Here is a 57,671-nt window from a genome sequence, read left to right as displayed (position 1 = left end):
ATGGCCATCCTCTACCCCATTGCCATTCCGCTCACATGGTCGGTCGCGATGTTCTCCGGCTGGGATGAACCCGAGGCGGCAGGCCTACTGTACAATGTGATCAGTACCGTCCTGGCCGCCAGTGTACTCGGCGATCACTGCTCCCCGATCTCGGACACGACCATCCTGAGTAGCCTGGCCTCTGACTGCAACCACATCGACCACGTCCGCACCCAGCTGCCCTACGCCCTCACGGTGGGCTCCGTAGCTATGGCCTGCGGTTTTCTCTCCACCCTGCTCGGCGGGGGCTGGACGGTCTGCCTCTCCCTGATGGCCGGCGGACTGGTCCTGCTATTCTTCGTCGTGAAGTTCGTAGGCCGTACGATGGAAATGGATGACTAGCTAACGATCGACCCGTGACTGATCGCCAGCTCTTCCGCAGAGTAGCCGGCGTACTGCTCCGCCAGCGGCACGGTTTGCAGTGCACCTGCGTCCCCGCCCAGGTAGTCCTCTTCCCGGATGGGGATGCCGAGCTCCTGGTACATGGCCACGTAATCGCGCCACCGCAGGCGGTTCTGGGGCTGGATCGTATTGTCGATCGCGGCCCACTGCTGCTCGGTGAAGCGTAGGAAATTGTAGATCGTGATGCTGCCGTCCAGGTGGGCGAAGTGGTCGCTCAGGTCGATGAAGTGGCTCATTACGCCGTCCGGCTTCAGTACCCGCTTGAACTCCCGCAGGATGTTGCGCAGTACCGGGGTGTAGACGTGCTCGAAGGTATTGTTGGAGCAGATGAAGTCGAAGTGCTGCTCGGGGTAGGTGAGCCGGGTGGCGTCCATGACCAGGGCCTCGGTGTGGATGAGCGTGTGGATGCTTCCTACGTCGTGCGCCTCGGCGTTCACGAGCAGGTTGCGCAAATTAGCCAGCCGGGCCGGATCGATGGGGCCGGTGTACGCCTGCAGGCGGCCGGTATCGTAGTAGCCCAGGATCCTGCGAATAGCCGTGAGCTGCCGCGCCTTGCTCGTCCAGTCGCGGATGTCGATGGTCACGATCTTGCGGAAGCCCACCAGGTAGAGCAGCGTGGGCACGACGGGGTACCAGCCGGTGCCGAGTTCCAGGACAGTGGCCTGACCTGCAGGGGTGGTTCCGTAGGTGCGGTAGTAGCGGATGTGGTCGCGGGCGGCGTCCAGCTTATACTCCAGGTGGGTATCGGTGAGCCGTACGCCGCGCGTCACGTACTTCTGTAACACGAAGTTGATGTGCTCCTTGTACGGGAGGTAGGAGATGCCCTTTTGTACGGCGGCTTTTAGGATCCACTTGGCCATGGGAGGGGGTAGGGGGTTAGGCAAATTGATAGCTGGCGTCGGCATGTCCACCCGACTTAGTTAAGCGGCCGTTGTCTACTCCACTACGTAGATCGCGAGTGGCCGTGGCGGGTGAGATATTCTTATGATAGTGCTGGTAGTCCTTGCGAACGAAGGGACGGGTGCCGAAGTGCTCCCGGAAGGCAGAAAGCCGATCGGACGGCGAATGCTGAATATTGGCCTCCTGTAGTTGCTCCTCCAGCGCGGTACGCATGGCGGCAAGCATATAGATTATGAACGGGTTTGAATTCCCCACCGACTGACTGTGACGGAGGGCATCGTAATAGTCTTGCTGCCTACTGTGTACAATATTTTCTAGAGGTACGTACTGTAATACGGGATACCGCTCCTTCAAGATAACTGTTTGCCACAGCCGTCCCATACGGCCGTTGCCGTCAGAGAAAGGGTGAATGAATTCGAATTCATAATGAAAAACGCAGCTTTTGACTACAGTATCCTCCTGATAGTTCACTAGATAGTCAAACAGATCCCCCATCAGTCGGGGTACCTGGCGAGCCGGTGGAGCGATATGAATTACTCGATCGCCGTCCACTACACCGACTCCGCTGTTGCGGTACCTGCCTGCGTCATCGATCAGGGCCTGCATTAATGTACCGTGCGCGCTCAGCAGATCATCTTCCTGACCAGACAACAGGTTACCAACACTATCGTACACTGAAATGGCATTTTTCACTTCCTGGATGTCCCTGGGTGGACCGATCACCGGCTTACCCTCCAAAATGGCGGTTACCTGTTCCTGACTAAGTCTATTGCCCTCGATCGCTAAACTTGAATGGAGCGATTTAATCTTATTCTGACGACGCAACTGAAGGTTTCCCGCTAGCAGTTGGTAGCCTTCCAACTGACCAATCAAACGAATCACCTCACCCAGCGCAAACTGGATCTCAGCGGTGATAGCATAAGGCGGTTTGTAGGGCATGATCTAATCATATGATTAGATCACAAGGTAGTGAAACCTAAGGTCCAATTACGCGCTACACCTTCCGCCGCTCCCAGTAATTTTGCGCCGACACCTCCTCCAGCAGCTGTAGGTAAGAGTAGTAGCGCAGGTCCGTCACCCGATCGTCGCCCTCCTCGACCGATTCCTTGACCGCGCAGCCGGGCTCGTCCTTGTGCAGACAGGAGCCCCCGAAGCGACACGCCTCGCTCAGCGCAAAGATCTCGCGGAAGTTATGTGCCACGTCCTGCGGCTTGAAGTAGTTGAAGCCCAGCGTCTTGATGCCCGGCGTGTCGATCAGTTCTCCACCGAAGCTCAGCTGGAACAGCTCGGCAAAGGTGGTGGTGTGCTGCCCCTTACCCGTATAGCCGGATAGCTCGCCGGTGCGTAGGTCTAGTCCGGGCTCGACGGCGTTAACTAGGGTACTCTTGCCTACCCCGCTCTGTCCGCTCAGCAGGTTGCGCTTGTTTTTTAGTAGTTCGCGCAGCTCCTCGATGCCCTGTCCGCTGGTAGCACTCACGAGCAGCACGGTGTAGCCGATGTCGGTATACAGGTCATGGACCACCTGATAGGTCTCCAGCTCCTCCTCTTCGTATAGGTCAGCCTTATTCACCACGATCACCGTGGGTATGCCGAAGGGCTCGGTCATCAGCAGGAAGCGGTCGATAAAGCCCAGTTTCACGCCCGGATCGATGATGGTGGTGATGAGCACCGCCTGGTCCACATTGCTGGCGATCAGGTGCAGGTCGTGCTTGCGGCGGGGACTCTGGCGTACGACGTAGTTCGTCCGGTCCGCGATCCCACGGATGGCCCCGGTCTCCGCATCGTTCAGAATATCCACCTCCACGCTCACCCGGTCGCCCACCGCGATGGGGTTGGTGAGGTTCAGCTCGTTGAGCCGGAACTTACCCGCCACGCGGCAGCGAAGGGTGGTAGCCCCGTCGGGCGTCTCCTCATCCAGCAGCACGTTGTACCAGCTGCCGGTCGATTTTATCACGGTACCTTCTAGCATGGGGGGTAAGGGGGGTTAAGGGGTTAGGGAGTTAAGGCGGGCGTCGTAGGGGTGATGGGTGGAACGGGGGGGCGGGGCCGCAGGTGCGAAAGAAAGTCAGTTCGTAAGCAGCTGTAAACGTATTTAATCGCAAGTATTCGTTTAATCTACTGCTAGCTGAGGCATCCGTCCCGTACTTGCAGCTCAAACGTATTTGCCTTCCCCTATGTCCACCAACCCCGAACTCGACCTCGCCTACCAGTTTGTCAGTCAGACCGACCGCCACGTATTTCTGACCGGAAAGGCCGGCACGGGCAAGACCACCTTCCTGCACCGTATCCGCCGCGAGGTACTCAAGCGCATGGTCGTAGTAGCTCCCACGGGGGTGGCGGCCATCAATGCGAAGGGGGTGACCATCCACAGTCAGTTTCAGCTCCCCTTCGGGGTCCTTACCCCCGACCGACTACAGGCCGATCTGCGCACCCACCGGCTCAGTCGGCAGAAGGCCGACGTGCTCCGCAGCCTCGATCTGTTGGTGATCGATGAGATCAGTATGGTGCGGGTCGATGTACTGGATGCCATCAGTGCCGTATTGCGCAAGTACCGCCGCAGCGAGCGGCCCTTCGGCGGCGTACAACTCCTAATGATCGGCGACCTCCACCAGCTACCACCCGTGGTGCGCGATAACGAGTGGAACCAGCTGCGGGATGATTACCAGACCGCCTACTTCTTCGGCAGCAAGGCCCTGGCCGAGGCCGGTGTACGCACCATTCAGTTGCAGCACATTTACCGGCAGTCCGACGCCGACTTCATCGACCTGCTCAACCAGGTGCGCAACGATCGGCTAGACGCAGCCAGTCTGCAGCAGCTCAACTCCCGCTATCGGGGGCCTGAATTCCAGCCGCCGGCCTCCGAAGACTACATCACCCTCAGCTCCCACAACCGCACGGCGGACCAGATCAATGCGCGGCAGCTCGCTACCCTCACTACTCCCCTCCACACCTTCGCTGCCACCATATCCGGCAAGTTTCCCGAATCAATGTACCCGAATGAGGAGACGCTGAGCTTCCGCGTCGGGGCACAGGTGATGTTCAACAAGAACGACACGGCGGAAAAGCTCTATTACAACGGCAAGATCGGCCGCATCACCAAGATCGAGGGGCAGGAGATCGAGGTGAGCTGTCCGGGCGAAGACCCCATCCCCGTCCTGCCCGTAGCCTGGGAGAATCGCACCTACGAGCTCGACAAGGTGACCAAGGAGGTCAACGACGAAGTGATCGGCACCTTCGAGCAGCACCCCCTGCGCCTGGCCTGGGCCATCACGATCCACAAGAGTCAGGGACTGACCTTCGAACGGGTCATCATCGATGCGGCGGCCGCCTTTGCGCACGGACAGGTCTACGTGGCCCTCAGCCGCTGTAAGACCTTCGAAGGTATCGTACTGCGTAGCCGCATCGGCGACAGCAGCGTGCGCACCGACCGCGTCGTCCAGGACTACTCCTCCCGCGCCGATGACGAAGCGCCCACGCCGGACGATCTGCGCAGTGACCAGCGGGAGTTCCAGCTCAACTGCCTGCGCGAGCTGTTCGACTTCCGGGAGGCCGACCGGCAGCTCGGCTGGCTAGAGCGCGTACTGTTCGAGCACGAGTCGGCCGTGCAGGGGGATGCCCTCGCCGAAGCCCGTGCCATACGTAGCGATCTCGATCAACGGGTCGGCAAGCTTGGAACCGGCTTCCTCCGCCAGCTCACTGCCTACGCCAAACAGGACACGCTGCCGGCCGATCACCCGGAGCTCAGCGAACGGCTTAGGAACGCCAGTGCCCACTTTCAGGAGCCGCTCGAGGCAGTCTGCACCCGACTCGCCGCCCTACCCTTCATGTCCGACAACCGCAAGGTCTTCGACAGCATCACCGAGCGGCTCCGGGAGGCTGCCCTGACCTGCTTCATCAAACTGCGCACCTTTGCCGTTCTGGGTGAAGGCTTCCACCCCGATACCTACCTGCGGGCGCGCGCCGACGCTACCATTGAGTTCGAACAGCGGGCGAAGAGCAGTAGTGGTAAGAAGACCAGCTCGACCGCCGGCGCCAGCAGCCACCCCATCCTGTACCAGGAGCTGGCGAAGTGGCGCACCAAAACGGCCGAGGATCAGGGCATAGCCGCCTACCGCATTCTCCACAACGCCGTGCTGCTCCGATTAGCCGACACGCTGCCCCGCGACGCGGCCGCCATATTACAGGTAGAGGGCTTTGGGGAGAAGTCGCGTGAAGCCTACGGCGACGAGCTCCTGGTATTGATTGAAAAGTACTGCGATGCGGACCGTGTAACCGTCTCTACCTCCGGCACGAAGCAACAGAGCCTGGACGCTTTCCGCCGGGGACTCACCGTAGCTGAGGTAGCCACGCAGCGCGGCTACACCGAGGGTACGATTTACAACCACCTCGCACACTGGGTAAAGACAGGGGAACTAGCCGTAGAAGAATTGATCGCGCCGGACCGGCTGGAGGTTATCACCAGCTACCTGACCGACCGGGAGATCGAGGGCTACAAAGAGGTATTCGAGCACTTCGACAAGGCGTATAGCTACGAGGAAATTCGTCTGGCGGCTGCTTCGCTACCCCCAAATAAAAAAGAGGCAACAAGTTGCCTCCCAATAACCCCAAAAAACCAAATGAAAACTAGTTCTTGTACGAAGTAGCAGTAATTAATACTGCGCTACCGCATGCTTAAGATACATTAAATGTAATCTTCCGTACGCAACTACACAAATTTATTTTTCGTGGATGCGTTACTACCTCTTGCTCACGCCGTACGTACATCTCCCCGATCTGGAAATGCAACTATGGCTGACCCCGACCCGTTATTCGGGTGATGAAACCACTATTCTTCATTTACGGTAGCATTATCCGGCTGGCCCCGTGCCCGTAGGACCGCTGCTGTCACCCCCGCAACGAAGCTCCAACGGCACCGGCCATTGGAGCTTTTCTATTTTTGCGCCCCCGCTAGTCCATCCCCCCAGCCATGTATCAGGAATATAAGACCCTCGACCTCCCCACTATCGACCGCGAAATCCTCGCCTTCTGGGCAGAGCAAGACATCTTCCGGCGCAGTGTCGACGAGCGGCCGGCTGATAACCCCTTCGTGTTCTACGAAGGTCCCCCCAGCGCCAACGGACAGCCGGGCATCCACCACGTTATGGCCCGCACCATCAAGGACATGTTCTGCCGCTTCCAGACCCTGAAGGGCAAGCGCGTAGAACGTAAGGGCGGCTGGGACACCCACGGCCTACCCATCGAGCTCAAGGTCGAATCCGAACTCGGCATCACCAAGGAGGACATCGGTACCAAGATCAGTGTAGACGACTACAACAAGGCCTGCCGCGAGACCGTCATGCGCTATAAGGACGTCTGGGACGACATCACCCGCAAGATGGGCTACTGGGTCGACCTGGAGAACCCCTACATCACCTACGAGCGGGAATACATGGAGTCCGTCTGGTGGCTCCTCAAGCAGATCTACGACAAAGACCTCATCTACAAGGGCTACACCGTCCAACCCTACAGCCCCGCCGCCGGCACCGGCCTGAGCACCCATGAGCTCAATATGCCCGGCGCCTACCAGGACGTAACCGATACCACCGTGGTGGCTATGTTTAAGGTGCAAGGGGTTAAGGGGTTAGGGAGTAAGGGGGTTAAGGAAGGGAAGGATAGGCTTGGGCCCTTATACCTTCTTGCTTGGACGACAACGCCGTGGACACTGCCCAGTAATACGGCCCTGACCGTCGGCCCGGACATCGATTACGTACGGGTGAAGACGATCAATCCCTACACCGAGGCGCCGATCGAGGTGGTGCTTGCCGAGGCGCTGGTAGAGAAGTGGTTCGGGGGGAACAACCAGCCGGTAGTGGTGGAGCAGAGCGAGTCCTTCAAGGGCACGGAGCTGATCGGACTTCGGTACGAGCAGCTGCTGCCGGGTGCGGTGCCTACGGATGGCGATGCCTTTCGGATCATTCCGGGCGACTTCGTGACCACCGACGCAGGTACTGGTATCGTACATACTGCTCCCAGCTTCGGAGCCGACGATATGATGGTCGGTAAGGCCAACGGCATCGGCTCGCTTACCCTGGTCGATAAGACGGGCAAGTTTACGGAGGACGCCGGTCCCTTCGCCGGCCGTTACGTCAAGGACTATAAGGACGAAGAGGGCTACTTCGACGTCAACATCGATATCGCGGTACACCTCAAGAAAGCCGGGCTGGCCTTTAACGTAGCCAAGTACAACCACAGCTACCCCCATTGCTGGCGGACGGACAAGCCCGTGCTCTACTACCCCCTCGACAGCTGGTTCATCAAGGCCAGCGCCGTCAAGGAGCGGATGCAGGAGCTCAACAAGACCATCAACTGGCAGCCCGCCAGTACCGGCGAGGGCCGCTTCGGCAAGTGGCTGGAGAACCTCCAGGACTGGAACCTCAGCCGCAGCCGCTACTGGGGCATCCCCCTGCCCATCTGGCGCAGCGAAGACGGTACGGAGGAAGTATGCATCGGCTCCATCGCCGAGCTGGAAGAGCTGGTTCGGACTGCCAACCAGGAACTCGGACTGGACCAGCAAGTCCCCCAGGATCTCCACCGCCCCTACATCGACGAGGTCGTACTCTGGCAGAACGGCAAGGAGCTGCGCCGCGAGCTCGATCTGATCGACGTCTGGTTCGACTCCGGTAGCATGCCCTACGCCCAGCTCCACTACCCCTTCGAGCAGCAGGAGGTGTTCGAGCGCTCCTTTCCCGCCGACTTCATCGCCGAGGGCGTAGATCAGACGCGGGGCTGGTTCTATACGCTGCACGCCATCGCTACGCTGGTCTTCGATTCGGTGGCCTACAAGAACGTAGTCTCTAACGGACTGGTCCTGGACAAGGAGGGCAAAAAGATGTCCAAGCGCCTGGGCAATGCCGTCGATCCCTTCACTACCATCGATACCTTCGGCGCAGACGCCACCCGCTGGTACATGATCGGCAACAGCGACCCCTGGGACAACCTCAAGTTCGACCTGGACGGCATTAAGGAAGTGCAGCGTCGCTTTTTCGGCACCCTGTACAATACCTACGGCTTCTTCGCGCTGTACGCTAACATCGATGATTACGATGCTACCCAGGACGAAGCCGTAGCCCCGGAAGAACTCGCCGAGATCGACCGCTGGGTCCTCAGTCGCCTTGAAAGCCTGACCCAGGAGGTAGACCGGCTATTCACCGCTTACGACGCCACCCCCGCCATCCGGGCCATCGACAGCTTTGTCAACGACGAGCTCAGCAACTGGTACGTCCGGCAGTGCCGCCGCCGGTTCTGGCGCGGGGAGATGACCACCGATAAGCGCGCCGCCTACCAGACCCTGCATACCTGCCTGTACCGCGTCAGCCAGCTGATGGCACCGGTAGCCCCCTTCTTCGCCGACTGGCTCTACCGCAACCTGACTGACGCGGCGGATAGCGTCCACCTGACCCTCCTCGCACCGGCCGACCCCGCCCGCATCGATCCCGACCTAGAGCAGCGTATGGGCTACGCACAGCGCATCTCCTCGCTGGTGCTGAGTCTGCGCAAGCGCGAACGGCTGCGCGTACGCCAACCCCTGCAGAAGATCCTCGTGCCCGCCCTGAGCGCGGAGTTCCAGCGGCAGGTGGCTGACGTAGCCCACATTATCCGTGCCGAGACCAATATCAAAGCGGTAGAGTTCCTGACCGACGACGACTTTCTGAAAAAGTCCGTGAAGGCCAACTTCAAGGTGCTGGGCAAGCGGCTCGGTAAGCAGATGAAGCTGGCCGCGAAGGCCATCGCCGGTATGAGCGGAAGCGATATCGCCCAACTGGAATCGACCGGCAGCTTCCAGCTCAACCTGGATGGCACACCCGTAGCCATCACTACGGAAGAAGTAGAGGTAGTCACTGAGGATATTCCAGGCTGGAAGGTCGCCACGGACGGCGACCTGACCGTCGCGCTCGACATCGACGTAAGTCCAGCGCTGGCCCGGGAGGGACTGGCTCGTGAACTGGTGAGCCGCATCCAGACCATGCGCAAGGAAGCCGGACTGGAAGTGACCGACCGCATCCGCATCGCGCTGTCCGCCCCGGAGGAGGTACAGCTAGCGGTACAGACCTACCGGGACTACCTGATGGAAGAGACCCTGGCCGATGACCTAGCTATTCGGGATACCGTGGAGGGAGATCTCCTGGAATTACCTCACGAGCAGCAGGCTACCGTGCGTATCATAAAGTCCTGATCGGACAATGGTCCTACTCGCCGGCTTCGAGAATCCGGGAGTCGATGACGAAGCGGAGGCCCAGGGGGATCTCCGCCGAAAAGCTCGCGCCCCTACCCTCCACTACGTCGAGGGTGAGGTGGGTATGCTTCCAGTAGTCGTACTGAAAGGTGGACATGTAGAACGGGCAGCCGTGCACCTCGCCCAGTAGCACGTCGTTGGTGTCGTCGAGGTACAGCTCGCCCTCCGGGAAGCACATGGGGGACGAACCGTCGCAGCAGCCCCCACTCTGGTGAAAGATGAGGGGGCCGTGCTCGGTGCGTAAGGTGTCTATGACCGCGCGGGCGGCATCGGTGATGTCTACTTTAGCCATCCTAAAAGAAGCCCAGCTTCTCCTTGCTGTAGTTGATAAGCATGTTCTTGGTCTGCCGGTAGTGGTCGAGCATCATCTTGTGATTTTCGCGGCCGATACCCGACTTCTTATACCCACCGAAGGGCGCGTGGGCGGGATAGTCGTGGTAGCAGTTGACCCAGACCCGGCCGGCCTTAATGGCCCGCGGGATGCGGTAGAGCTGGTGGGCGTCGCGCGTCCAGACGCCGGCACCGAGTCCGTAGAGCGTATCATTGGCGATCTCGATGGCCTCGGCTTCGTCCTTGAAGGTGGTCACGCAGAGCACCGGACCGAAGATCTCCTCCTGGAACACCCGCATCTTGTTGTTGCCCTCCAGTACGGTGGGCTGGATGTAGTAGCCTTCTCCGAGTCCGTCGACGAAGGCGGAGTCCCCCCCGGTGAGCACCTTACAGCCCTCATCCTTACCGATCTTGATGTACTTAAGGATCTTCTCGTACTGGTCGTTGCTGGCCTGGGCACCCATCATTGTGGTGGGGTCGAGGGGGTGGCCCATCTTGATGGCCTCCACCCGCTCGATGAAGCGCTCCATGAACTTGTCGTAGATCGACTCCTGCACCAGCAGTCGGCTCGGACAGGTACAGACCTCGCCCTGGTTGAGGGCAAACATGGCCGCACCCTCCAGACACTTATCGAAGAAGGCATCGTCGGCTTCCATGACCGATTCCATGAACACGTTGGGGCTCTTACCGCCCAGCTCCAGCGTCACGGGGATGATGTTCTTACTGGCGTACTGCATGATCAGCTGTCCGGTCGTGGTCTCTCCCGTAAAGGCGATCTTATTGATATCCGGGTGACTGGCCAGTGGCTTACCGGCCTCTACGCCGAAGCCGTTAATGATATTTAGCACGCCAGCCGGAAGGATGTCTTCGATGAGCTCCATGAAGAGCAGGATACCCACGGGGGTCTGCTCGGCGGGCTTGAGTACGACGCAGTTACCGGCTGCCAGGGCGGGGGCCAGCTTCCAGGCCGCCATTAGAATGGGGAAGTTCCAGGGGATGATCTGCCCTACGACGCCCAGGGGTTCCCAGACGTTCATCGATACGGTATCACTATTCAGCTCGGCTACCCCACCCTCTTCGGCGCGGATCACCCCGGCGAAGTAGCGGAAGTGGTCGACGGCCAGCGGCATATCGGCGGCGCGGGTTTCGCGCAGGGCCTTTCCATTGTCCCAGGTCTCGGCGCGGGCCAGCACCTCCAGGTTATCTTCCATCACCTGGGCGATCTTCAGCAGCATATTGCTGCGCTCGGTAGCCGAGGTGTTATTCCAATGGTCGGCGGCCTTGCGGGCGGCGGCCACGGCCTTATCCACATCCTCCTTGGTCGAGCGTGGGATGCGGGTGAAACTCTGTCCGTCTACGGGCGAAACGTTGTCGAAGTATTCTCCCTTCGTCGGCGCGGTCCACTCTCCGCCGATGTAGTTTTCGTACTGGTCTTTAAATCTTGGTTTGGCTAGGGTGTCGGTAGTGCGGGTGGCTGTTGTACTCATGATCGATGGTAGTAGTTAGTATAATTAGATGGGCGGGAACGCAGGTGCAATGTTGTAGCAACATCTAATTAGCCTACGATCCTGAAAACCTGACTAATCTACGTAAAACATCCGGTAAAACCAAAAATTATACGGTATAATATGACGATTCCGCATATACATATGGACATCCTACCAATCAATCCAACCAGACTGCCCGGTAAGCGGGCCACAGACTGAGGTTCTTCACCCGTTTACATTGGTCGAACAGCGCACACAGCGCCCGCGCCCCATCGCCGAAGTAGTCCAGTAGCACCTCCCGCTCCGCCAGTTGGCAGGCCTGCGCGAAGGACTTGACCGCGCTGGCGTGAAAAGTCTCACTGTCTACGCGCTGGGCGGCGATGTACTCGGTCATCAGTTCCGCCCGGTAGAAGTGCAGCTCGATCAAATCCTTGGGGTGAATAGACACGGCGGCAAACTGCTTGATGAGCTTCGTCGACACCGAGCGGCCGCGCTTACCACCCCCCCGGGTGGGGAAAAAGCCCTTGCGCATCCCAGCCTTATACTTATCGATCACCTTCTTCGGGTCCGTGAGCTCCATGACGTAATACTCCCGCAGCACGGGGAAGCGGGCGTAGAGCATCTTCAGCTCGGCCCGCAGTTCGTCCTCCTCCAGGTGATCTAGATACTTATTGAAGTCGCGTTTCATATTCCCCCGCAAGTACGCCAAAAATGCCGTCACAGCCACCAGCCCCGCCAAAGCCTCCCCGGGTCGAGGGCTTGCAGCCCGAGCGTCCGGGCCGTGGAGGCCTGGCACCTTTCCCGCAGTGCTGGTCGCGCTACAGACTCGGCGTGCAACGCCTCGACCTACTACCAGCCCAATCGCAGCCTCCCTAGGTCGAGGGCTTACAGCCCGAGTGTCCGGGCCGTAGAGGCCCGGCAACTGTGACGCCGTGCTGGTCGCCCCACCCGACTCGGCGTGCAACGCCTCGACCTACCACTAGCCCAATCGCAGCTTCCCCAGGTCGAGGGCTTACAGCCCGAGCGTCCGGGCCGTGGAGGCCCGGCAACTTTCCCGCAGTGCTGTTCATGCTACCGACTCGGCGTGCAACGCCTCGACCTATCTACCTCCAGCCCAGTCGAAGCCTCCCCGGGTCGAGGGCTTGCAGCCCGAGCGTCCGGGCCGTGGAGGCCCGGCAACTTTCCCGCAGCGCTGTTCACATTACCGCCTCGGCGTGCAACACCTCGACCTATCTACAGGTCGGCTGTAAGCCCTCGGCCGGGGCGTTGTGCGCACCCGCGTCCGCGCCCTACTTGGCGGCTTGGATCCAGCCGTCGACCTTGGTTTCGAGTACGGCCAGGGGCAGACAGCCGCCTTCCAGTACGAGGTCATGAAAGGCTTTGATGTCGAAGTCGTCACCGAGTTGCTCCTCGGCGCGAGCGCGCAGCTCCCGGATCTTGAGCTGGCCAACTTTGTAGCTCAGGGCCTGCCCCGGGATGGCCATATAGCGCTCGATCTCCGAGACGATGCTGGCTTCGCTTTCCGCCTCATTGTCCAGACTGTACTGGATGGCGCGCTCACGGCTCCAGCCCTTGCTGTGCAGGCCGGTATCGACAACCAGGCGGATGGCGCGGTGCATTTCGGCACTCAGCATACCGAAGTACTGATAAGGATCTTCGTAGAGCCCTAGCTCGCGGCCCAGGCTCTCGCAGTACAGGGCCCAGCCCTCGCCGTAGGCAGAGTACCAAAGGTTGCGGCGGAAGGCCGGCAGGTCCTCGTTCTCGAGCGTCAGGCTGATCTGGTAGTGGTGGCCGGGGATAGCTTCGTGGAGGAACAGATCCTCGTCGCTGAACACATTGTAGGCCTCCACGTCGGGGATGGGGACGTAAAAGATGCCCGGCCGGGTACCGTCCTGACTGCCCGGGTTGTACTCCGCCGAGGCGCTGGCTTCCCGGAAGGATTCGGTGCGCCGTACTTCGAAGGGGGTCCTGGGGACCTTGTTGAACAGGACCTCAAGCTGCGGCTGCATGCGGGTGTAAATCGATTCGAAGTTGGCAATCACTTCCTCTGGATCGGTGAAGGGCATCAGCTCCTGCCGGTTGCGCACGTGGTCGAAGAAGTCCTTGAGGTCCCCGTCGAAGCCTACCTCGGCCTTCACGCTTTCCATTTCGTTGCGCAGGCGGGCTACTTCGCGCAGACCCAGTTGGTGGATCTCGTCGGCCCCCATCTCCGTAGTGGTGTACAGCTTGATCAGGTAGTTGTAGTAGGCCGCACCGTCCGGAATGGCGTCAATGCCGGAACTGCTGCGGGCCTGCGGCAGGTACTCGTTGCGTACGTAGGCCGCCAGGTCGACGAACAGGGGGATGATGCGCTGGCCCACCATGCGCTTGTAGTCCTGGGTCAGGCGTTCCCGATCGTCCGCACCGAGACTATCCATCATGGCGACCGGGCTATAGAACAGGTGATCCTCCAGCGGCTCGTCGGCCAGACTTTCCAGCTGGGGCAGGAGCTTTTCGGCCAGGGGGCGGGGCAGCATATAACCCCGGGCCAGACCGCGCTGCATGTTGACCCTAGCGGTGTCCATCATTACGGCAAAGTCCTCCAGGCGGAGCAGCCAGTTCTCGTAATCCTCGACCGTGCGGAGGGGCTGGGCGCTCTGTCCGCTGGCGAGCTGTCCGATCATCAGGTGGGGGCTGTCGAACTGGTCCAGGGGCAGCAGTTCGGTGGCGAAGTCGGCCCCCTGCAGGGCGATGTTGAGGTCCCACTTCAGCACGTCGTAGCTGACCTGGTCGGTAGGGCTCAGGCTACTACGGTCGGTCCGTAGCAGCTTGGCGAGATAGTCCTGGTAGAAGGTCCGGCTTTCCTCCCGGTAGTCCTGCGACAGCATATTCGGCAGCCGGTCGTTGTAGCGGTCGTCGCCCAGGAAGGTGGCTTCGAGGGGATTGAGTTGCAGCCGGCCCTCCTGGTAGTCGGCCAGTAATTGCCGGAAGGTGGTGGTGGCATCATCGTCCGCTGCGGCCGCCGGGGACGGGTCGGTAGAATCGGACTGACAGCCCAGTAGAACAAGTGCAAGAAGGCAGAGAAGTACGCGCATCGGGTGGAAATTAGTGCTGCGAAGGTACGACAGGGCCGTACCGATCTACTGATACGAGATACCCACCACTTCCAGCTTGCGCACCTCGCTGCCCAGGCGGAAGTCGGCCACCTCGCCTACGTAGAGTCCGGTGACGGCCCGGGCGATGGGGGCGGTAAAGCTAATCTTGCGGGCCTTGACGTTGGCCTCGTCTACCCCTACGATCTGAAATTCCTGCAGCCGACCGGTAGCTACTTGCTTCAGCTTGACGTGGGCGCCGAAGCGGACCTCGTCCTGCGGTTGGTCACCGGGCCGTAGTACCCGGGCGGTGGCGATCCGCTGGGCCAGCAGGGCGAGCTTGCCGTCGATCACGGTAGCGGAGCGGCGGCGCTCCTCCTCATTGTCGGTGGGCAGGGCATCCTTTTCCGCCTCCAGCGCGGTGCGCTCCTGCTCCAGGGCCTGCAGACCGGCGGGGGTGACGTAGTTCGTCTCTCCCGGGGGCAGGGGCGAGCGGGGTGGAATAATGGGAAGTTCTTCCTGATCTGATTCTTTGACGAAGCCGCGTGACATAGTGTTGGGTTTAATTTTACCAACCAGTGAGGCGGGGGTGTAGTTTGTTTCGCGTGCCCGGGCCGTATCATTGCCCCCGTGCGTTCCTTCCTGACATACTGGTCCTTTCGTCTGACGGCCGCGCTGCGCTGGTACGCCGCGGCGTGCACCCGCTACGACGTGCACTCCCCTCACCTGAGCGCCTTCGTGCGTGAGGTATACGCCGATGACCGCAGGTACCACGCATTCGATCTGGTGCGGTCGCTGCGCAGGTACTGGAGCAAGCGGCGGGAGCAGATATCCCTGCAGTCACTCGGAGCCGCCAGCCGCACTACCCACCGTAGTCAGCGCACCGCCGCCAGTCTGGTCCGTACAAACGCCATCGGGGCGCGCTCCGGTCACCTGTTGTTCCGCCTGGCGCTGTGGCTACGACCGGAGCGGATCGTCGAGTTTGGTACCAACGCCGGCATCTCCACCGTCTACCTCCACGCGGCCGATACGCGAACACCACTCTATACCATCGAAGGCAACGCACAGGTAGCCGCACTCGCTACGGAGACACTGCGTAAGGCCGGCGCTACTGCGGCCATCCGTCCCAGCGTAAGCACCTTCGCCGACTGGCTGGCGCGGCACGGCGACCTGCCAACCGCCCGCCTGCTGGCCTTTATCGATGGGGATCACCGCTACCAGCCGACGCTAGACTACGTAGACTGCTTACTGCGACAGGCCACGGAAGAAAGTGTGATCGTGGTGGCAGACATCCACTGGTCCGCCGGTATGGAGCGTGCCTGGCGCGAGTTGGTGCAGCACGAGCGGGTAACTGCTTCGGTAGACACCTACCACTTCGGCATCCTCTTTTTGCGGCCGGAGCTGAATGGGCCACACCTTTCGCTCATTCCTACCCGGTTCAAGCCGTGGCGGGTGGGATTTTTTTAGAATTAACCGGGTACGAGTCTATAAGTCGTCTATGTCACCGGACCGCCGTTCGATCCGCTCTACCAGGCGCAGGATGATGTCGATGCCCGGCGCGTTCACGCCCAGGTCGTTGCGCAGGCGCAGGGCCCGTTCGATGCGGGGCACCTGGTGCTCGGGGATGAGCAGGATCTCGCTGTTCTGTTGCTGCACTTCGAAGATGCCGTGGTCCAGCAGCTCCTCGATGATGACAGTTTCGCACTGGTGGAAGGCGCAAAATTGCTGTACGGTGATGTAGGCTACTCCAGGCTTCATGGCGGGATATTTTTCGGCTAGCGGCCGGCCAGTTTCGTGAAGGCTTCTTTTTCATTAGCGCTTAGCGCCTCGGGAAGTTTAACCGTGAGATCCAGGTAAAGATCGCCGTGGCCGCCCTGCTTGTACTTCGGCAGGCCCTTGCCCTTCAAGCGTACCCGTTTTCCGTTGGCGGTAGCTTCGGCTACGGGTAGGTTGACCGCTCCGGTAGGCGTGTCTACGGTGATCTTTCCGCCCAGTAGCATGGTGTAGAGATCTACCTCCTGCGTCCGGTAGAGATCGGCACCCTCGCGCCGGTAGTCGGAGGGGGTATCGACCCGGAAGGTGATGTAGAGGTCGCCGGCGGGTCCGCCGCCGGCCCCGGGGTTACCCTGGCCGCGTAGCCGCAGCGTCTGCCCATCGGCGACGCCGGCGGGGATGGTGACGCGGAGTTGCTTACCCCCTACGGTGAGCACCTGCTTGTTGTCTTCCAGGATATCGGTCATGGCTACGCGCAGCTCGGCTTCGATGTCGCGTCCACGGAAGGCTCGTCTGCCCCCGCCGCCGCCACCGAAATTCGCACCTGCGGCCCCGCCGAACATATCGCGGAAGAAGTCGGAGAAGTCCGCCCCGCCGCCGCCCGGGCCGCCGCTTGAGTAGGTGTACTGTCCGCCGAAGGGGTTACCACCGCCCTGCTGCTGCCGCGCCTGCTCGTAGGCTTCGGCGTGCTCCCAGTCCTTGCCGTACTTATCGTACTTCTTGCGCTTGTCGGGGTCGGACAGCACGGCGTACGCTTCGTTGATGGCCTTGAACTTCTGCTCCGCGTCCTTATCGTCGGGGGCCACGTCGGGGTGGTACTTACGGGCCAGTTTGCGGAACGCCTTTTTGAGCTGCTTATCGTCGGCGGACTTATCGACGCCGAGGGTCTTGTAGTAGTCGATGAATTTTGCCATGGCGGGGGGGAGGGGGGTGTCCTGATTATTCGCCGCCGGTCTTGTGGAGGCTCGGTACCGTCAGTGCAATGATCGTGCCGACGGCCGTACCCACCAGTACGTCGGTGAAAAAATGGCGGCCGGCCTTCATGCGTCCGTAGCTGACCGCGGCCGGCAGCAGGGCCGCCCCGAGCCAGACGTACGGTCGGGCGTTGCTGTTGGGGTACAGATCGTTGTAGAGCTTGGCACTCGTGAAGGCAAAGTAGGCCGTGGTAGCGCTGTGCCCACTAAAGAAGGAGTAGCGGCTCGATTTCTTGAGCTTGGTATCGAGTGGGGCATCCGAATTATAGGTATAGGGGCGGGGGCGCCGGACCAGCACTTTTGTCAGGTTGATGAGTCCGGAGTTGATCATGGCCCCCTGGAAGACGATCAGGGCCATGCGGTCGAAGTTTTGTCGGCCGGGCCGGTCGAGCAGCAGGAAGAAGGGACTGGCGAAGCTGGCCAGCAGCAGCTTATCGGTGAACTCGTCGGCGCTCAGCGACAGGTTGCGCAGGCTAAAACGGTCGATGGCCGGGATGCGGTCGATCTCCAGGATGGCGACGTCGTCTTCCGTGAGCGGGCTTACCCGCCGGTCGAGCATGATGGAGGTCGTCGTCAGTGCCCCACCCAGACCGAGCAGGATCGCATTAGTCGCATTGCTGGGGTCGTAGGGCTGGACCGTGAGGCCCTGGGCGGGCAGCAGGGCGGAAAACAGGAATGAAAAAACAAGCGTAAGCAGGGTAAGCAGACGGTACATAGAGGGGCCTTGTAGCTAGCACAACCGCCGGCTCCCGCCTTTGTGCTAATGCAGGTTCAATTCGCTACGCAGGGGGGCATCCTTGCGCGCATTGAGCTGCCAGTAGGCCTGTTTGGTCTGTGCTTCCAGCGTAGCGGTGGTGGTGAGCAGTTCGCCGCGGCTGGGGTAGGTCTCGGTCCAGCCCCGGATGATGTAGGGGGCGGCCGCGTCAAAGGTCACGGTAAACTGCCGCTGCAGCTCCGGATAATCGAGGGTGTAAGAGCGTGTCCCGTCCTGAAGATCATCCGTGCTGGCCTGCGCTGCGTACGCTCGGTAGGGCTGATGGGTCATCAGCAGGTAGCCGGTAGGTGGGATCACCCGAAAGGTGCCGGTCGGCAGGTCGCCGCCAATGCGGATACGGTTGAACACCTCATCTTCCAGGAAGTCGGACGTCAGCAGTTCATCTACGTCGCCCTCCCGTTCGAAGTAGCTACGCAGTTGCATAGCGTAGTGTTCTTCCCCGCGGTAATTGAGCTGGGTGAAGCTCTGTCCGCACCAGTCCTGGCTACTGGTGGTCACCTTAAGGGTACGGGGCTGGGTGGTACCGTCGGTGGGGGTGAAAACGGAGCTCATGACCGAGTAGTCGTACAAGCCGGTGGTAAAGCGACGGATGAGATTGGTCTTCAGTACCGGGGTGCTATTGGGGTTTTCGTAGGCATCGTTCTTGACCTGCTCGTCGGTCAGGAAGTCTTCGGTGACCTGGATCAGCACGGCCTGTCCGTCGCGCAACTCCCCGTAGCGTGCCTGCTGCAGGCGGTAGGTGCTCAATTCGGCCTTGCCCTCGTACCAGTAGGCGGGTAGTTCGCCGCCGAACAGCGTGTAGGGCGTAGCTACCGAAGTGGGGGGGACCAGGGCGGGTGACGCGACGCGGCCAGGGGTACTACACGCGGCGAGACACAGACTCAGTAGGGCGATCAAGATTCTCATCCCACAAAGGTAGCCGACCGGCACGTGGGGGGTAGAAACTACACGTCCCGGCCACCCGCAAGGGGGAGGACGGGACGTGGTTGTTACAAAACGACTACCTTAGCGGCGATAGTTTACTAATGCACTCATTGTACTTGTGGCTCCGTCTTCGGGCGGAGCCCAAGCTTTTGTAAACGAATCCCCCCAGCGTTACACCGGTATGCGGACCCCTTCTCTAATTGTTCTTGCCCTTTCGTTGTTCATTAGTACGACAACTTTCGGTCAGGAACGATCGCGGCAGGAACGCGCCATCATTGCCTTCGATGCCGGGGTGCAGCACATTCTCGACGGCAAGCTCAAGCGGGCCGGTAAATCGCTCCAGCAGGCCGTCGACCTGGACTCCACCTTCCTACCCGCCCGGCGAATGCTGGGACTGGCTCACGACCTGCAGGACGACTACCCAGCCGCCCTGACCGCCTACGAGGGCGTACTTCGGCACGACCCCCACTTCTCCCGTCTGCTGTACTATCAGACCGGCGAGGTGTACCTGCGCAGCGGTCAGCCCCGGACGGCCCTCACGTACTTTTTTGACTTCCGCGACCGGCAGGCTGACCCCCTGGGCCGCTATGGTCTCATGGGTGAGCGGGAGCAATCGGTCGAGCAGCAGATCGTAAAGCACGACCTGGCGCAGCGCATCCTTTCGGCCCAGCTATCGGCCGACAGCAGCAATTACGTCAATGCCTCCGGCCTGTACAACCTGGGTAGCCCCATCAATACGGTGCAGAACGACTACTTCCCCTTCTTCAGCAACGACCAGGACTACCTATTATATACCCGCCAGGGTGCCTACGGCGATGAGGACCTGATCGAGGGCCGACGCCGCCGTCCGGAACGGGGCTACTCCATTTCCCGCTTCGGCAGTTTCAATACCAGCCAGCCCGAGGGCATGTGCACCCTGGAACGGGACGGCGAGACCATCTTCTTCACCATGTGCCACGACGAGCCCGAGGCCAGCGGCTGCGACATCCACCGTGGCATACTGACCAATGGGAAGATCGAACAGGTCAAAAAGCTACCCAACTACCTCAACTCCAGCACCTGGGATTCCCAGGCCGCCATCAGTTGCGACGGACAGCAGCTCTTCTTTGCCAGTACCCGCCCCGGCGGTATCGGGGGGAGTGACCTTTACTTCTGTACCCGCGAGCCGGATGGCAACTGGTCGGAGCCCCGCAACCTGGGTGCGGCCATCAACACCCCCGAAGATGAGGAGGCCCCCTTTCTCAGCAACGACTCCGAAACCCTTTACTTCTCGAGTATGGGCCACGCGGGCATGGGCGACCAGGACATCTTCTTCAGCCGGCTCGATCGCAGTACCGGACGGTGGGCTAAGGCCATCAATATCGGTCCGCCCATCAACAGTCCCGCCCGCGAGCTGGGCTTCCACCTTACGGCCGGGGGCCGGCAGGGCTACTTTGCCAGCGACCGGCCCGGCGGGGAGGGCGGACTGGATATCTACGGCTTTACGCTGGACGATAAACTCACCGGCAAGGACGTTACCTACGTCAGTGGCTACGTCACCGATAGCCTGACCGGCGCCCCGATAGTGGATCAGCGCATACCGGTCACCGGCTCTACGGGGGTGTACAAAACCAACTACGCTGGCCGCTTCTTCATCTGCGCCCCACCCGATCAGGCCCTGCCCCTTACGGTCGACCACGCCGACTACCTGCCGTACCGCAGAAGTTTCGATATCCCGCGCTGGGACAATCTGGCTCCCTACCGGATCGACCTGCGCCTACAGCAGCAGCTTGCACCTGCGGCCGCGCCCCCTACCCCGGCAGTGGATACCGTGGCGAGTGTCGCAGTGGAGCAGAGCACCGAGGTCTACTTTGCCTTCGAGAGCGCCCAGATCGGGCGGGAGCAGCGCGAGGCAATAGACGCGCTGGTGGCCGGTGCGGGCGGTGTGGCAGCGATCGACCGCGTCGTGTTGCTGGGGTATACCGATCAGGTGGGTACGGAAGCCTATAACCTGGAGCTCAGCCGGCGGCGGGCGCAGGCCGTAGGTACCTACCTGCAGCAGCTGGGCGTAGCGGCCACGGCGATCACCGTGACGGGCCGCGGCAAGCTGGAAGGGGAAATGGCCAGGAAGCTCAAGCGACGCGTCGAGGTGGTGATTGGTCTGCGGTAAGTCCGAACCTTTAGCGGGTGACGGTGTGTTTGGTAGCTACACTTCAGCCCGGTGGTGGCGCGTTTGATCTGCGCGTTTTCGCCTACTCAATCTCACGTAATTATGCGCCTACTACCCATCCTGTTCTTTCTGCTCTGCTCCGTCGCCGCCACCGCGCAGGACGATGCGGGCCCCAAGCCCTCCTACTGTGAGGAAGCCCCCGGCACTTACGGCACGCCCGGTGGTGACAATGCCCCTTCGCTACCCAAGTTTGCCACCACACCCACCAAAGAGTATAAGGTACAGGTAGCCATCCTGCGCTTCACCGACCCCGCGGAGTACCCCTTCCATCCCAGCCTCGTAGCGCGCTTTCGCCCCTGTGAGCAAGTATGGGTCGTAGAGAGCCGGCAGAGCTTCTCGGACCGTGCCGAAGCGGTAGCCCTGCAGGACACCCTCAAGGCCGCCGGCTACGGCGGGAGCTACATCACCGACCTGGTCGCTTACCAGTAGTCGGTTCACCCCTTCCCTTTTCCACTATGCGCTACTTCCTGATCTCCAGCCTTGCCCTACTCCTAGCCTGCGGTACACCCACTGCGGTACCTACGGAGAGCTTCGGCGCACGCTTTGAAGCGCAGGACGTACTACCGTCGACCGACCTGCTCACTACCTACAGCGAGCAGCAACTGGCGGACACCGTGCGCACCACCCTGCGGGCTACGATCAACGAGGTCTGTCAGGCTAAGGGCTGCTGGATGACGGTAGCTGCCGGTGAGGCGGAGGAGATGATGGTGAAGTTTCGCGACTACGGCTTCTTCGTACCCATGGACATCAGCGAGCGGGAAGTAATTCTGCACGGGGTGGCGTACTACCAGGTGACCTCTGTAGAGGAGCTGCGCCACTACGCCGAGGATGCCGGACAGTCGGAAGAAGACATCGCGCGCATCACTACCCCCAAACGGGAGTTGCGCTTCGTGGCAGACGGCGTGCAGCTACTCTAGTACGTACGAACAGCCTGGATACAGAAAGCCCGGACCGATTGGTCCGGGCTTTTTTAGTGTCGCTTTCTCAAAACACGGCAAATGGCGTAACTAATGACTGTATTTAGTCATAAGGTGGGATATAGTACGCCGCGTACGCAGGTGCTGTGCTGCAAATAGCTACAAATCAGTTACTTACATTTTTGGCACGGCCTTTGCTATGTCTTGACGAGTACATGTGGCAGTCGCCGCAGCTATGAGTAACACAGTAACTATCGCACGATGACCAACCAAGAGTTCACCCAGGAGATTAACAAACTTGAAAATTTGCTTTTCTCCTTCGCACTTCGCCTGACCCGCAATCATCAGGATGCGCAGGACCTCATGCAGGAAACCAGCATGCGGGCCTACCGCCACCGCGATAAGTACACCATGGGTACCAACTTCAAAAGCTGGGTATCGACCATCATGCGTAACACCTACATCAACCGTTACCGCAAAGAAAAAAGCCGCAAGCACGTGAATCAGCCCATCGAGACCTTCACCTTCGCACTGGAAAACACCAGCGCCATCCCCAATCAGGGGGAGCACGATATGCGGCTCAAGGAGCTCAATCGCATGATGAGCACCATCGGTGAGATCTACAGCGTACCCTTCCTGATGTTCTACCGCGGCTACGAGTACAAAGAGATCGCCGCCCACCTCAACATCCCCATCGGCACCGTAAAGAGCCGCATCTTTTTGGCCCGCCAGAAGATGAAGGGAATGATCGGCTCCCGCAGCTAGTCCACCCGGCCCTAACCACAAGACAAGCAGGCGCTTATCGTGCGCCAACGATCCGACGGATCGATACGAATATGTTTAGTTTATTTTTCTGAGAGACGACGTTTAAGTAGTATTTATCATAACGAACACTAGATCCTTTGTGAATTCTGGAATATAAAATGCACTTGACTTTAAGTTGAACATTATCCTTTCCAAGCAAACCCAGCAATTTTATCTATCCAGCATATTTGTGGGCCTCAACCACCCACCACATATTACCTTTTATTTAGCCGGCCTCGTGCCGGCTTTTTTTTTGCCCCGCCCCTTCCACTCGTACCTTTAGCAGTATGGACGACGCGTTTATCCGCCACCTCTACCGGGAGCACCACCAGGTCAACCGGCTCCCCTCTCCCCACCTGATCGCCGACTGGCTCGACGGTATCCTCCAGTTTCTCTTTCCGGAGATGAGCGAGCTACGGTTTGCTACCGAACGGGCCTTCCGCCTCCACTACCGCACCAACGACCTCAAGCTCTACACCATTCTGGATGCCCTGAGTGACCAGGCGGTGCCACCAGCGGATACCGTGCGCAACGCCTTCGAAGCCCGCTTGCCCCACATTCACGCCACCCTGATCGAGGATGCCGAGGCGATCCTGTCCGGCGATCCCGCCGCCGTAAGCCGGGTCGAAGTCATTACGACCTATCCGGGCTTCTACGCCCTGGCGGTACACCGTATCGCGCACTACCTGCACGAGCTCGGTGTAGGCCTGCTGGCCAGGATGCTCTCCGAGATCGCCCACAGTAAGACGGGTATCGAAATCCACCCCGCCGCTCAGATCGGCCGGCGCTTCTGTATCGATCACGGTACGGGCGTGGTGATCGGTGAGACGGTCCACATCGGTGACGACGTGAAGATGTATCAGGGCGTCACCCTCGGAGCCCTCAGCGTGAAGAAGGAGATGGCCCGCACCAAGCGCCACCCCACGATCGAGGACCGCGTGGTCATCTATGCCGGCGCGACGATACTCGGCGGCGATACGGTCATCGGTGCGGACAGCATTATCGGCGGCAATACCTGGATCGTGAAGAGCGTAGCGGTCGGCAGTCGTATCTACTACGACTGGCGGGTGCCGGAACAGCCTACGAAATAAGCCGTACTTTAGCGGCTTTATCGCGTGCGTGGGCCAGTCAACCGGGGCTTACGCCTAGACAAGCCCCCATGGAACCCACCCCAGACCAGACCCCCGAAGAGGAGGTCGTATACTTTGACGAACTCGATCTCGTCGACGAACTCCTCGATGCCCTTGACGATATGGGCTTCGATAAGTGTACCCCCATCCAGGCCCAGGCCATCCCCCCCTCCCTCAAGGGCCGAGACGTACTGGCCGTAGCCCAGACCGGCACCGGTAAGACGGCCGCCTTCCTGCTCCCCATCCTCGACAAGCTCACGCGCAACCCCACCAAGATGGTCAACACCATCATCCTGGAACCCACCCGCGAACTAGCCCAGCAGGTAGACCGGCAACTCGAAGGCTTCAGCTTCTACACCCCGGCCTCCTCCATTGCGATCTACGGTGGCCGTGACGGTCACAGCATGGCCCGGGAGTCCAAGGCACTCAAAACCGGTGCCCCCCTGGTAGTAGCTACCCCCGGCCGGCTCATCGCCCACCTCGACCTCGGCTATGCAGACCTGAGCGGCGTGCGCCACCTGGTACTCGACGAGGCCGACCGTATGCTCGACATGGGCTTCGTCAACGACATGATCAAGATCATCGACATGCTCGATAAGGACAAGCTCCAGATCCTGTTCTACTCGGCTACCATGCCCAACAAGATCCGCAAGTTCAGTAAGGATATTCTCCGTGATCCCGTAGAGATCAGTATCGCCATCTCCAAGCCCGCCGAAAAGATCGACCAGCAGGCCTACGATGTTGCCGACTGGGCCAAGATCAGTCTCATCGAGCACATCCTGAAGGACAAGACCCAGCGCATGGAGCGCATCCTCATCTTCTGCGGCCGTAAAAAGACGGTCCGTGACCTCACCCGCCGCCTACAGCGCCGCAACAAGAAGGTCTTCGACGTTTCCTCCGACCTGGAGCAGGACGAGCGCGAACAGCGTCTGCTCGACTTCCGCTCCGGCAAGATCCAGGTGGTCGTGGCTACGGACGTCCTCAGCCGCGGCATCCACATCAACGGCATCGATCTGGTCATCAATTTCGACGTACCCGGTGACGCGGAGGATTACGTACACCGCATCGGCCGTACCGCGCGCGCCAGCGCCGAGGGCGAGGCCATCACCCTGATCAGTCGCGAAGACCGGCAGCGCTTCAAGCGCATCGAAGAACTGGTGGATATGAAGGTCCGCCGTATCCCCCTACCCGACGAGCTCGGCGACGCCAAGCCCGGCAGCGGCGATGATCGCGGCGGCAGCAAGGGCGGACGCGGCCGCAGCGGCGGCGGCGGACGGAGCAGTAACCGTGGCGGTGGCGGCGGACGCAATAAGGGGCGCGGTCGCGGGTCCAGTGCAAAGTCAGAGGGCAGTGGTGGTGACGGAGGTAATTCCCCGGCATCCGATGGAGCACCCAAAAAGTTCGGACGGCGCAAACCGCGGCAGGATTGAACGCCTGCCAGGTAGCCGCGCTACTTTTCCTCCAGGTAGCTCATCTCCATGTCCTGAGCCCCCTTGGCAACGCTTACTGACTCAATCACCTCTTCTAAGCGCTTGCGGAAGTCCTGCTTCCAACTACCGAGCGCTTCCTCGTCAGCGGCCATGCTTGATTCCAGAGCCTCGGCATTTGGTCCGAATTCTGCAATTACAATGCGGTTGCTGGCTCCGCCGGCGCGGTAGGTGTACAGTTGGTAGGGTGTTTTACTACCCATTTCCATGTCTTTGGCCGCTCGTTCTTCAGCCAGCTCCATCATTTCTTCCATTTTTCCGGGCTTTACCTCTAGCTCGGTAAGTACCAGATAATCCCGCGGCAGGTCCGCCTGGTCGCCGGACGGCTGATAGCTCATCTCGTGGTGGTACTTCATAATATTCATCTCGCTGTATACGCCATCTACCTTCTCCCGGGCACGTTTGTAGGCCTCCTGCCGGTCCGGCTCGATTTGGTAACTACGGCGACGCAGTTTATCATAGACCTCGTCCATCCCGGAAAAGCCCTCGATGGGGGCCATGGCAATCGCCTGACCGTTGTCTAGTACGTAGCTATGCCAGTAGAGGTCTGCCTTACCGGCACGGAGTCCCGCGTTACTGATCTTAATGGCGTTGCGGTAGTCGTCCATCTCGGTAGCACTGACATAATTACGTTGTACTACTAACATGGTAGCCTGGTACTTATCGTGGTCCGAATTGCTCATCTCGGGCAGGTATTCCACGACGGTTTTTCCGGTTTCTTCGACCATTTGGCTCACATCGTTTTGCCACTGCTTGGTCGTTTCGTCGGCAAGCCCCTCCTGCATACTACGGCGACGGGCCAGGTCAGCGGCGCTATTGGCTGCGATCTCTACCTGAAAGCTGCGGCTGTCTCCGCCGAGATCGGGTACGAAAAACGAGATATTACTCGGGCTATCGCGCTCTTCCATCAGGCTGACCCATTCACGCGCCTTTGTCCGTAGATCCATCCAGCTCACGCCGGGCTTCAGCCGGTAGGTAGTTACTTCCAGGTACGGAGCAATACCTTCTATCTTTTCATCGCCCTCGGGTTGGTAGCTTAGCTCGGCGATCTCCTTCATGATCAGGTTGCGTTGTTCTTTGACCACCTTAGGCCAGACGGCCTGATCGTAGATCTTGGCTCGGGCTACGGTGTCTATCTGGCTATTGTAGGCGTAACTGAAATCATAGTCAAGTCGCTCCACGTCCGCGTAGTCTGCGACAGGAATATAGACTTCGTAATCTCCATCGTCCCGGCGGAACCAGTGGATATCGCGGTTGATGCCGTTTGCTACGTAGGCCTCGGTCATCTTGGTGACCATATCCTTAAAGGTGGATTCCTGACCGGATTGGAGGGTAAAGCGATCTACCGTAAACAGCTGATCTTTCTCCTGACCGGAGAGCGTAGTGGTACATAGACTGCACAGAAGTAGTACGGCGCAAATGAGTTGATTGATCGGTTTCATCAATTGTTCGGGTTGGAGCGGCACACCCAGCTGGATGCGGTCCGCTAGTGAATGAATGGGGCGGTTCGATCGCGGGGCTTTCCTTCCCCTGACGATATCCCAAACGTACCGGCAACCGGCCGTTAGACCAGCCTTGCTTTTCCGAACGTGGCGCTTTACTTTCCGAGTGAAGCCCCGTGAGACCGACGCCGGCTACAGTTCCCGGAACATGATGTAGGTATCCACCAGTCCCCGTTGGGCATGCCGGAAGCCATTGGGGGTAGTTCCGATGATCCGGAAGCCGCAGTTCTTCCACAACTTCACCGCTCCGACATTTGAGCTCACCACGATGTTGAACTGTATTCCGAGGTACCCACTGCGCCTGGCGAAGTCGATGGAATGCTCACAGAGCTGCCGTCCGGTCCCCCGTCCCTGCTTCTCCGGATCGACCATATAGCTGCAATTCGCAATATGGTCTCCCAGGCCGGGTTGGTTGGGTTTGATGATGTAGGAGCCTATTACTTCGCCCGCGTCCTCCGCTACGAAGGTGTTCACCGTATCCGCAAACCAGTATGCCCGGAATTCAGCTTCCGGGGTTTGTGGGGAGAAGGTATACGTGTCTCCCGTTTGGATCACCGCGCTAAATATGTTCCAGACTGCCAGTAGGTCTACTGCTTCAGCTGCTCGTATGGTCATGGATGCTTGTCTGTATGATACTATGGGCCCCGTTAGCCAAAGGTGATGCGGGAACTACAGCCGGCTTGAGTCAACGTGGTAGCGTACTCTAAGCACTGCGTTCGATTACTAGTCTAAACATACGTTCGCTCTAATGTGCGACAACTTTTTGGGTAGTACTGTGGAACGAAGATTTAGCCCCATTAACTAGCGTACCTTTAAATACGAGACGCCTGACCTACACTTGGCTTTTCTAGATTTAAGTGAGAGCACCTAAGACAATACACCGTACATGATTGAACTGAAGTCGAATAAGCTAAACGTTTCCGCCGAATTGGACGTGTTTATGGACAGGCCAGGCATACTACTGATTTACAGGTCCAACGCTCAGTTATGGATAAGGGCGCTAGACTATACACTTGCCCCTAAGTTAGCCAGACTACTACTCACGGGACGGGATTTGATGGTAGCAAAGAGGACGCGCGGTATAGAAGGGAATACGTCTGCATACAGCACCGTTTTCAAACGAGGATTCGACGCCGCGGCCGGCAAGTATCGCGTCATCAACTACGCGACGAAGTTCTTACTTTTCCGCTCCACCGGTGAAAGCATTGCACTGGATCGGGAGGTATTCTGGCAGAACATCTCCGGCTACCACGAGCACCTACCCATCGACTTGCAGCGAGACGATATTACCAAACGAACGAAGTGGCTGGCCGAACGGATCAATGCCTTTAATCCGCAGTCCGTACTGGAGCTAGGTTGTGGAAGCGGACGAAACCTGTATTTCATCCAGCAGGAAAACCCTGACTGTGCGCTCTTCGGCGTAGAGATCAATGCTGACGCCATTCGCACTGCGGAGGAAAAGCTGGGCAGTACGTTCAGACTCCTATCGAATAGCATCTACGCGCTAGAAGATATCGCCTCGAACTCCATAGATGTTGTCTTCACATCGGGCGCACTGATGCATATTGCCAGCGATAAGTTAGCCTACATCAAAGGACACATCGAACGGATAGCGAAGAAAGCCATCCTCCACTATGAGTTACACGGTCCGGAACACATCTTCGACTTCCATAGGTACCCGCGTGACTACAGGCAGATGTACCATGAAGTACCGGACGCTCATTATGAGGTGTTTGACGAAACAGACTTCAGAAACGCGGGGACAGAATCGTTCCACCATGCGCTGTTGGTGGTTGAGCGTTAGGGCTGGTCGTTGGTCTGGTGGTCAGTAACCTACCATACCCTAAACCGTACGGCCCCTTCCCTGACCCGTTCGAACGGCCCCGGAAGCGGCGCGATCGAGTCTCTAGTAGTTCCCTGGTAGTCCACATCGAATACATACGGCTTACCGTCGGGCCGCTCGAATATCGCTTCCGAGATGATCGTAGTCCCGAGTCGGTCGCTCGAAACCGGTTGAGTGACTACGTCAGATAAGGCGGCGTCCCAGGTCATGCGCAGAAATACGCTATCACCGTCCTCTTCCAATTGTACGATGGGTCTGAAGTTGGGTACCTGGGTAGGCTCTAGCTCGCCGGTGGCCGGCTTAGCGTTGTTGTAGTACACGTTGCCGGCGGCTACATTTTCGAATTCGGCGATCTCGTATCCGTCCAATCCGTAGAAGGTGGTGACGTTTTCCTCCGTGGTGTGGGATATGGAGTCAGGCCGGACGAAGATGTTATTGAAAAATCGATTGTCACCCAGGTTGATATTCCGCAGTCCCGACACCCTCGTCGAGTGCGGCTTATGGTACGGGGAGGAGCGATCCAGCACCTTACCGATCTCGACCCTGCCCAAAAAGAGGTTATGCACGAAGGCGCCCCCTTCAGACCAGTCGCGCAGCGAGGTTTCCGACAGACAGATATTGTTATCCATCAGGCAGGGCCCGTGGTTCATCTCGGTAAAGAGGTCCTGAATGGTATTGTCGTACAGTAAGTTGGCGGTGATCCGGGTACCCTGCGCCATCCAGTCGACCCAGATGCCCCGGCCGGCATTGTGCACCCGGTTGTTCCGGATCAGCATGTCGATGGCCGCATGAATCTTTATACCGGCCAGTTCCGCACCCTGGAAGGTTCGCTTCGTCCAGATATCGTAAATATGGTTGTCGTAGATCTCGCTGAACACCCCGCCTAGGCTACCTACGATACCGGCCTGTTCGCAGTCGAAGATCACGTTGTTTCTCACGATGTGGGAGCCGATGTTCTCCCTGGACCACCCACCGTCCAGCGCACGGAAGATCACTTCATTGTAGTGCGTCGCCCCATCCTTGACGGGATTTTCGGACCAAACGTTCTGCCCCGTGGCCCGGTCCTTACCGAGGGTTATACCCACTGCCTTCGAATTACTGACGGTATTGTCCTCGATGATCCAGCCCTTGCTCCAGTGAGTGCCGATGAGTCCGATCTGCTCGGCGGTAGGGGCGGCCCACTGCGTGGCTGCCTGAGTCATGGTAAAGCCGCGGACGGTTATGTAATCGACCCCTGGTCTACTGGGGTAAAAGCAAGTCGGTCTGACGCTGATCTCCACCACTTCTTCCGTGGGATCGAACTCCTGAAAATTGGCGTAGATGGTTAGGTGGTCTATGCCTACTTCCGCGTACCAGGTATAAACCGATGCATCTACGTTCCGCGCATCCAGATACGGTTCGGACGCCATGACGTCCCGCAGCGACGATTTCTCAAACAATGACTCCCCGTTTAAAAATACCTCACCGGTGTGGTGCGCCATGCCCTTGCGGTCCAGCCAGTCGCCGGTGAGCAAGTCCTGGTATGGGTTGTAGTCCTGGAATAGTTCGAGGGGGACCACGGCCTTCCACACGCTTCCTTCCACCTGCTGCCACGCTGCGACGACCTCCGATCCATTGATGGTCACCGCCTCCCCCGGAGCGGCCCGGTAGAGGATTCGCTTCAGGTCGTTCGACCCGCCCATTGCTGGGTCTATCCGTTCGCGGTATGTGCCTGCGTGTACGGTGATGGTGTCTCCCGGCTGAGCTATTTGGGCTGCGGCCGAGATGGTCCGAAGGGGTGTGGAGGAGTACCCCTCGTGGCTATCATTGCCGTAGATCGCGACGTGATACTCGCGCGGCTGCGCATGGGCCGTAACGGTAGCCGCCAGTACTGCAATTGATGTAAAGGTCCACCACGCTATCACCTTGAAGGGACTTCTACTTAAAGCCGACCAGCCAAAAGTGGGGGTTGATAATTTCATGTCGAATCGTACTACGTTAGTTGATACTTGCGGCGAGTCAAGATGCGTAAAAACTGCCGTAGTCATGTCCCTGTCCGCTGGGGGAGCAGACGCGCACTATCCGGGGGGCGGGGCCGCGGGTGCAGTTCCCGCCCGTTACCGCAGACGGGCCGCCGTAAGCCGGGCACTGCGCACGGCCCCCTCCATGTAGCCTGGATATGCATCGGAGGATTCGGCACCCGCCAGCAGCAGGCGACCGTTCCAGTGCGAGCCGCGCAACAGGGCCTCCCCCGCGTGCCGGTGCGGCGTGGGATCGGGCGCCGTAGACCGGAGCGTGAACGGCTCGTCGCGCCAGACGGTATCGTGGTAGGCCCGGTACGTCGTTGCCGCCGGACCGTAGGCGCGCACCAACTGGGCTACGACCCGCCGCTCCCGCTCGGCCGGAGCCAGCGCTGCCGTAGCGGGATCGAGGAAGCCCTTGAGTGCGTACCCCCCGCCGACCGGATCGGAATGATCGTGTAGCTCACTGACCGGTCCGACGTTGCTAAAGAAGGTGGCGGCTTCCCTACCCTCCCGCCAGAAGGGCGTGTCGTACACAAGGGCCACCTTGATGGACCGCCCCATCCAGGTATCGCTCGCAGCGGCCAGGGTGCGGTAGGCTGCGGGCAGCGCGGGTTGCAGCGAAACCGTGGCGGCCAGCAGTGCCGGTGGCAGAGTGGAGACGACATGGTCGGCCGTATAGGTCTGCCCTTCGGTAGCGACTTCAATGCCCCGATCTCGGGCAGTGATACTGGTCACCGCGGTGCCGTAGGTGATCGTCTGCTCGGGTAGGCAGCTAATGAGCCGTTCGATGAGTGCGGTACTACCGCCGGCGATCCGATAGCTTGGGGAGGAGTCCGGCGGCAGGGCGTGCAGGGTTGCCGCTGCTCCCGGGGCGGCCTCGTAGCGCAGGCGGCCGTTCTGGTACTGGGGGTAGGTATCGAGCTCCAGCTCCCGCAGCAAATTGCGCAGCTGAACGTGCTGCTGGCCCAGCCAGGTGGCACCCATGTCTAGTCCTGGTCCGTCGGCAGACTGCAGCGTCCGAATGCGCCCCCCCGGACGATCCCGCGCCTCTAGAATACGGACGTCCAGCGGCGCATCGCGCAGCAGGTAGGCCAGGGTGAGGCCGGTGAGACCCGCGCCGAGGATGATGAGTTGCTTGGTTGTCCGCACTGGGGCGGGGAACACCGGTGTGGGGGATTTCGGTTGAGTGTTGCTGCTTATCGCTTACATCACCCCGTACTTCTTCGCTGCGAGGACCACTCCTAACATTAATATGATCAGTGCAAGCACTCGGTTGATCGTCAGATCACGTCTTCGAACGTCTATTACTGTCTCCGGGTAGTCAAAGGACCACTCGCCTTGCTTTGCTATTCGTGCCAGATCGGTAGGTCGCACCGGTATGCGCCTTACTTGGTCATGGGGAGGAGGGAACAGCAGTGCCCCAATATTGATTGTCCCCTCTTCATCCCCATGATAATACCACAGATACGCATCCATATTTACCCCGAATTTGCTCGAAAAGGAAGCGATGAACTCGTGCCAGTCATCCCCCGACATACCTGTTACAAGCCAGATATCAGCATCAGGTAAGACCGAAACACCTGAATGATCCTCGATTAAATTGGTGATGGATACTAGGATGGATGGCATTGTACCGTTCTTTTTGTCCATACCACGCCTTCCATACGTACTTGTATTGCTTAGGGATAGACTCACGACAGGCGTGGTGTTGAGCGATGATCTTTATTACCCCAGAGAACTCAGGTATTCTTCGGCGGACATAACCGGAAGTTTGGAATGCGTGAAGTCCTTGTGGTTCCTGGTAATAACTGCCTCCGTGCCGCTTTCAACCGCTGAGTAGTACTGAAGCCCATCCTCAAAGTCCGTAAAGTCTTCGTCATCCAACGCGCGCTTAGTGATTTTTGCCGTCAGATCTACTACCTGTACAATGAGTTCCAGTTTACGCAATGCTTTGATCGCCATAGAGCGGTCTTGCTGACGCGTCAAGATGTTATTGATATTTGCGAAGGATAGCACTGAAACGTACAGGGCCACTTCGCCCCGGTCGCCTAGTGTAAACAATCTGGCAGCAGGTAGGTAGGCAGCCCGTTTACCTAGTAGGTCAAGCACTACGTTAGTATCTACAAACAGTTTGGTCACCGATACTTCTTGGCTAGATAGTCACCGTAGTTCTCCTTATAGTCGTAGTCTTCCGACAGGTCAACAATTCCACTGAGCTCATTCACTAATGGTGTGAACGTTTCCTTTTGCTTTTCTGATTCTGGGGCAGTCACCAAACTCAGGTACCGCTCAATCATCTTCGACAAGCTAGTATTTCTGTTGCGGGCGTATGCTTTGGCGCGCTCTATGACCGCGCCGTCTAGACTTAGCGTGAGCTTCTTGTCCATGATCGACTAGTTTACGTAGAGAACTACATTTTCTTTACGTGTAAAGTTCAGGGGTGATGATACTCTGCACTGGTTTTTGTGTGGTTCTGCTGGTTTTTTTGGATCGGTTTTAATGGCGATCTGTCGCCGACATAGGGCTACACACCTCGCGCCAAGCGATCAGCCGGCGTGGACGTGTAGCCGGTGTTAGGCGCTGTCTTGTTCTACTACAGTAGGTAGTAGTCTAGAGTCTTCTAACGCAGCTGTTCTGTGACCAGCATGCCTTATATACTCAGGATCTTTGGCTAATTCCATGAACTTGGCGACAGATCCATGTTCTACCAACAGGATCGCATCCCATTTCTCATCGCTGGGGCCGATTAAGAATTGATGACCTCTTCCGTAGTATAATATTCGACTTCCAAATTTGTCAAGGCACGAGAGTGTTCGCTCCAAATACGTTTGATACGCCGATAGTCCAGTCACTTCGCGAGGAGGCTTTAGGTTTTCGATTCCAGTGTAATCAGCTTTGGATTTGAATCGGATCATGTTGAGCATTGTTATTGGACCTGAATCCTTGTACCGAACATAGAATTCCTTTCCTGCTTCTGGTCTGGCATCAATGTAAGTACTCATGGCTTCGCGTGTTGTGTTTAGTTGCGCCTAAGGGCAGGCCGTGCAAAAGCTCACGCCCAAGCTAAGCAAATTTCCGCCTACCTAGCTTTCCATTTAGTATTTCCATGTAATGGTCGCAAAAGGCCGCTATGAAGCGCTCAGGAAACCCTACAAACGCCAAAACGGAGTCATTCCCCACCAAAACACGCCCCCGTAACCGCCATAGTAGTTCCGGAACGCCCATGCCGCCATACTACTTCTTTCAGTTGTAGAAGGTAGCCGGGCTGATCGCCAGCTTACGGCAGATCTTCTCGACCCGCGTACCCTGTTCGGCCTGCCACAAAGCAAAAGCGATCTGGGCCTCGGTAACCGCCGAAGGCAGCAGCGAAGCTAATTTTGATTTTTCAGGCTGATCCTGTGTAGCTAAGAGTAGCTAGGTCAGCCAAATTTTACTTGTTATCAATGGTAGCGCTTTTAAGGGGAGGGGTCATGTCGTGACCCCTCCCCCGGGCCGCGCCGCGGTGACCGCGAGCCGCACGTAGGTGACGTCGGCGACCCAGAGCCGCTCGGGCGCGGGCTCGAAGCGCGCCGCGGCCGCGAGGCCGGCGCGCCGATCGGGCCACCGCCGCAGCCACCGCGACGAGTCGGTCGTGCGGGGGCGGCGCGCGCGCAGTTGGGCGACGAGCTGGCCGGCGGCCCGCAGGACGTCGAAGAGCCGATCGCGACCGCACCGGATCCCGGCGGCCCGCAGGTCGTCGGCGATGAGGCCGTGGAGCTTGCGGGTCCCGAGCCGCGGCCCTACCGCGCCGCGCCGCTTGGCAACGAGCGCGAGGACGATCGCGTCCTCGGCGGCGCGGCGTCAGGCGCGGCGCCCCTGTGCGTAGTACGCCTGCCGGGTGTAGCCGAGCCAACCGCATATGCGGCCCAGTCCGATGTCCGGGTGAGCGCGCCTTACTTCGTTGGCCGCCCGGCAACGGGCTATCTTAGCGCGTCGATCCCGGTGTCCTCCTCGACGACCCGTACGAGCGTCCGCAGGGCGAACGCCTCGGCGCGGGCCTCGGCGACGAGGCGCTTGAGCGCGACCGGGTCGTCGGGCAGGGCCTCGGCCACCCCCCCTCGACCACAGCCCCCACTGTCCGTTCTTGGCGGTTCACTCGGCAAAACAGACGGAGGCGGGCCGAATGCACATTAAGCCGTTGCAAGGCGTTTAGTTCACATGACCATATTCCACACGCGCGCAGGGCGCGGAAAACCCCTCCTGCTTGTCCACGGGCTGGGGGCAACCTGCCGCTCGTGGGACACAATCTCGCCCGCGCTTGCTGAGGCCAGAGATGTAATCGCCCTAGACCTGCCAGCCCATGGGCAGTCACCCGAAGAGGCCGATAGCGGCACGTTTGACGGGCTGGCGCGTAGCCTGGACGATTGGCTTGAAGCGGAGAACCTCACAGGTGTCGATATGGTCGGCAGCTCTCTGGGCGCTCGCCTGGTGCTGGAGATGGCTAGGCGCGGCCGTGCCGGTGCGGTCGTCGCGCTAGATCCGGGTGGCTTTTGGCAGGGGTGGGAGCGTACCTTCTTCAACGCCACCATAACGGCATCGCTTGCTTTGGTTCGCGCGCTGCGACCGGCGCTTCCTGCGATCACCGGAAATGTTGCAGGCCGAACCGCGCTTATGGCCCAGCTCTCCGCGAGGCCATGGGCGCTCGATCCCGCATTCGTCGCGCGCGAACTAAAATCATTGGCGGACACGCGTACCGTAGGTTCGCTCGTGAAGGATCTCGCCAAAGGCCCAATGCAGGAGGGTCCTGCGAACACATCTGCACCGGTCGTTATCGGCTGGGGCCGCAAGGATCGGCTGTGTTTACCGCAACAGGCGGACCGCGCGATGGCAGCCTTCCCCAAAGCAAGGATGCATTGGTTTGAGCACAGCGGACACTTCCCGATGTGGGATCAGCCAGAGGAGACAGTCAAGGTCATTCTGGATGCCACGGAGTGACCATGATCATATTGACGCTACGATAGGCGGACTAGCAGTTCAAAGGCTCTAATATGGAGTTATTTCGCATTGGCGCTTTTTAGGCCGGAAGTCGACTGTCCCATTTCGGAGCTCCGGCCCACCAAAGCCGGCGTGCAGCTTCCGAGCCGATACATGACCTAATCGTTCGGCACGTTTTTCAGTTCAAATAGCTGCTCGACTGTCGCTTCAAGTGCGTAGGCGAATTTCAAAGCGACAGTAACAGAGGGAGCGAAAACACTTTAGGTTTTCTCCAATTTTGATTTTATGGCTTTTAATCTGGTCCATTTGATTGAGCACAACGAATGCGCCTGCGCAGCTGGGGCTTCAACTGATCGTAGCGACCAACACTCCCCCCACTCATGAGGGGGCGGCGCGGCGGCATGGGCCGAAACCGACCAGCGGGAGCTTTCGGACCATTGCCGACGCGCCGGCACCGGGCAGCCCTAGCACTCACCAGCTTCCAACCCACCCAGCCCCGGTTGACGACAGGCGCGGTGTTGGACGATCTCTCTTGTTGCCAGTAGTTTAGCGCAGAATTGTACAGAGCTAATTGATACTGTTTACTTCCTGTTTTCTGAAATACACTACCTTCCTTTGCTTTAGAGGTAGTTTGACCGTCAAAGAAGCTTTGAACAACCCCTTACTCCTAATAGACTTTAGGTAATTGTTCATAGTCAAAGAGTCTGTGATAATGTACTGGTATTGTGAAGTTGAAATTCTGAAGGTATCAATCGATCGAGAATAATCTTCTATCAATTTATTGGTCCACCAGTACCCAAATCCAAACACCTTGAGGGTTGTAGTATCAGACTTGCAGTTTATTTCAAAGTCTCTCTCCACGCCTATCGAACCATCAGATGATTTGTATACTATTCTAGCAGTACTATCAGTATTGTTTTTGAAATATATTAAACCCGGAACATCACACGAGTATAATGTGATGCATAAAACTGCCATCCACACGATGTTTCGATACATCCTAACACAGTAGTTTTTCTTTGCAGAATTGCTCACGATACTATAAGATTATCACTCAGCGATATCGCAGTTTCGTCATCTAACAACCACCTCAAAGGGGTGATCTTTACCATTTCACAGTAGCACAAACTGTTTCTACGCGGTAGCCCCGTAATGCGGATGACTACTGTTTCTATGCGGTAGCTTCAGTAGCGCGGGACGGCTACTGTTTCTGCGCGATAGCTGACTGGCTAGGATAACTACTACTCCTGTCGCTCGGTTACCAATTGACTGGGCTGTTGACGCTACTCGGTACCCCGGTAATGCGAGCTGGCTACTGTTTCCACGCAGCAGCTTAAAGAGAATGGGTAGCTGACTTGGCTTTCGGACACGCAAATCCTTAAGGTAGGGCATCCGATAGGCTGGCGGCGTAGTCATTTGGCTAACTGGTTGTTCATCTGCTTCAGCTCTCCGTTTCTAGTGGCCCCTAAAGGGCCATTTCGTCCAACGGGAGGCTGTGCAAAAGCTCCCGGCTAAATTAGGTAAAATTCTGACCGACTGGCTTTACTCTCAGTATGCACAAGAAATAACCATAAAGGGCCGCTACTAAGCTCCCAAGAGCCCCTAGACACGCCAAAATGGAGTCATTCCCAGCTAAAACACGCCCCCGCAACCGCCGCAGCAGTTCCGCTACCCCCAGAATGGACACACTTCGCCGCAGGTTGTAGCTCAGGGCCAGCAAACTAAACTCCCCGTCTACCGCTTCCAGCCCCCTTACTAGGGTGAAGTAAGCACCCCAACTTCGCTTGATGGTGCCGAACGGGTGCTCCACGATGGCCTGCCGACTGGGATACACTTCCGGCCACTCCTGCAGCCGCTGGCGGTTGCGTGCTAGCGCCGCGGCGTGCTCGTGGTGGTGAAGCACTTTGCCGTGGCGGTTGTTTCTCGCCGCCTCGCTCAGGCACTGCTCCCGGATGGGACACTGCGCGCAGATCGTGTGGCTAATCCGGTAGCGCCGGAAGCGCCGCTCGGTTGGAGTGCGCCCCCCGCGGCTCTCCCGCTGCTGGTACCACCGCCCGTTGCTCGTCAGCTCCTCCCCCTCGGGACACACGTACACGTCCGCCTCCTCTTTGTACTCGAACTCCCGCGCCCCGTAACCCCCGGCTGCGCGCGGCTTCGTCTTGCGTTCGGCTACGAAGGGTTCCATACCCAGGGCTTCTACTGTGGCGAGATTAGTGGCATCATAGTATCCCTTATCTGCTAGGATGTCGATCGGCTCCTCCGATTGGTCGGGCAGATCGAGGATGTCCTTGGCCGCCCCGGCCAGCCCTCCTAGGGCCTGGATGTCGTTTACGTTGGTCGCCTCCGTATGCACGATCAAGTTGTGCGCATCATCTACCACCGACTGGATGTTGTAACCCACCAGTGACTCCGTTCCCTTCACCATCATACTACGGGCATCCGCATCGGTCTGGCTTAACTGGTTGGCTCCGCTCTCGGCCAGATCCGTCTGCATCTCTTCGTACACTGCCTTGCGCTCCCGTAGCGCCGTCAACTTATCCAGTGCTTGCTGCTGTAGTTCCCTCTTGCTATCGCTGGCCTCCTGAGCGTCCCGGTCGGCAAACTCCTGCAGCGCAGCGGCGATGCCCCGCTCGATCCGCTCCAGCTTGCGCTGCAGCTTGGCCCGGTTGAAGTTCTGCTTGCGCGCGTTCTGCGCGTGGATCTTCGTGCCGTCCACCGCCAGGCGTTGGCCCGCAATGAGCTCCCAGTCCTTTAGTAGTAGCACGTACTCCCGGAAAACGGCCTTGAGCGCCTTGGGGTGGTGCTTGCGGAAATCCGCGATCGTGTGGTACTTGGGCTTGAGGTTATCTATCAGCCACATCACCTCGATATTGACCGCGCAGGCCCGCTCCAACTGGCGGCTGCTCCGAATGCGGTTCAGGTAGCCGTACAGGTAGAGCTTCAGCAGCAGCTCCGCACCGTAAGCACTGGCCCCGTCGGCCTGCACGGGCTTGAAGCCGAGGGCGGATAGGTCCAGTTGATCTACAAAAGCGGCTACGACCCGCACTTCGGCATCCGCCGGGATCATCGCTTCGAGTGGAGTAGCAAAAAGACCGAACTGGGCGGGGTTGAGACCTATCTTTTTAGGCATTTTTTGCGGGTATCGGTGAAGTACCCTGAAGATACGGTAAGAAAATAGGAAACCATACTTTTTGCACAGTCTGACGATTGCCTACCCGCCGTGGCGCACCACCCAATAGCACCGTGGATACCAATCAGCACGCGGGCCTTTTACCTGCACCACCGCAGCTCAACCAGCACCCCGTGCGCCATGGACGTGGTAGGCCGTGTTGGGCGAACCCTTTCTCCCCATGCCGTTTGACCACGTTTGCCGTGGTGCGGGCTATTTCTACGCGGCAGCCCGGTAATGCGGGATAGCTACTGTTTCTATCGGCGGTTCCGCAAGCTGGCTACTGTTTCCACGCGGCAGCTTCAGTAATGCAGGATGGCTACTATTCCTAGCGGCTGCTCCTCGTGCTACCCGCTGTTCCTACGTGGCACCTCAGTCAGGACGGGTAGCCGAGAGACCGGAGACCGTGAGACCGTTGCAAAAAGTGTCTCCCCTTAACCCCAAACTTGCTGACACACTTTATGCAATACTCCCCTTGGTCAGGCCCGCCACGTTCTAGTGTACCCGTAGCAGTTGATACTCCTCCTGCGTGAGCTGAAACGACATAGTCCCTGAAAACAGGCGCTGTCCCAAACCGGTTCACGACCAGTATAGATACTCGCGCATGAAAGAAAATTTGTGTTGAATCATATCTTTTATGTCTGAAAATTGAGCCGTATTATCTAATCTGTGATGGTAGCGATTCACCGAATAGTACAAAGCCATAAACATCTTTTTGAAATCGCTAAATTAACAATATACATGTTGCTTATATGCATCCTAGTTTTCAATAGAGAATTTATTTAGACTGACATAGTCTATCGTAGCCTTGATCTGCTTAAGATATTTACTATGAATTGTTGATCAACGGTTCGGCCACGAGCAGTTACTTGCATTAACATTTAACTATGGAAATATATATCAAAACAATAATCCACGTGAATTTTCCGAAGCATACGAGAACAAGAAATTTCTTTAAGCCATTGTTGTAAGTTGGCCTTTAGTATTTTATGGTAATCTTACCCACAGGGACAGCTCCTGAACCATGAGGCGCTACACTTACTTTATAATAGAGATCTTGTTCTTTCAAGGTAAGTCCACCCCTCGGGATTCCAGATGCTTCATAAGATAATGCCATTACATAAAAAATGTAATCCTCATTAGGATTAATGGTTTTCTGTAGCATGGCGGCCTTATCAAAATTTGCATCTAAGTAAGATTTTATATCTGTTAGCCCATAATTGAAGTTTGAAAGTTTATCAAAAGAGAATTTTTGTTTAGGCAAAAAAAGCTTTAGGTAGGAGTCAGGTGAAGTGAAAATTGGAAATGAACCAGCGGGAACGTTCATGTTTAGTCCTAAAGCGATATCAGTGTGATTTATTATTCGAGTCCAAAAGGACGCAAACCCATGTGATTTTCCAGTTGAGTCGACATATTGTGTTCCATTTGGTTCAATCATTCCCCCTTTTGGGAAGCTGTTTTGTATGGTGATTTTTTCTCCTTTAGAAAGGGTGTATGTAGTATCTGTGTATATGAATTTTTCTAAATCAGGATTTTGCGATAGTCTACTATTATTCTTTGTCGTGGCTTCTACCTCTGATTTAACTGCAACCTCTTCTCTTTTTGAATTACTTCTTTGACCACAGGAACAAAGCCAAGTAATTATCAAAATCGATATCGTTAATTTGTTTCTCATATTTTTAGCTTGTTCACAACTCTTGTGTATGTGCTATCTTATTACCGCAAAGTCTATATGGTATACTCTCTTCCAAAACTCTGCAGGGATTACTAGCAATTTATAATTGGATAATTCTTTCGGACCGCCTTAAATGGCGGTCTGTCGCCCAACATATGCACTAACGATTGCGTGTAGCCCCCCAATCTACGGCAACCCATTGACGTGTAGAGCTCAGTTGACGTGTAGCCGCAACGTGTCGTGTAGCCACCACCCGCATGTTGTGTACACGCAATAGGCTATTGCTCCTCTAGTTTGTCGAGTGGACTGACCACCCGCTGACGTTCAGCATCCGACACCTGGGTGTAGCGCTCCGTAGTCCGACTGCTTTCGTGTCCAAGCAGTACCTGAATATGACGCAGACTTACTCCTTGCTCCAGCAGGTGCGTGGCGTAACTGTGCCTTAGGGTATGTACCGTAGCGTAAGGGTTTACCCGTGCGGCCTTTACTGCCCGCCGGAAAACGGATTGTACACTGCGCACACTGTATTGTCCACCCTCCTGCCCTTCGAACAACCAGTAGTCGGGTCGGTAGGCGACGAAGTACTGCCGTAGTTCATTGAGGGCATTTTGACTTAGGGTCGTGTAGCGATCCTTCTTTCCCTTTCCGCCATGCACGAAGACTTGCATTTGGTGAGAATGAATGTCAGCCACCCGAAGATGAGTCACCTCGCTGAGCCGAAGTCCGCCGCCGTAGATCATCTTCAGGATACAGCGGTGTTTCAGATTGTCTACCGCAGCGAATACTTGCTTCACTTCCTGTACACTCAGTACCGTAGGCAGCTGCTTGGGTTTGCGTGGACGTAACTCGATGAACGCCTTTGGATTACCCTCCACGTGCTCAAACCAGAACTTGATGGCATTCAGTAGCTGGTTTTGGCTACTGACGGCATAATTGCCCCGCTTCGTTCGGTCCACCACGTACTTACGGATCACTTCCGACGTAATATCAGTAGGCTGATAAGCAGGGTGATCCAGAAAGAAACTACGTAAATGACTTAAGTAGCTCTTCACCGTCCGCCAACTGTACCGCTTTACCCGTAACTGCTCCTCCGTAGCGTGTACCGCCTGCCACCAGTGATCAGCTAACGGTCGCTTCCGTTGCTGTGGTAGGGTGTCTGCACGCCTCTGCTGCACCGGCTGTCTGGCTGCCTTTTGCACGGATGTGATGTGACGTACCGCAAAGTCTGCCCGCAATCGCTCGTATACCGCTTCCGCGTAGGGAGTCGTGAAGACCCGCTTGTTGCGGTCGTATCTAAACGGACCGATTAAATTTAAGCGGTCGACCAAGCCCTCCACGTAAGCCAGTGGCCTAACCGCGAGGTACCGCACTCCATCTACCGTAATCGTTCGGACCCCCAATGTGTCACCCATTCTTTTTCGGCAAGATGGAGGTACACTCCACACGAAGGAGTAATCTATCCGCATACTTGCGATTAAAGACGTGTATAAACGACTAGGCGAGCACTGTGGCCGGGACACGGCTTCGCCCACTGTGTGTCGGATCATCGGGCCGTCCACCATCCCCATTGCGCCCTCAATATAATTGTACCATTAGCATTTTACCCCCTAGCTACAGAATTATCTAGCGCCCTCCGGTACCCATCGCACCCGCGGCCCCGCAACCCAAAGCCCGCCCCGCACATTACCTTTGCCCGCCTAACCCCTAATGCGCCAGCATGCCCGCCCTGACCCCCCGATTCGACCAATTCTCCCACCGCCACATCGGCCCCTCCGCCGAAGAAACCCAGGCGATGCTCGCTACCATCGGCGTCGCTTCGCTGGAGGAGCTGATCGACCAGACCGTGCCCGATTCGATCCGACTGCGGGAGCCGCTACAGGTCGATCCCGCCATCAGTGAGTACTACTACCTGCAGCACTTGCAGGGGATGGCGCAGCGCAATAAGGTCTTCCGCAGCTTCATGGGTATGGGCTACCACGGGACCATCACGCCCAGCGTGATCCTGCGTAACCTGTTCTGCAATCCCGGCTGGTACACCCAGTATACCCCCTACCAGGCCGAGATCGCCCAGGGACGGCTCGAGAGCCTGCTCAACTTCCAGACGATGGTCAGCGACCTGACCGCCATGCCCGTGGCCAACGCCAGTCTGCTCGACGAGGGCACCGCCGCGGCCGAGGCCATGACTATGTTCTACGCCTACCGGAACAAGCGCGCGAAGTCCGATCCCGCCAATGTGTTCCTGGTCTCCGATCAGGTGCTGCCGCAGACGCTGGCCGTGCTGCGCACCCGCGCCGAACCGCTGGAGATCGAGATCCGGGTAAGCCCTGTAGCTGACTTCGACCTCGACAAGGACCGCGTATTCGGTGTGCTCCTCCAGTACCCCGGTGCCAACGGTCAGATCGAAGACTACCGCGAAGTAGTGGAACGCGCCAAGGCGGCCGACATCACCGTCACGGTAGCCGCCGACCTGCTTGCCCTTACCCTGCTCACCCCTCCCGGCGAATGGGGCGCCGATGCTGTAGTAGGTAATACGCAGCGCTTCGGAGTACCCATGGGCTTCGGGGGACCCCACGCGGCCTACTTCGCCGTGCAGGATACCTACAAGCGGCTCATCCCCGGTCGCATCATCGGCGTGAGCCAGGACCGCCACGGCCACACCGCCCTGCGTATGGCCCTGCAGACCCGCGAGCAGCACATCCGCCGCGAAAAAGCCACTTCCAACATATGTACCGCCCAGGCACTATTGGCCAATATGGCCGCGATGTACGCCTGCTACCACGGTGCGGAAGGCCTCACTGCCATTGCCAAACGCACCCACCACTTCACGGTGATTCTTGCTGATACTTTGCGGGAAGCTGGCTTTACCCTCCCCGCCGAGCACTACTTCGATACGCTGCACATCGACACCAGTCCCGAACGAGTAGCCCGTATCCGCCAGCGCGCGGAGACCGAGGGTTATAATTTCTTCTACCCCAGGGAGGGCGGTATCCGGATCAGCTTCGACGAAACCGTAGCTACCACCGATCTCCAGGCGGTCTGCCGCATCTTCGAAGCCACGCTGAACTATGGGGGGGCCGAACTCACCGGGGACGGTGGCGTCACGGGCATCGATACTCACATCGCACCGGCGCTCCGCCGCACGTCTACCTTCCTGACTCACCCGAACTTTACCAGCTACCGCACCGAGACGCAGCTGATGCGCTACCTCAAGCGGCTGGAGAATAAGGACCTCAGCCTCATGCACAGCATGATCCCCCTGGGCTCCTGCACCATGAAGCTGAACGCCGCCACGGAGCTGATTCCCGTCAGCTGGCCGGAGTTTGCCAACATCCACCCCTTTGCCCCCATCGAGCAGGCACAGGGCTATAAGCAGCTGTTCCAGGAGCTGGAGCGCGACCTGGCCGAGATCACCGGCTTCACCGCCTGTAGCCTGCAGCCCAACAGCGGGGCCAGTGGCGAGTACGCCGGTCTGCTGGTCATCCGCGCCTACCACCTCAACCGCAACGAGGGCCACCGCAACGTCGCCATCATCCCCGAAAGCGCCCACGGCACCAACCCCGCCAGCGCCGTCATGGCCGGCATGCAGGTGGTGGTCGTAAAGAGCGACGAGGCCGGCAACGTAGACATCGACGACCTGCGCGCCAAGACCGAGGAACACCGGGATAAGCTGGCCGCCCTCATGATCACCTACCCCAGTACCTACGGCGTCTTCGAGACCGGCGTAGTGGAGATGTGCGAGCTGGTGCACAGCCACGGCGGACTAGTCTACATGGACGGCGCCAACATGAACGCCCAGGTGGGCCTCACCAGTCCCGGACTGATCGGTGCCGACGTCTGCCACCTCAACCTCCACAAGACCTTCGCCATCCCCCACGGCGGCGGCGGACCCGGTATGGGCCCCATCTGCTGCAACGAAAAGCTGGCCCCCTTCCTGCCCAGCCATCCGCTACAGGATACTGGCGGACAAAAAGCCACCTCCGCCGTAGCCTCCGCCCCCTGGGGCAGCGCCAGCATCCTGCTGATCAGCTACGCCTACATCAAGATGCTCGGTGCCAGCGGTCTGCGTCAGGCCAGCGAGTACGCCATTCTCAACGCCAACTACATCAAGGCCCGCATCGAGGAGCAGTACGACGTGCTATTCACCGGTGAGAACGGCCGCGCCGCCCACGAGCTCATCCTGGACCTGCGCCCCTTCAAGTCCGTCATGAGCGCCAGCGACCTGGCCAAACGGCTGATCGACTACGGCTTCCACGCCCCCACCCTCTCCTGGCCCGTGGCCGGTACCGTCATGATTGAACCCACCGAAAGCGAGAGCAAGGACGAGCTAGACCGCTTCTGCGACGCCCTCCTGGCCATCCGTGAGGAGGCTGACGCCGTAGCCCGTGGCGATGTCGATACCGAGGATAACGTCCTGCTCAACGCCCCCCACACCATCGCCGAGCTCACCGCCGACGACTGGTCGCACCCCTACTCCCGCGAGCAGGCCGCCTATCCCCTGCCCTACCTCCGCCAGGGCTTCAAGTTCTGGCCCAGCGTAGCCCGCGTCGACAACGGCTACGGCGACCGCAATTTCGTCTGCACCTGCCCGCCGATCGAAGCGTATGTGTAGTTCGGTATTCCTGTAGTGTTGTAGTTCTGTAGTGCCCCCCCACTGAACCACTGAACCACAGAACTACAGCACTAAATCCCATTCGAGGATCCGCCGGTCATCGCCCCCCGTGAGCAGCGTAGACTCGTCTAGCCAGCACAGGGCGTTGACGCTGTTGACGTGGCCGCGGTCGCGTACGACTTCGCAGACTTTGAGTAGCGACAGGTCGTGGGTGCGCCAGAGCTTTACGGTCTTGTCGCGGCTGGCGGTGGCCAGGTAGTCGCCGCTGGGGTGTACGGCCAGGGCGTTGACCGTCATCAGGTGGGCCGTCACGGTGGTTTCCTGGCTGAGCGTGCCGTCCAGTACGTGCCAGCGCGACAGATTGGCGTCCCGCCCCCCGCTGAATAAATATTCGCCGTCCGGAGAAAACCCCAGGGCAAACACCGAGGGCGCGTGCGCAGGTGCGGCGTCTAGCACGGTCAATCCCGCGCGGTCCAGGAGGTATAGCTGACCATCACTGGCTCCGACGGCAAGACGGTCGTACACGGGATCGTAGACGATCCGGCGCAGGGAGTTGGCGGAAAGGGGGATGCTCTCTACCGTGCGGGCCTGCTCGATCGACCAGCGGGTGAGTATGCCCTCTCCGCCACCGGTGAACAGTTCGTCCCCTACCGCGATGACCGAGAAACAGCCCTGTCGGTGGTGGGCGATGTGACGATTACGGTCGGGTGCGTCGGGGTAGAGCCAGTGGACACCGCCGTCCAGGGCGCCGGCTACGAGACCTTCCGGGATGATGGCCAGACTGAGGAATTTCCCCTGTTCGACGGTGGCGACGACCCGGCCGAAGTCTGCGTCCTGCCGGTGCCAGTGGACGAGAAAGCCGTCGGCGGCGGCGGAGTAGAATGCGTCCCCCGCGGGCTGCAGATCATAGATAGCGGCGCGGTGTCCGGAGCGGGCGTGGGTACGGGTAAGCATGGGTGGACGTGAACAAGGTGTTAGGGTACAGGGTTTTAGGAGCGTATCAACCCCTGGCGCAGGTCGCCACCCCAAACAATGAAATATATCTTCTTAGTCGTATTGTGTTGGGCGGTCGGATTTGCGTTACCCTCGTTCACCGCCGTCATCCAGCTTATTGCTGCCCTGCTCGCGGTCGGAATTATTTTAGTCGGTCTACGCTACTACATCGATACCCGGATCAACGCCGTGCGGCTGTAACACCCCGCCGCCTTGCCCCTTTATTTTCACGATGCCCTGCTACCACCCGGTGAGTGGGGCCTCTGGTCCATCACGGAATCCGAACACGAACTACGCGGACACGTCCACCTCTCCACCGCCGAGCAACACCAACTCCTACTGATCAAGGGCGCGGAGCGTCGCCGTGAATTTCTCGCCGCCCGCCTTCTCCTCCACCGCATGAGCGGCCGCAGCACCCGGGCCGAATTGGTCAAGGACAGCGACGGCAAGCCTCACTTACCGGATTCCGATTTCTTCGTTTCTATCAGCCATACGGTAGGCTATTCCGCGGCGGTGGCCCACCCCCGTCCGTGCGGTATAGACGTACAGCGGATCGTGCCCCGCATCCGGCGGCTGGCCCCCAAATTTGTCGGAGAAACGGAGTGGTCGCAGCTGACGGAGACGGATGAGCTGGTCCAACTCCATCTCATCTGGGCGGCCAAGGAAGCGATGTATAAAGCGTACGGGCGGCGGCAACTGGACTTTCGGCGGGATCTTGTGGTGGATCTGGTGGATAGGACCGGGCGACTACTGGGGGAACAGCCTATGGAGTTTACGCTGGCCTTTCGGGAGTACGAGATGTTTGTGGTGGTCGCAGCGGTTAGACGCAGCCTCCCCCGATAGCTATCGGGGCGGGGTCCGAAGCTGCCTCCGGCAGCGCTGGGGTATCTACTTGAGTGGTATCACACCCGCTTAGCTTCCCGTCACTCTCCGATCGCCGCTGAAGCGGCTCTCGCAGCCGGAGGCTGCTACGTCCACCGCCCCGATAGCTATCGGGGGAGGCAGCGTTTTACTGGAACCAGCTGCTGTAGGTGAGATAGGCTGCGGCGATGCGCTCGATCGTGTCGGCCCGCTGCTCCGGGGCCAGCTCCTTGATCTTACGGGCGGGTATACCGGCGTAGACGGAGTTGGCCTCGCACCGCATACCGGCGGGTACCACCGCGCCGGCACCGATGATGACGTTACTTTCTACCACGGCATCGTCCATCACGATGGCACCCATACCGATGAGTACGCTGTCGTGGACGGCGCAGCCGTGTACGATGGCGCGGTGGCCGATGCTAACGTCATTGCCGATAGTGGTAGCGGCCCGCTGGTAGGTGCAGTGGATGCAGGCGCCGTCCTGTACGTTGACGCGGTCGCCGATGGTGATGCGGTTCACATCACCGCGGATAACGGCGGTGAACCATACGCTGCACTGGCTACCGAGGGTGACCTCGCCGACCACCGTGGCGTTCTCGGCCAGGAAGCAGTCCGGACCGATCTGGGGATGATGCCCGCGTACGGGAAGGATCAGGGCCATAGGGGTGGGATCAGATGAGGTCGTCCTCCTCTTCCTCCTGGCGCTTGCGGCGGCGGCTCCGCTTTTTCTTTACGGGCTTGGCCTTGGGGGGTGGCGGCTTCTTGATCTTGGAAATGACCTTGTTGGGGCCTTCGCGGCGCTCACTGGCGCGGCGGGCGAGGTCCTGGGCGGTGACGTCCATGACGCCGCTGGCCTGTAACTTCATCCCCTCCAGACTTTTGGTGGTGGTGGGTACGGCCTCCAGGCGCTTGCGGTCGATGAGCTTGCCGGTCACAGAGCACACGCCGTAGACTTTATTCTTGATACGCAGCATGGCGTTCTGCAGGTCCTGGACCTGGTCGCGCTTGCGCAGTACCTGCTCGTTGAGCAGTTCGAGCTGGGAGACGGAGCTGCTGTCCTGCGTGTAGTCGGCCCCGAATCCTTCGGTGATGTTCTCCGAGAACTCGGCGACCTGATCGCGCAGCATTTGCAGCTCTTTCTTGGCTTGCTGGTAATTATCCTTTATGATTTGCTTGAACTCGTTGAGTTCGTCGTCGCTGTATCGTTCCATGTAGGCTAGTTATACACCCCGTTGCGGTCAATGTTATATTTTTTGCGCGCTTATGCAAATTTGCGGGCCCTATCGGGCCATTTACACCGAGAATGATCTCATTCAACCCGTTGGGCTGCCCGGGGTTTATACCTTTGTGTCCCGCGAGTCATAAAGGCCCGCCTTATTAATAGACCCACGCACCGGCGGTCCCGCCCCGATGTGCCGGACGACCCCCATAAACCCCTCCCCCATGGCTATCATGATCACCGACGATTGCATCAACTGCGGAGCCTGTGAGCCCGAATGCCCCAACAACGCCATCTACGAAGGCGGCGTGGAGTGGACGATCGCGGACGGTACCACCATCGCCGCACCCTACCAGATCGAGACCGGAGCGGTCATCGCCCCGGACGAAGATCAGGAGCCGGTCAGTGACGAGTTCTACTACATCGTACCGGACAAGTGCACGGAGTGTGTGGGCTTCCACGAGGAGCCGCAGTGCGCGGCGGTCTGCCCGGTAGATTGCTGCGTGCCCGACCCCGAGCGCGAGGAGGCCGAGGCGGTACTCGCCGCCCGTCAAGCGACCCTGCACGCTTAACTTCGCAGCCTTAACTTGCTCCCGTGCGTGTACTCCTTGTCTGTATTCTCCTTACTGCCCCCCTCTTCCTAGCGGCGCAGGGTGCCCCGCTGCCCGTGAACGAGGAAGGCTATGACCTGATGCAACGGCTGTACATCAAATACGGCACGGAAGGCTTCACCGCGCCGGCTGCGGATCTGAATCTGCGGCCCGCCAGCCGGGGCGACCTGGTGCGCCTGGCGAAGACCTATGAGGCGCTACATGGCGACGAGATGTCCAAAGCGGAGCGCTACCGCCTGCAGCGCTTCTTCGACAACAACAACGAGTGGCTGAGCCTGCCCACCTTCGAGGCCACGGACGATGCCGACCGGGCCCCCTTCTACATCGGGGATAGCTTTGCGCTGGCGTCGGTGCAGTCGCCGCTGTACCGCAGGTCGCGCAAACCGATAGTCAATACCTTCTACAAGACGCCGGCCCACCTGCTGGCGTACGACCGTAAGGACTTCTACCTGCGCCTGAACCCCGTGCTGGACCTGCGCTACGGGCAGCTGCAGAACGACGAGCAGTCCTACCTGTACAACAAGCGGGGGGTGCGGCTGCGGGCGGGCATCGACGACCGCTTCTTTCTGCACTTCGAGATCCTGGATACGCAGTTTGGTGCGCCGGACTACCTGCGCAACTACTTCCGCCGGGTAGGCTCGTTGCCCGGTGCCGGTCTGGTCAAGGATGAACTGACGATCGAGTCGTTCAATATCGTGCGGGGGTACGATTTTCTAAATGGCGCGGGCTACCTATCCGCTGACCTTACCCAACACGTAGGGATACGCCTGGGGTATGGACAACACTTCATCGGAAGCGGAGAGCGCAGCCTCTTCCTCAGTGATTTTAGCAACAACTACCCGTTCCTGGAGATCAACTGGCGGATCTGGAAGTTTCACTACCGCAACATCTTTGCGGAGCTGACGGACGGACCACAGACCGTACCCGGTGGCAACACGCTATACCCCAAGAAATACCTGGCCGCCCACTACCTTTCCCTCAACATCGGCAAACGTTTGTCGGTAGGCCTCTTCGAGGCCGTAGTGCTCAACCGGGAGAAGGGCTTTGATCTGGCCTACCTAAATCCAATTATCCTGTACCGTACGGTGGAGGGCAGTCTGGGTAGCCCGGACAATGTAGTGATCGGCCTGACCGCCTCATACCGGCTGCCCCTACGCACGGAGGTGTACGGACAGTTCATTTTGGATGAGTTCGTATTCAGCGAACTATTCATCAAGCGAGATGGCTGGTGGGCCAACAAGTGGGCCTACCAGATCGGTGCACGCCACGTGGATGCCTTCGGCGTAGATCAGCTCGACCTGGTCGTTGAACGCAACACCGCCCGCCCCTACATCTATAGCCACGACGGCCCCAGCAGCTACACCCACTTCGCCATGCCACTGGCCCACCCCCTGGGAGCCAACTTCACGGAGAATCTGGTGGGCCTGGACTACCGCCCCCTGCCCCGTCTGCACCTGAGCGGCCGGGCCTACCTGATCGAGCAGGGTGAGGGCATCGACAGCACCGTAGTGGGCGAGAACCTTAACCAGTCCAGCGACCTGCGTGAGATGACCTACGGCAACGAGATCGGCCAGGGTATCGGCTACACGAACACCATCCTCCAGCTCCGGGCCGGCTACGAGATCCGCCCCAATTTATGGCTCGAAGCCGAGTACTTCCGCCGCAGCAAGAACAGCGAACGCGACGAGCGCGACCTGGAAACGACGCTGCTCAACGTAGGCGTACGGTGGAACGTGACCCGCCGCCGCGAAGCCTTTTAGTCTGCCCCAACCAGCCCACATGCCCCCCCTGCCCTCCCCCGCCTTCGTCATCGAAGCAGATAAGCTGCGCAAGAACCTGGAACTGATCGCCGATGTAGCCTCCGCCTCCGGGGTAGAGATCATCCTGGCCCTCAAGGCCTTTGCCTTCTGGCCGGCCTTTCCGCTGATCGCCGACTACCTGCCGAGCGCTACGGCTAGTAGCCTGAACGAGGCCAGGCTGATCCACAAGCACTTCGGTCGCAAGCCCCACGTCTACGCACCCGCGTACCCGCCCGCCGACTTTGCCGAGATGGCCAGCCTGGCACACTTCCTGACCTTCAACACCCTGACCGAGCTGGAGCGCTACCGCCCGCAGTGGGAAGGCACGGACCTCAGCGTGGGCGTGCGCGTGAACCCCGAGTACAGTCCGGTCACGACAGATCTTTACAATCCCAGCAACCCCCACGGCCGCCTGGGCGAAACACTCCCCAACCTGCCGACCAAGCCGCCGAAGGGACTAAAGGGTCTGCACATCCACACGCTCTGTGAAAGCGATGCAGCGGCCACGGCTACCCTGATCGAGCGTACCCGCGCCCAGTTCGGACACTACCTGGAGCAGATCGAGTGGCTCAACCTCGGGGGCGGACACCTCATGACCCGCGCCGACTACGACGTGCAGGGGCTGATCGCTACCCTCAAATCGCTCAAATCCCGCTACCCCCACCTGCGGATCACCCTGGAGCCCGGCAGCGCCCACGTCTGGCAGACCGGCTACCTACAGTGCACCGTCCTGGACATCGTCAACAACTACGGCACCCAGACGCTGATGCTGGACGTCAGCTTCACCTGTCACATGCCGGATACGCTGGAAATGCCCTATCGGCCCGTCCTGCAAGGGGCAAGTGCCGAGCCGGCGGAGGGCTATCATTATCCCTACCGACTGGGGGGCATGAGCTGTCTGGCCGGCGACTACCTGGATACCTATCACTTCCGGCAGCCGGCCCGGGTGGGTGACACGCTAGTCTTTGAGGATATGGCGCACTACACTACGGTGAAGTCCACCATGTTTAACGGCGTACCGCACCCGGCGATCGTACTGGTCGACGCAGACGGGGAGGTGCTGGCGGAGCGCACCTTTACGTACGACGACTACGAAGCCCGGATGGGCTAGCTCCCCTCCCCCCTAGGGAGGGGTTGGGGGAGAGGAATCAGGTTTTAGCCGAATTAATAAAGTACACCCCGGTAAGCAGAATACTCCCCGCCAGCAGCGACTGTCCGGTGATCACCTCGCCGTTCAATAGTCCGCCGAGCAGCACGGCCACGACGGGATTGACGTAGGTATTCGTAGCCACCTTATCCGCACTCACCTTACCGAGCAGGAAGTTGAAGGCGGAAAAAGCGATGATGGAGCCAAACACCACCAGGAACACCCAGGCGTAGGCCGAGCGGGCGGTGACGTCGGCGACCGTCCAGGTGGACCAGTCATCCAGCAGCGGGCTGGAAATCAGTAAGAACACCCCGGCTACCAGCATCTGCATGGCGGTGGCGCGCACCCGGTTCGGACCCAGGTCGAGCCGCTGCCGCAGTAGCATTCCCGAGCCCCAGCAGAGCATGCCGCTGGCGATGGCGATGAAGCCCTTGTATACATCGGCCCCACCCCCGATGGCTACGGGCTGACTGATCAGCAGGCTCATCCCGCATATGCTGATGAATGCTCCCAGGAACGCCTTAGCGGACGGGCGCGAACGCAGGATGCTCCACATCATCAACATCACCACCAGGGGTTCGAAGGCGATGATGAGGCTGGTCGTAGAGGTAGGGATGAATTGCTGGGCCCAGACCACCGCCCCAGTACCTACGCTGAGCAGGAGTACGCCGATGATGCCGGAATTGATCAGGTACTTGCGGCGGGGCCAGGTGCGGTCGCCCCGCAATAAGGTGTAGGCATACATGATCAGGCCGGCGGTGACAAAGCGGGTACCCCCCATGAAGAAGACCGGGATCGAGTCGATCGCCCAGTAGTTGGCTAGGTAGGTGGCGCCCCACACGAAGTAGGTGACGGAAAAGGCGAGCAGGATAAGGAAGCGGTCACGTCCCATAGGGAAAGCTGTACTTTTGCGGGAAATCAAGGATACGGATGACCGACTTCGCTAGAATACTACCCACCACCGCTTTAGTTCTCGTGGCCCTCGGCTTTTTTGGCTGCGACAACTCCGCTGAAGGGTCCGCCCCGGCCAGTGCGAGCAGTACCACCGCGGCCCCACGCGCAGACGGGGCGGGACTGAACATCGTGTTCGTCAAGGTAGATAGCCTGCAGGCCGGCTATACCGTCGTGGCCGACGAGCTGGGCCGGCTGGAGGAGAACTTCAACCAGGCCGAGCAGAACCACAACAAGCGGGTCACGGCCTTCCAGCAGGAAGTACAGCGGTTACAGAATCAGGTGCAGCAGGGACTGCTGGCGCCCAACAAGATCCAGTCCGAGCAGCAGCGCATGGCGCGCAAGGAGCAGGAGATCATGCAGCAGCGCGACGTGGCCCTGGCCAGTATCCAGGAAGACCAACTGCGCATTCAGCAGGACTTCAGCGAGCGGGTCAAGGAAGTGCTGGAACAGCTACAGGAAGAAAATAAGTACGACTTCATCCTCAATCAGGGGCAGAACTCGGCTGTGCTGATCACCAACGACGCCTACGACATTACGCCCCTGGTACTCGAGCGGCTCAACGTGGCGGTGCAGGACAGCGTACAGTAACTTCACCGGTCGATGTCCGCCCCCGCCCTACCCCTCGCCTTTCGGATCGGCTTTCTGCCCGTCGACATCTGGGACGTCTTCGACGTGCTCATCGTCGGCTACCTGATCTACTGGCTCTACCGGTTGCTGCGGGGTAGCATCGCGCTCAACATCTTCGTGGGCATCGTGGCCCTGTTCTTCAGTTACCTGGCCTTCACGGCCCTGGGAATGGATCTGCTGAGCAACATCCTCAACCAGTTCATTCAGGTCGGCTTCATCAGTCTCATCATCATATTTCAGCCCGAGGTACGGCGCTTCCTCCTCCTGCTGGGCAGTAGCACCATCAAGCAGCGCGATAGCTTCTGGAACCGCCTGCTGGGCCGCGAGGAATTCGACCGCGAAAAAGCACCGCAGACGGCGGTCGTCCGCCGGGCCTTTCTCCGCCTGGCCCGCCAGCGCACCGGTGCCCTCATCGTCTGCACCCAGGAGGCCGACCCCAGCACCGTCATCACCGGCGGCACGGAGCTCAACGCTGACATCAGCTACGGCCTGCTGGTCAGTATCTTCCATAAGGAGAGTCCACTCCACGACGGTGCCGTGCTGGTCTCCAACCGCCGCATCATCAAGGCCAGCGCCATCCTCCCCGTGTCGGAAAACAGCGACCTGCCAGCGGCCGTCGGCCTACGCCACCGGGCCGCCGTCGGCGTCACGGAAAAGGTCGACGTTGCCTGCTTCATCATTTCGGAGGAAACGGGCAAGATCAGCTTCGCCTACGGCGGCGCGCTGGAGCGCGGCATCAGCGAGGAGCGGCTTACTGAGCTGCTGGATATGTATTTGTAGGTCGCCTGCGGCTCGGTTAGACCCTGCGGGGCAGATCGCCTTCGGCTAGGTAGACCCCTTCGGGGGTCAGACCGCTAACGCGGGTAGAACTGCCGCATGTGTCTGGGCTACCGCACGGGTCTACTCCGCTTCAGCGGTCTACTCCCCGAAGGGGTCTACCCCGGCGAAGCCGGGTCTAAAAAACCTCCCGCTTATTCCGCCCAAGCACGAAGTACAGAACAGCGCCAAGGAAGGGAATGAAGAAGATGATCGCGCCCCAGATGACTTTTTTCTGGATGGAGTAAGGCTTCTTGACCAGGTCGAGGACGGCGAAGACCACGACGAGGAGGGCCAGCAGACTGCCGATGAGGTAGAGGCCGATGCCGCCGGCAATGACCTCGCCGCCCGAGACGTCTTCGCCGCAGGCCGTAAGCAGGATGGTCAGGGCCAGCAGGGAGAGGGAGACCGGTAGGGTACGGGTATTCATGGTCGCTAATTTGCCTGGTATAACTACCTGCAGCAGTCCGGGGTTTGTTCATCGCACCTGCGGGCCCGCCCGCCGTTACACCGGCATGAATGATAGGACGACCCAACAGTACATCGAGACCCACCGCGAACGCTTCCTGGAGGAGCTGAAGAGCCTGATCCGCATACCAAGCATCAGCACGGCGCGGGAACACGACAAGGATACCATGCAGTGCGCCGTGCGCGTACAGGAGTTTCTGGTGCGCGCCGGACTGGACAAGGCGGAACTCTACCCCACCGACGGCCACCCCATCGTGTACGCCGAAAAACTGATCGACCCCGCCAAGCCCACAGTACTAGTATACGGCCACTACGACGTGCAGCCCGCCGACCCCCTGGATGAGTGGGAGACGCCCCCCTTCGAGCCCACCATAAAGAAGACGAAAATCCACCCGGACGGGGCAATTTTTGCGCGCGGTGCTACGGACGACAAGGGACAAATGTTTATCCACGTCAAGGCCGTGGAGGCGATGATACAGACCGGTAATCTGCCCTGCAACGTCAAGTTCATGATCGAGGGCGAGGAAGAGATCGGTAGCCCTAATCTGCTGCCCTTCATCAAGGAGCACAAGGAAATGCTGAAGTCGGACGTGATCCTGATCTCCGATACCAGTCTGCTGAGCAAGAAGCACCCCAGCATCACGGTGGGCCTGCGGGGACTGACCTATCTGGACGTCAAGGTGCGCTCAGCGCGGGCCGATATGCACTCCGGTCTGTTCGGTGGCGCGGTAGCCAACCCCATCAACGTGCTCTGTGAGATGATCGCCAGCCTGAAGGACGAGCGCAAGCACATCACGATTCCGGGCTTCTACGACGATGTGGAGTTTCCCAGCGAGCGCGACCGGACCCTGATGCGCAACGCCCCCTTCGACGCCGAAGAGTATATGGACTCCCCCGGCGTGTTCGGCCTGGAGGGCGAGGAAGGCTACACCACTTACGAGCGCACCGGCATCCTGCCCACGCTGGACGTGAACGGCATCTGGGGCGGCTTCACCGGCGAGGGCTCGAAAACGGTGATCCCGGCCGTAGCCAATGCCAAGATCAGCATGCGCCTGGTCTCGAAACAGAACCACGAGCAGATCACGGAGCTGTTCAGCAAGCACTTTAAGTCGATCGCGCCGGACTCGGTGAAGGTAGAAGTACACCCCCACCACGGCGGCAACCCCTACGTCACCCCTACCGATACCAAGGCCTACCGGGCGGCGGAAGCGGCCATCCAGCAGACCTTCGGCGAGACCCCCGTACCCATGTACGAAGGCGGCTCCATCCCCATCGTAGCCCAGTTCAAAGAGGTGCTCGAGGTAGAGACTATCCTGATGGGCTTCGGCTTCGATACGGACGGGCTGCACAGTCCCAACGAGCACTTCGGGCTGTGGAACTTTTATAAGGGAATCGAGACGGTACCGGCGTTCTTTGCGGCCTTTGCTGTTTAAGATCTAAACACGGATTACGCGGATTTGGAGCACGGATCAACCACAGATTAGAATCCGTGCCCAATCTGTGTATGAATCCGCGTAATCCGTGTTTAACGCCTAACTCCGCCCTCCTCGATATACTGCTTGCGGACCAGCTCATCCACACTTGCCTTGCGCACATTCAGAATGGCCCCGGAGAAGAACAGGGTCTTGCCGGCCAACGCGTGATTGGCGTCTAGCTTGACGGTCTCGTCGTTCCACTCGAGCACCTTAGCGTTGACCGCCTTACCGTCGGCATCGGTGAGGGTGAGGTACTGTCCTTTTTCCAGGAGGCCGGGCTCGATCTGTTCGCGCTCGTTCTGGAAGATATGGATAGGAGCCTCCAGGATATGCTGCGGATCGGGCTTGCCGTAGGCATCGTCGGGGCCGAGCTGAAAGCTGAATCCCATGCCGCTTTTAAGTCCGAACATGCGCCGCTCCCAGGCCGGCAGCATCTTACCGGTGCCGAACATGAACTTGAAGGGGTAGTTGGCGTCCATGCGCTCCAGTAGGGTACCGGAGGGGCCGCCGTCGCGGACTTCGTAGGTCATGGTTACGATCGTATAGTCGTCGATGGTGAGCGGGTCGTTCGGCATGCTTGCATAAGGCGCCAGCCGCCAGAATTGTTGGGCGCGTCCGCCGGTGCGGTGCTTGTTCTACTCGTCGGCTGAGCTATACGCAGTTTAGCTCGTCCGCCGAGTAGTATCTAAAAGCTCCAGTAGTAACTTACCGGAGTCAACACCACGAATGATGCACAAGCTCCTTACACCACTCCTATTGTTTATCTGGGCCGGTATGCTCCACGCCCAGACCCGCCTGCTCTCCGATCCGGCCATCAGCGCAGAGCACATTGCCTTTGCCTACGCCGGCGATCTATGGGTAGCGGACCGCGACGGCACCAACCCCCGCCGGCTCACGATCGGGGACGGTCCGGAGACTCATCCGGTCTTCAGTCCGGACGGAAAGACGCTCGCCTTCACCGGCAACTACGACGGCAACCTCGACGTGTACACCGTACCGGTAGCGGGCGGCATCCCGCAGCGGCTCACCTGGCATCCCGACCCGGACGAAGTGCAGGCCTTTGCGCCGGACGGACAGTCGGTGCTCTTTACCTCCAAGCGCTACGTATTCACCAACCGCTTCAATCAGCTCTATACCATCGGGCTGATAGGTGGGCGTGAAACGCCGCTGAATATCCCTACCGCCAGTCAGGCCGACTACTCCGCCGACGGCAGTCACATCGCCTACACCCCCCTGGGTGACCGATCCGGTATGTGGAAGAACTACCGCGGCGGCACGGTATCGCGCATCTGGCTGTTCAGCACGGCCGATAGCTCCGTAGTGGAGGTACCTAAGCCGGAGACAAGTAGCAACGACAACTACCCGCAGTACCTGGATGGGAAGCTGTACTTCCGCAGTGACCGCAACGGGGAGTATAACCTGTACGTCTACG

52 protein-coding genes and 1 pseudogene (2 of these 53 only partly in view) are annotated in these 57,671 nt (G+C 59.0%); 22 read left to right on the top strand and 31 right to left on the bottom strand.

Annotated features, from left to right (window positions below; translation table 11 throughout):
• Positions 1-381, top strand: the final stretch of a protein-coding gene (locus MJQ68_RS13165) for a Na+/H+ antiporter NhaC family protein (RefSeq protein ID WP_238751585.1). 1,572 nt of this gene lie to the left of the window's left edge; 381 of the gene's 1,953 nt are visible here — the last part of the coding sequence; its start codon lies beyond the left edge, outside the window; it ends in the stop codon at positions 379-381.
• On the opposite strand, the gene MJQ68_RS13160 is transcribed toward MJQ68_RS13165, so the two are convergent.
• The 3 genes from MJQ68_RS13160 to rsgA are packed head-to-tail and all read right to left on the bottom strand — an operon-like array spanning position 378 to position 3,310.
• Positions 378-1,301: a class I SAM-dependent methyltransferase gene (locus tag MJQ68_RS13160; RefSeq protein WP_238751584.1), complete on the bottom strand. Its 924-nt coding sequence runs from the start codon at positions 1,299-1,301 to the stop codon at positions 378-380. The two genes, MJQ68_RS13165 and MJQ68_RS13160, sit on opposite strands and share 4 nt — an antisense overlap.
• Before the next feature lie 16 nt (positions 1,302-1,317).
• Positions 1,318-2,280 carry a Fic family protein gene (locus MJQ68_RS13155; RefSeq protein ID WP_238751583.1) on the bottom strand — a complete coding sequence of 321 codons (963 nt, stop codon included), beginning with the start codon at positions 2,278-2,280 and terminating at the stop codon, positions 1,318-1,320.
• Between the two features lie 55 nt (positions 2,281-2,335).
• Entirely contained in the window at positions 2,336-3,310 is a 975-nt protein-coding gene (rsgA, locus tag MJQ68_RS13150) for a ribosome small subunit-dependent GTPase A (protein ID WP_238751582.1), read from the bottom strand.
• Between the two features lie 205 nt (positions 3,311-3,515).
• Here rsgA and MJQ68_RS13145 point away from each other — a divergent pair, with 205 nt between their 5' ends.
• Both MJQ68_RS13145 and ileS read left to right on the top strand, forming a co-directional pair.
• Positions 3,516-5,984 carry a helix-turn-helix domain-containing protein gene (locus MJQ68_RS13145; protein ID WP_238751581.1) on the top strand — a complete coding sequence of 823 codons (2,469 nt, stop codon included), beginning with the start codon at positions 3,516-3,518 and terminating at the stop codon, positions 5,982-5,984.
• Between the two features lie 323 nt (positions 5,985-6,307).
• Positions 6,308-9,553 (top strand): isoleucine--tRNA ligase, encoded by a 3,246-nt coding sequence (ileS, locus tag MJQ68_RS13140; RefSeq protein WP_238751580.1) that lies wholly within the window; start codon positions 6,308-6,310, stop codon positions 9,551-9,553.
• 13 nt (positions 9,554-9,566) lie between these two features.
• Here ileS and MJQ68_RS13135 read toward each other — a convergent pair whose 3' ends face one another.
• The 5 genes from MJQ68_RS13135 to MJQ68_RS13115 all read right to left on the bottom strand — a co-directional run bounded on the left by MJQ68_RS13135 (position 9,567) and on the right by MJQ68_RS13115 (position 15,053).
• Positions 9,567-9,905: a DUF779 domain-containing protein gene (locus MJQ68_RS13135; protein ID WP_238751579.1), complete on the bottom strand. Its 339-nt coding sequence runs from the start codon at positions 9,903-9,905 to the stop codon at positions 9,567-9,569.
• A 1-nt stretch (position 9,906) separates the two neighbouring features.
• Positions 9,907-11,430 carry an aldehyde dehydrogenase family protein gene (locus MJQ68_RS13130; protein ID WP_238751578.1) on the bottom strand — a complete coding sequence of 508 codons (1,524 nt, stop codon included), beginning with the start codon at positions 11,428-11,430 and terminating at the stop codon, positions 9,907-9,909.
• A 178-nt stretch (positions 11,431-11,608) separates the two neighbouring features.
• Entirely contained in the window at positions 11,609-12,118 is a 510-nt protein-coding gene (locus tag MJQ68_RS13125; RefSeq protein WP_238751577.1) for a DUF6155 family protein, read from the bottom strand.
• Positions 12,119-12,719: 601 nt separating this feature from the next.
• Positions 12,720-14,504, bottom strand: coding sequence for a DUF885 domain-containing protein (locus MJQ68_RS13120; protein ID WP_238751576.1), 1,785 nt, complete (start codon positions 14,502-14,504; stop codon positions 12,720-12,722).
• A 45-nt stretch (positions 14,505-14,549) separates the two neighbouring features.
• Complete coding sequence (locus tag MJQ68_RS13115; protein ID WP_238751575.1) at positions 14,550-15,053, bottom strand: GreA/GreB family elongation factor; 504 nt, start codon at positions 15,051-15,053, stop codon at positions 14,550-14,552.
• A 78-nt stretch (positions 15,054-15,131) separates the two neighbouring features.
• Here MJQ68_RS13115 and MJQ68_RS13110 point away from each other — a divergent pair, with 78 nt between their 5' ends.
• A complete protein-coding gene (locus tag MJQ68_RS13110) occupies positions 15,132-15,968 on the top strand; it encodes an O-methyltransferase (RefSeq protein ID WP_238751574.1) in 837 nt (278 codons plus the stop codon).
• An 18-nt stretch (positions 15,969-15,986) separates the two neighbouring features.
• On the opposite strand, the gene MJQ68_RS13105 is transcribed toward MJQ68_RS13110, so the two are convergent.
• From MJQ68_RS13105 to MJQ68_RS13090, 4 genes are read right to left on the bottom strand one after another with little or no spacing between them, the layout of a single operon-like run.
• Positions 15,987-16,259: a chaperone modulator CbpM gene (locus tag MJQ68_RS13105; RefSeq protein WP_238751573.1), complete on the bottom strand. Its 273-nt coding sequence runs from the start codon at positions 16,257-16,259 to the stop codon at positions 15,987-15,989.
• A gap of 17 nt (positions 16,260-16,276) precedes the next feature.
• Positions 16,277-17,188, bottom strand: a complete 912-nt coding sequence (locus tag MJQ68_RS13100) for a DnaJ C-terminal domain-containing protein (protein ID WP_238751572.1) — start codon at positions 17,186-17,188, stop codon at positions 16,277-16,279.
• Positions 17,189-17,213: 25 nt separating this feature from the next.
• Positions 17,214-17,963 (bottom strand): phosphatase PAP2 family protein, encoded by a 750-nt coding sequence (locus tag MJQ68_RS13095; protein WP_238751571.1) that lies wholly within the window; start codon positions 17,961-17,963, stop codon positions 17,214-17,216.
• A gap of 45 nt (positions 17,964-18,008) precedes the next feature.
• The gene (locus tag MJQ68_RS13090) at positions 18,009-18,929 is read right to left on the bottom strand and encodes a hypothetical protein (protein WP_238751570.1); all 921 of its coding nucleotides are present in this window, start codon (positions 18,927-18,929) and stop codon (positions 18,009-18,011) included.
• A gap of 235 nt (positions 18,930-19,164) precedes the next feature.
• Here MJQ68_RS13090 and MJQ68_RS13085 point away from each other — a divergent pair, with 235 nt between their 5' ends.
• From MJQ68_RS13085 to MJQ68_RS13060, 6 genes are all read left to right on the top strand, one after another.
• Positions 19,165-21,096, top strand: a complete 1,932-nt coding sequence (locus MJQ68_RS13085) for an OmpA family protein (protein ID WP_238751569.1) — start codon at positions 19,165-19,167, stop codon at positions 21,094-21,096.
• A gap of 102 nt (positions 21,097-21,198) precedes the next feature.
• Complete coding sequence (locus MJQ68_RS13080; protein ID WP_238751568.1) at positions 21,199-21,585, top strand: hypothetical protein; 387 nt, start codon at positions 21,199-21,201, stop codon at positions 21,583-21,585.
• 26 nt (positions 21,586-21,611) lie between these two features.
• A complete protein-coding gene (locus tag MJQ68_RS13075) occupies positions 21,612-22,073 on the top strand; it encodes a DUF4920 domain-containing protein (protein ID WP_238751567.1) in 462 nt (153 codons plus the stop codon).
• A 261-nt stretch (positions 22,074-22,334) separates the two neighbouring features.
• On the top strand, positions 22,335-22,838 hold the full coding sequence (locus MJQ68_RS13070; protein ID WP_238751566.1) for an RNA polymerase sigma factor: 504 nt from the start codon (positions 22,335-22,337) through the stop codon (positions 22,836-22,838).
• Positions 22,839-23,164: 326 nt separating this feature from the next.
• Positions 23,165-23,968: a serine O-acetyltransferase EpsC gene (gene epsC / locus MJQ68_RS13065; RefSeq protein WP_238751565.1), complete on the top strand. Its 804-nt coding sequence runs from the start codon at positions 23,165-23,167 to the stop codon at positions 23,966-23,968.
• Positions 23,969-24,036: 68 nt separating this feature from the next.
• Complete coding sequence (locus MJQ68_RS13060; RefSeq protein WP_238751564.1) at positions 24,037-25,437, top strand: DEAD/DEAH box helicase; 1,401 nt, start codon at positions 24,037-24,039, stop codon at positions 25,435-25,437.
• Positions 25,438-25,457: 20 nt separating this feature from the next.
• Here the strand turns inward: MJQ68_RS13060 and MJQ68_RS13055 are convergent, their stop codons facing one another.
• Entirely contained in the window at positions 25,458-26,936 is a 1,479-nt protein-coding gene (locus MJQ68_RS13055; protein WP_238751563.1) for a hypothetical protein, read from the bottom strand.
• A 192-nt stretch (positions 26,937-27,128) separates the two neighbouring features.
• Positions 27,129-27,611, bottom strand: a complete 483-nt coding sequence (locus tag MJQ68_RS13050; RefSeq protein WP_238751562.1) for a GNAT family N-acetyltransferase — start codon at positions 27,609-27,611, stop codon at positions 27,129-27,131.
• A gap of 442 nt (positions 27,612-28,053) precedes the next feature.
• On the opposite strand from MJQ68_RS13050, the gene MJQ68_RS13045 reads away from it, so the two are divergent.
• Complete coding sequence (locus MJQ68_RS13045) at positions 28,054-28,800, top strand: class I SAM-dependent methyltransferase (protein WP_238751561.1); 747 nt, start codon at positions 28,054-28,056, stop codon at positions 28,798-28,800.
• A gap of 29 nt (positions 28,801-28,829) precedes the next feature.
• Here MJQ68_RS13045 and MJQ68_RS13040 read toward each other — a convergent pair whose 3' ends face one another.
• The 8 genes and pseudogenes from MJQ68_RS13040 to MJQ68_RS17945 form a co-directional block, all read right to left on the bottom strand.
• Complete coding sequence (locus MJQ68_RS13040; protein WP_238751560.1) at positions 28,830-30,800, bottom strand: right-handed parallel beta-helix repeat-containing protein; 1,971 nt, start codon at positions 30,798-30,800, stop codon at positions 28,830-28,832.
• Between the two features lie 135 nt (positions 30,801-30,935).
• A complete protein-coding gene (locus tag MJQ68_RS13035) occupies positions 30,936-31,991 on the bottom strand; it encodes a flavin monoamine oxidase family protein (RefSeq protein ID WP_238751559.1) in 1,056 nt (351 codons plus the stop codon).
• Between the two features lie 54 nt (positions 31,992-32,045).
• Positions 32,046-32,492, bottom strand: a complete 447-nt coding sequence (locus tag MJQ68_RS13030) for a DUF1493 family protein (RefSeq protein WP_238751558.1) — start codon at positions 32,490-32,492, stop codon at positions 32,046-32,048.
• Positions 32,493-32,567: 75 nt separating this feature from the next.
• Positions 32,568-32,981: a type II toxin-antitoxin system VapC family toxin gene (locus tag MJQ68_RS13025; RefSeq protein ID WP_264759010.1), complete on the bottom strand. Its 414-nt coding sequence runs from the start codon at positions 32,979-32,981 to the stop codon at positions 32,568-32,570.
• Entirely contained in the window at positions 32,978-33,229 is a 252-nt protein-coding gene (locus MJQ68_RS13020) for a DUF6364 family protein (RefSeq protein ID WP_238751556.1), read from the bottom strand. Before MJQ68_RS13020 ends, MJQ68_RS13025 begins: the two co-directional genes overlap by 4 nt.
• 186 nt (positions 33,230-33,415) lie before the next feature.
• Positions 33,416-33,757 carry a DUF1330 domain-containing protein gene (locus MJQ68_RS18045; protein ID WP_406612999.1) on the bottom strand — a complete coding sequence of 114 codons (342 nt, stop codon included), beginning with the start codon at positions 33,755-33,757 and terminating at the stop codon, positions 33,416-33,418.
• A gap of 331 nt (positions 33,758-34,088) precedes the next feature.
• A pseudogene (locus MJQ68_RS13015) lies at positions 34,089-34,208 on the bottom strand (transposase); the annotation flags it as partial.
• A gap of 593 nt (positions 34,209-34,801) precedes the next feature.
• Positions 34,802-34,933, bottom strand: coding sequence for a hypothetical protein (locus MJQ68_RS17945; protein ID WP_264759009.1), 132 nt, complete (start codon positions 34,931-34,933; stop codon positions 34,802-34,804).
• A 106-nt stretch (positions 34,934-35,039) separates the two neighbouring features.
• Between MJQ68_RS17945 and MJQ68_RS13010 the strand changes: the two genes are divergently transcribed.
• Positions 35,040-35,816 (top strand): alpha/beta fold hydrolase, encoded by a 777-nt coding sequence (locus tag MJQ68_RS13010; RefSeq protein WP_238751555.1) that lies wholly within the window; start codon positions 35,040-35,042, stop codon positions 35,814-35,816.
• Between the two features lie 1,516 nt (positions 35,817-37,332).
• Here MJQ68_RS13010 and MJQ68_RS13005 read toward each other — a convergent pair.
• The 3 genes from MJQ68_RS13005 to MJQ68_RS12995 form a co-directional block, all read right to left on the bottom strand.
• Positions 37,333-38,946 carry an IS1182 family transposase gene (locus MJQ68_RS13005; RefSeq protein WP_238751554.1) on the bottom strand — a complete coding sequence of 538 codons (1,614 nt, stop codon included), beginning with the start codon at positions 38,944-38,946 and terminating at the stop codon, positions 37,333-37,335.
• A 1,018-nt stretch (positions 38,947-39,964) separates the two neighbouring features.
• The gene (locus MJQ68_RS13000) at positions 39,965-40,660 is read right to left on the bottom strand and encodes a hypothetical protein (RefSeq protein ID WP_238751553.1); all 696 of its coding nucleotides are present in this window, start codon (positions 40,658-40,660) and stop codon (positions 39,965-39,967) included.
• 278 nt (positions 40,661-40,938) lie between these two features.
• Complete coding sequence (locus MJQ68_RS12995) at positions 40,939-42,072, bottom strand: tyrosine-type recombinase/integrase (protein WP_238751552.1); 1,134 nt, start codon at positions 42,070-42,072, stop codon at positions 40,939-40,941.
• A 305-nt stretch (positions 42,073-42,377) separates the two neighbouring features.
• On the opposite strand from MJQ68_RS12995, the gene gcvP reads away from it, so the two are divergent.
• Positions 42,378-45,269, top strand: coding sequence for an aminomethyl-transferring glycine dehydrogenase (gene gcvP / locus MJQ68_RS12990; protein ID WP_238751551.1), 2,892 nt, complete (start codon positions 42,378-42,380; stop codon positions 45,267-45,269).
• A 63-nt stretch (positions 45,270-45,332) separates the two neighbouring features.
• Here the strand turns inward: gcvP and MJQ68_RS12985 are convergent, their stop codons facing one another.
• Positions 45,333-46,223: a WD40 repeat domain-containing protein gene (locus MJQ68_RS12985; protein ID WP_238751550.1), complete on the bottom strand. Its 891-nt coding sequence runs from the start codon at positions 46,221-46,223 to the stop codon at positions 45,333-45,335.
• Between the two features lie 78 nt (positions 46,224-46,301).
• Between MJQ68_RS12985 and MJQ68_RS12980 the strand changes: the two genes are divergently transcribed.
• Complete coding sequence (locus MJQ68_RS12980; protein ID WP_238751549.1) at positions 46,302-46,463, top strand: hypothetical protein; 162 nt, start codon at positions 46,302-46,304, stop codon at positions 46,461-46,463.
• 12 nt (positions 46,464-46,475) lie between these two features.
• The gene (locus MJQ68_RS12975; RefSeq protein ID WP_238751548.1) at positions 46,476-47,105 is read left to right on the top strand and encodes a 4'-phosphopantetheinyl transferase family protein; all 630 of its coding nucleotides are present in this window, start codon (positions 46,476-46,478) and stop codon (positions 47,103-47,105) included.
• Between the two features lie 166 nt (positions 47,106-47,271).
• Here the strand turns inward: MJQ68_RS12975 and MJQ68_RS12970 are convergent, their stop codons facing one another.
• A complete protein-coding gene (locus MJQ68_RS12970; RefSeq protein ID WP_238751547.1) occupies positions 47,272-47,784 on the bottom strand; it encodes a gamma carbonic anhydrase family protein in 513 nt (170 codons plus the stop codon).
• A 10-nt stretch (positions 47,785-47,794) separates the two neighbouring features.
• Positions 47,795-48,334 carry a TraR/DksA family transcriptional regulator gene (locus MJQ68_RS12965; RefSeq protein ID WP_238751546.1) on the bottom strand — a complete coding sequence of 180 codons (540 nt, stop codon included), beginning with the start codon at positions 48,332-48,334 and terminating at the stop codon, positions 47,795-47,797.
• Positions 48,335-48,566: 232 nt separating this feature from the next.
• Here MJQ68_RS12965 and MJQ68_RS12960 point away from each other — a divergent pair, with 232 nt between their 5' ends.
• From MJQ68_RS12960 to nspC, 3 genes are read left to right on the top strand one after another with little or no spacing between them, the layout of a single operon-like run.
• A complete protein-coding gene (locus MJQ68_RS12960; protein WP_238751545.1) occupies positions 48,567-48,914 on the top strand; it encodes a 4Fe-4S dicluster domain-containing protein in 348 nt (115 codons plus the stop codon).
• Positions 48,915-48,937: 23 nt separating this feature from the next.
• The gene (locus MJQ68_RS12955; RefSeq protein WP_238751544.1) at positions 48,938-50,713 is read left to right on the top strand and encodes a hypothetical protein; all 1,776 of its coding nucleotides are present in this window, start codon (positions 48,938-48,940) and stop codon (positions 50,711-50,713) included.
• Positions 50,714-50,732: 19 nt separating this feature from the next.
• Positions 50,733-51,863, top strand: a complete 1,131-nt coding sequence (gene nspC / locus MJQ68_RS12950; RefSeq protein ID WP_238751543.1) for a carboxynorspermidine decarboxylase — start codon at positions 50,733-50,735, stop codon at positions 51,861-51,863.
• A gap of 37 nt (positions 51,864-51,900) precedes the next feature.
• Here the strand turns inward: nspC and MJQ68_RS12945 are convergent, their stop codons facing one another.
• A complete protein-coding gene (locus tag MJQ68_RS12945) occupies positions 51,901-52,791 on the bottom strand; it encodes an EamA family transporter (RefSeq protein ID WP_238751542.1) in 891 nt (296 codons plus the stop codon).
• A gap of 38 nt (positions 52,792-52,829) precedes the next feature.
• Here MJQ68_RS12945 and MJQ68_RS12940 point away from each other — a divergent pair, with 38 nt between their 5' ends.
• Positions 52,830-53,441 carry an OmpH family outer membrane protein gene (locus MJQ68_RS12940; RefSeq protein ID WP_238751541.1) on the top strand — a complete coding sequence of 204 codons (612 nt, stop codon included), beginning with the start codon at positions 52,830-52,832 and terminating at the stop codon, positions 53,439-53,441.
• A gap of 12 nt (positions 53,442-53,453) precedes the next feature.
• Entirely contained in the window at positions 53,454-54,260 is an 807-nt protein-coding gene (cdaA, locus tag MJQ68_RS12935) for a diadenylate cyclase CdaA (RefSeq protein WP_238751540.1), read from the top strand.
• A 175-nt stretch (positions 54,261-54,435) separates the two neighbouring features.
• Here cdaA and MJQ68_RS12930 read toward each other — a convergent pair whose 3' ends face one another.
• Positions 54,436-54,726, bottom strand: coding sequence for a PLDc N-terminal domain-containing protein (locus MJQ68_RS12930; protein ID WP_238751539.1), 291 nt, complete (start codon positions 54,724-54,726; stop codon positions 54,436-54,438).
• A gap of 85 nt (positions 54,727-54,811) precedes the next feature.
• Between MJQ68_RS12930 and MJQ68_RS12925 the strand changes: the two genes are divergently transcribed.
• Complete coding sequence (locus tag MJQ68_RS12925) at positions 54,812-56,197, top strand: dipeptidase (RefSeq protein WP_238751538.1); 1,386 nt, start codon at positions 54,812-54,814, stop codon at positions 56,195-56,197.
• Between the two features lie 92 nt (positions 56,198-56,289).
• Here MJQ68_RS12925 and MJQ68_RS12920 read toward each other — a convergent pair whose 3' ends face one another.
• On the bottom strand, positions 56,290-56,814 hold the full coding sequence (locus tag MJQ68_RS12920; protein ID WP_238751537.1) for an FKBP-type peptidyl-prolyl cis-trans isomerase: 525 nt from the start codon (positions 56,812-56,814) through the stop codon (positions 56,290-56,292).
• A 151-nt stretch (positions 56,815-56,965) separates the two neighbouring features.
• On the opposite strand from MJQ68_RS12920, the gene MJQ68_RS12915 reads away from it, so the two are divergent.
• Positions 56,966-57,671: the start of a S41 family peptidase gene (locus MJQ68_RS12915; protein ID WP_238751536.1), read on the top strand. 2,567 nt of this gene lie beyond the right edge of the window; 706 of the gene's 3,273 nt are visible here — the first part of the coding sequence; its start codon is at positions 56,966-56,968; its stop codon lies beyond the right edge, outside the window.

It is taken from the genome of Neolewinella maritima, assembly GCF_923081025.1.
Lineage (GTDB): Bacteria > Bacteroidota > Bacteroidia > Chitinophagales > Saprospiraceae > Neolewinella > Neolewinella maritima.
This window is presented reverse-complemented; position numbering and strand designations above follow the sequence as displayed.

Excerpts from the sequence above, each read along its gene's own strand:
- MJQ68_RS13010 (WP_238751555.1), top strand. The coding sequence starts at position 35,040 with ATGACCATATTCCACACGCGCGCAGGGCGCGGAAAACCCCTCCTGCTT.
- MJQ68_RS12985 (WP_238751550.1), bottom strand. The coding sequence starts at position 46,223 with ATGCTTACCCGTACCCACGCCCGCTCCGGACACCGCGCCGCTATCTAT.
- MJQ68_RS13080 (WP_238751568.1), top strand. The coding sequence starts at position 21,199 with ATGCGCCTACTACCCATCCTGTTCTTTCTGCTCTGCTCCGTCGCCGCC.
- MJQ68_RS13125 (WP_238751577.1), bottom strand. The coding sequence starts at position 12,118 with ATGAAACGCGACTTCAATAAGTATCTAGATCACCTGGAGGAGGACGAA.
- MJQ68_RS13155 (WP_238751583.1), bottom strand. The coding sequence starts at position 2,280 with ATGCCCTACAAACCGCCTTATGCTATCACCGCTGAGATCCAGTTTGCG.
- MJQ68_RS12995 (WP_238751552.1), bottom strand. The coding sequence starts at position 42,072 with ATGGGTGACACATTGGGGGTCCGAACGATTACGGTAGATGGAGTGCGG.
- MJQ68_RS13130 (WP_238751578.1), bottom strand. The coding sequence starts at position 11,430 with ATGAGTACAACAGCCACCCGCACTACCGACACCCTAGCCAAACCAAGA.
- MJQ68_RS13145 (WP_238751581.1), top strand. The coding sequence starts at position 3,516 with ATGTCCACCAACCCCGAACTCGACCTCGCCTACCAGTTTGTCAGTCAG.
- MJQ68_RS13050 (WP_238751562.1), bottom strand. The coding sequence starts at position 27,611 with ATGACCATACGAGCAGCTGAAGCAGTAGACCTACTGGCAGTCTGGAAC.
- MJQ68_RS13115 (WP_238751575.1), bottom strand. The coding sequence starts at position 15,053 with ATGTCACGCGGCTTCGTCAAAGAATCAGATCAGGAAGAACTTCCCATT.
- MJQ68_RS12960 (WP_238751545.1), top strand. The coding sequence starts at position 48,567 with ATGGCTATCATGATCACCGACGATTGCATCAACTGCGGAGCCTGTGAG.
- MJQ68_RS18045 (WP_406612999.1), bottom strand. The coding sequence starts at position 33,757 with ATGATCCGATTCAAATCCAAAGCTGATTACACTGGAATCGAAAACCTA.
- MJQ68_RS13120 (WP_238751576.1), bottom strand. The coding sequence starts at position 14,504 with ATGCGCGTACTTCTCTGCCTTCTTGCACTTGTTCTACTGGGCTGTCAG.
- epsC (WP_238751565.1), top strand. The coding sequence starts at position 23,165 with ATGGACGACGCGTTTATCCGCCACCTCTACCGGGAGCACCACCAGGTC.
- MJQ68_RS12930 (WP_238751539.1), bottom strand. The coding sequence starts at position 54,726 with ATGAATACCCGTACCCTACCGGTCTCCCTCTCCCTGCTGGCCCTGACC.
- nspC (WP_238751543.1), top strand. The coding sequence starts at position 50,733 with ATGCCCCCCCTGCCCTCCCCCGCCTTCGTCATCGAAGCAGATAAGCTG.
- MJQ68_RS13075 (WP_238751567.1), top strand. The coding sequence starts at position 21,612 with ATGCGCTACTTCCTGATCTCCAGCCTTGCCCTACTCCTAGCCTGCGGT.
- MJQ68_RS12965 (WP_238751546.1), bottom strand. The coding sequence starts at position 48,334 with ATGGAACGATACAGCGACGACGAACTCAACGAGTTCAAGCAAATCATA.
- MJQ68_RS13070 (WP_238751566.1), top strand. The coding sequence starts at position 22,335 with ATGACCAACCAAGAGTTCACCCAGGAGATTAACAAACTTGAAAATTTG.
- cdaA (WP_238751540.1), top strand. The coding sequence starts at position 53,454 with ATGTCCGCCCCCGCCCTACCCCTCGCCTTTCGGATCGGCTTTCTGCCC.
- MJQ68_RS13095 (WP_238751571.1), bottom strand. The coding sequence starts at position 17,963 with ATGTACCGTCTGCTTACCCTGCTTACGCTTGTTTTTTCATTCCTGTTT.
- ileS (WP_238751580.1), top strand. The coding sequence starts at position 6,308 with ATGTATCAGGAATATAAGACCCTCGACCTCCCCACTATCGACCGCGAA.
- MJQ68_RS13045 (WP_238751561.1), top strand. The coding sequence starts at position 28,054 with ATGGTAGCAAAGAGGACGCGCGGTATAGAAGGGAATACGTCTGCATAC.
- MJQ68_RS13005 (WP_238751554.1), bottom strand. The coding sequence starts at position 38,946 with ATGCCTAAAAAGATAGGTCTCAACCCCGCCCAGTTCGGTCTTTTTGCT.
- MJQ68_RS13030 (WP_238751558.1), bottom strand. The coding sequence starts at position 32,492 with ATGGACAAAAAGAACGGTACAATGCCATCCATCCTAGTATCCATCACC.
- MJQ68_RS12945 (WP_238751542.1), bottom strand. The coding sequence starts at position 52,791 with ATGGGACGTGACCGCTTCCTTATCCTGCTCGCCTTTTCCGTCACCTAC.
- MJQ68_RS12925 (WP_238751538.1), top strand. The coding sequence starts at position 54,812 with ATGAATGATAGGACGACCCAACAGTACATCGAGACCCACCGCGAACGC.
- gcvP (WP_238751551.1), top strand. The coding sequence starts at position 42,378 with ATGCCCGCCCTGACCCCCCGATTCGACCAATTCTCCCACCGCCACATC.
- MJQ68_RS12980 (WP_238751549.1), top strand. The coding sequence starts at position 46,302 with ATGAAATATATCTTCTTAGTCGTATTGTGTTGGGCGGTCGGATTTGCG.
- MJQ68_RS12970 (WP_238751547.1), bottom strand. The coding sequence starts at position 47,784 with ATGGCCCTGATCCTTCCCGTACGCGGGCATCATCCCCAGATCGGTCCG.
- MJQ68_RS13100 (WP_238751572.1), bottom strand. The coding sequence starts at position 17,188 with ATGGCAAAATTCATCGACTACTACAAGACCCTCGGCGTCGATAAGTCC.
- MJQ68_RS13040 (WP_238751560.1), bottom strand. The coding sequence starts at position 30,800 with ATGAAATTATCAACCCCCACTTTTGGCTGGTCGGCTTTAAGTAGAAGT.
- rsgA (WP_238751582.1), bottom strand. The coding sequence starts at position 3,310 with ATGCTAGAAGGTACCGTGATAAAATCGACCGGCAGCTGGTACAACGTG.
- MJQ68_RS13135 (WP_238751579.1), bottom strand. The coding sequence starts at position 9,905 with ATGGCTAAAGTAGACATCACCGATGCCGCCCGCGCGGTCATAGACACC.
- MJQ68_RS13000 (WP_238751553.1), bottom strand. The coding sequence starts at position 40,660 with ATGAGAAACAAATTAACGATATCGATTTTGATAATTACTTGGCTTTGT.
- MJQ68_RS13020 (WP_238751556.1), bottom strand. The coding sequence starts at position 33,229 with ATGGACAAGAAGCTCACGCTAAGTCTAGACGGCGCGGTCATAGAGCGC.
- MJQ68_RS12920 (WP_238751537.1), bottom strand. The coding sequence starts at position 56,814 with ATGCCGAACGACCCGCTCACCATCGACGACTATACGATCGTAACCATG.
- MJQ68_RS13055 (WP_238751563.1), bottom strand. The coding sequence starts at position 26,936 with ATGAAACCGATCAATCAACTCATTTGCGCCGTACTACTTCTGTGCAGT.
- MJQ68_RS12940 (WP_238751541.1), top strand. The coding sequence starts at position 52,830 with ATGACCGACTTCGCTAGAATACTACCCACCACCGCTTTAGTTCTCGTG.
- MJQ68_RS13160 (WP_238751584.1), bottom strand. The coding sequence starts at position 1,301 with ATGGCCAAGTGGATCCTAAAAGCCGCCGTACAAAAGGGCATCTCCTAC.
- MJQ68_RS13105 (WP_238751573.1), bottom strand. The coding sequence starts at position 16,259 with ATGAAGCCTGGAGTAGCCTACATCACCGTACAGCAATTTTGCGCCTTC.
- MJQ68_RS13060 (WP_238751564.1), top strand. The coding sequence starts at position 24,037 with ATGGAACCCACCCCAGACCAGACCCCCGAAGAGGAGGTCGTATACTTT.
- MJQ68_RS13090 (WP_238751570.1), bottom strand. The coding sequence starts at position 18,929 with ATGAGAATCTTGATCGCCCTACTGAGTCTGTGTCTCGCCGCGTGTAGT.